Below are 57,671 nucleotides of genomic sequence, written 5' to 3' on the forward strand. Positions count from 1 at the left end.
CCCTACCCCGCCGCCGGGCCGCCCACGAGGAAGGTCACCAGCCCCTCGATGCGCCGCTCTACGTCCGGGGCGCCGGGGCCCGCCGTCATCAGGAGGTGGTGCACGGCGCCGACCACGGCGAGGGCGGCGGCACCGCTGTCGACGCCCGCGGAGACCCGGCCGAGGTCCCGCTCGGCGTCGAGGTACGCGGCGATCGCCCGCTCCATCGCGTCGAAGCCGGGCGCGCCGGATTCCAGCGCCTCCCTGATCCGCAGCGCGGCGGCCGGGCGGGACAGGGCGAACGCGGAGATCGCCGGTCCGCCGGAGCGCAGCAGGGCGAGCACGACCTCGCCGAGGGTGCGGGCCACGTCGCCCTCGCCCGCGCGCGCCGGGAGTTGCTCGGCGCGGTGCGCGGTGCGGGCGAAGCGGTCGAGGCACAGTTCCGCGACGAAGTCGTCGAGCCCGGCGAAGTGCGTGTGCAGCAGGCCTTTCGAGCAGCCCGCCTCGTCGGTGACCGCGCGGCTGGTGAGGGCGCCGGGTCCGTCCCGTTCGAGCACGCGCTCGGCCGCGGCGAACAGCCGCTCCCGCGCATCCGGTATCGCCACTCCTCGCGGAGCCACAGGACCACCTCACTCTGTCGGACGACTCGCCAACACTCGTACAGGAAAAGGGTGTTGTGAGTTTGGGCGTGTGCCCATACTGTTTGGGCGTACGCCCATCATAGGTGTGCCGACCATGCCGCAACGGAGGGAGCAACGATGAACGACGTCGTCAACACCGAGCAGGAAGAGGCCTGGAACGGACCCGAGGGTGCGTACTGGGCGGACAACCAGGCCCGTTGGGACGCGGTGAACTCCGGCTTCAACGAACTCCTCCTCGACGCCGCCGCGTTCGGCCCGGAGGGCCGGGTTCTCGACATCGGCTGCGGCGCCGGCCAGACCAGCCGGCTCGCGGCGCGGCGGGCGGCGCGGGGGCGGGTGCTCGGCGTCGATCTGTCGGGCCCGATGCTCGACCGGGCGCGGGCGAGCGCGCGGCAGGAGGGGCTGGACAACGTGACGTTCGAGCGGGCCGACGCCCAGGTCCACGCGTTCCCGCCCGGCGCGTTCGACGCGGCGGTCAGCCGGTACGGGGTGATGTTCTTCGCCGACCCGGTCGCCGCGTTCGCGAACATCGGCCGCGCGCTGCGCCCCGGCGGCCGGCTCGCGTTCGTGTGCCCGGCGGAGCCGGAGGGCAACGGGTGGCTGGCGGCGATGCTGTCGCTCCAGGACCTGCTGCCGATGGGCGACTTCGCGGTGCCGGGCCGTACGGGCATGTTCGCCTTCTCGGACCCGGCCCGCGCCCGCACGGTCCTCACGTCGGCCGGTTTCACGGACGTACGCACGGAACACGTGGAGGCGTACGGGACGTGGGGCCGGGACGCGCAGGACGCGGCGGACTTCATGCTGGCGACGGGCCCGGGCCGCGCGATGACGAGCCAGGTCCCCGCCGAGACGACAGCCCGCGCCCGCACAACCCTGACGAACCACCTCCGCGCATCCGAGAACGCCGAGGGAGTCCACCTCCGCAGCACAGCCTGGCTGGTAACAGCGACCCGCTAGCCCCCGAAAGGGGCGCGGGGAACGGCGCAACCAGCCAACGGCAGGCACGACGACCGACAACCGGCCAGGGCACAGCCCCGACAAGGGGCGCGGGGAACTGCGCGACCGGCCACGACGGCGCAGGCAGCCGAAGAGCGACCGTCCAGCGGGGCGGCGGCAGCAGGCGCAGCCCCGAACAAGGGGCGCGGGGAACTGCGCGACCAGCCACGACGACGGAGACAGCCGACCAACAACCGGCCGGGGCACAGCCCCGACAAGGGGCGCGGGGAACTGCGCGACCGGCCACCGACGGAGCGGGCAGCCGAAGAGCGACCGTGAAGCGGGGGTGGCGGGAGGGGGCGCAGCCCCGGGCCGTCCACGGACCAAGCGCGCTCTTGCCACCCGCCCCCTCCCCCAGCGACGATCAGTCGAGCTCGAACTGATCGATCAAACCGCCCCGCACGGCACCGACCGCAGCACCCGCACCGACCGCACTGCAGAGAGCGAGAGACGACACATGGACGTCAGCACGCACATCGAGGCCGTCCAGGCGGAGGTCCGCAGGCGCAATCCCGGCGAGGCGGAGTTCCACCAGGCCGTGACGGAGGTGCTCACCACCCTCGGCCCGGCCCTGGAACGGCACCCCGAGTACGTGCGCGGCGCTGTCGTCGACCGCCTCTGCGAGCCGGAGCGGCAGGTCGTGTTCCGGGTGCCGTGGGTGGACGACGAGGGCGCGGTGCGGGTCAACCGTGGCTTCCGCATCGAGTTCAACAGCGCGCTCGGCCCGTACAAGGGCGGCCTCCGTTTCCACCCGAGCGTGAACCTCGGCATCGTGAAGTTCCTCGGCTTCGAGCAGATCTTCAAGAACGCCCTGACCGGCATGGGCATCGGCGGCGGCAAGGGCGGCTCGGACTTCGACCCGCGCGGCCGCTCGGACGGCGAGGTGATGCGGTTCTGCCAGTCGTTCATGAGCGAGCTGTACCGGCACATCGGCGAGCACACCGATGTCCCGGCCGGTGACATCGGCGTCGGCGGGCGCGAGATCGGCTACCTCTTCGGCCAGTACAAGCGCCTCACCAACCGGTTCGACGCCGGGGTGCTGACGGGCAAGCCGGTCGGCTGGGGCGGTTCGCACGCCCGCACGGAGGCGACCGGCTACGGCACCGTGTTCTTCGCGCAGGAGATGCTCGCCACCCGTGGCACGTCCTTCGAGGGCCGCCGTGTCGTGGTCTCCGGCTCGGGCAACGTCGCGCTGTACGCGATCGAGAAGGTGCACGCGCTCGGCGGCACGGTGGTCGCCTGCTCCGACTCGTCGGGTTATGTCGTCGACGAGGACGGCATCGACCTGGAGCTGCTGAAGGAGCTCAAGGAGGTCCGCCGCGAGCGGTTGTCCGTGTACGCCGAGGCCAAGCCGACCGCCCGCTTCTCCGCGCGGGGCACGCTCTACGACGTACCGTGCGACATCGCGCTGCCGTGCGCCACGCAGAACGAGATCCGCCGCGAGGACGCGGTGGCGCTGACGAAGAACGGCGTGCTCGCGGTCGTCGAGGGCGCGAACATGCCGTCCACGCCGGAGGCGATCGAGGTGTTCCGCGAGGCCGGTGTCCTCTTCGGCCCCGGCAAGGCCGCCAACGCGGGCGGTGTCGCCACGTCCGCCCTGGAGATGCAGCAGAACGCCGCCCGCGACCGCTGGACCTTCGACCAGACCGAGGCCCGCCTCGCCGCCGTGATGCGCGACGTCCACACCGAGTGCCGACAGACCGCGGAGACGTACGGCGGCACCCCCGACGACTACGTCCTGGGCGCGAACATCGCCGGTTTCCTCCGCGTCGCCGACGCCATGCAGGCCCAGGGCATCGTGTAGCCGCGTACGGGCCCAGGGCCGGAGGCCGGGTTCCGCGGGCGGTCGGGGGACGCGTCGGATCGCGTGACGCAGATCGCCCGCGGAACGGACTTTGCATGACCATGCGAGAGCATGCATAATCTTCCTATGTCCAAGGTCCTCACTTCCCTTCCGGCCGGCGAGCGCGTCGGCATCGCCTTCTCGGGCGGCCTCGACACGTCCGTCGCGGTCGCGTGGATGCGCGACAAGGGCGCCGTCCCGTGCACCTACACCGCCGACATCGGTCAGTACGACGAGCCCGACATCGCCTCGGTGCCCGGCCGCGCGAAGACCTACGGCGCGGAGATCGCGCGTCTCGTCGACTGCCGCGCCGCCCTGGTCGAGGAAGGTCTGGCCGCGCTCACCTGCGGCGCGTTCCACATCCGCTCCGGCGGCCGTGCGTACTTCAACACCACCCCGCTCGGCCGTGCCGTCACCGGCACCCTGCTGGTCCGCGCAATGCTCGAGGACGACGTCCAGATCTGGGGCGACGGCTCGACGTACAAGGGCAACGACATCGAGCGGTTCTACCGCTACGGCCTGCTCGCCAACCCGCACCTGCGGATCTACAAGCCGTGGCTGGACTCGGACTTCGTGACCGAGCTCGGCGGCCGCAAGGAGATGTCGGAGTGGCTCGTCGCCCACGACCTCCCGTACCGCGACAGCACGGAGAAGGCGTACTCGACGGACGCCAACATCTGGGGCGCCACGCACGAGGCGAAGATCCTGGAGCACCTGAACACGGGCGTCGAGACCGTCGACCCGATCATGGGCGTGAAGTTCTGGGACCCGTCGGTCGAGATCGCCACCGAGGACGTGACGATCGGCTTCGAGCAGGGCCGCCCGGTCACGATCAACGGCCAGAAGTTCGAGACCGCGGTCGACCTGGTGATGGAGGCCAACGCCATCGGCGGCCGCCACGGCATGGGCATGTCCGACCAGATCGAGAACCGGATCATCGAGGCCAAGAGCCGCGGCATCTACGAGGCGCCGGGCATGGCCCTGCTGCACGCCGCGTACGAGCGCCTCGTGAACGCGATCCACAACGAGGACACCCTCGCCCAGTACCACAACGAGGGCCGGCGTCTCGGCCGCCTCATGTACGAGGGCCGCTGGCTGGACCCGCAGGCGCTGATGGTGCGTGAGTCGCTGCAGCGCTGGGTCGGCGCCGCCGTCACCGGCGAGGTCACGCTGCGCCTGCGCCGCGGCGAGGACTACTCGATCCTCGACACCACGGGCCCGGCGTTCAGCTACCACCCGGACAAGCTGTCCATGGAGCGCACCGAGGACTCGGCGTTCGGCCCGCTCGACCGGATCGGTCAGCTGACCATGCGCAACCTCGACATCGCCGACTCCCGCGGGAAGCTGGAGCAGTACGCGGGCATCGGCCTGATCGGCACGTCCACGCCGGCGATCGGCGCGGACCAGGCCGCGGCTACCGGGCTGATCGGCACGATGCCGGAGATGCCCGGCGGCGGCGCCGAGGCGATCGCGTCCCGCGGGGAGGTCTCTGCGGAGGACGAGGCGCTGGATCGCGCCGCGATGGAGTCGGGTACGGACTGAGGTACGTACGACTACGATCGCTGGGCGGCGTCCCGCCGTAGCGACGACTGACCGTCGCCGACTGCGGGATCGCCGTGGTTGCTCGCGCAGTTCCCCGCGCCCCTGAGACTTGCACTTCGTGCTCCGTCTCAGGGGCGCGTCCGGCGAAAGGAGATCCCCCGTGCCGCCCAGGTCCAGGCCCTCTCAGGCCGTTGTCGAGCGGCGGCGGCAGGAGATTCTGCGGCATGTCGCCGAGCACGGGGAGACGCGGATCGACGTGCTCGCCGACCTGTTCGGCGTGAGCCTGATGACCATGCACCGGGACCTCGACGACCTCGCGCAGCGGCATCTGCTGCAGAAGGTGCGCGGCCGGGCCGTGGCGTTCCCGGCGCTCACCATGGAGACCGCGACGCGGTTCCGCGAGGGCGCCAACGTCGACGTGAAGGAAGCCCTGTGCGCCGCCGTCGCGCCGCGCGTCACCCCCGGGTCGACGCTCCTCATGGACGACTCGTCGACGCTGTTCCCGCTGGCCGGGACGATCCGTGACGTGCCCGGTCTGACGGTCGTGACAAACTCGGTCGGGATCGCCCAACGCCTGGGCGGGGCCAAGGAGTTGAGCGTCACGCTGCTCGGCGGCCGGTTCCACGGCGAGTTCAACTCGTGCACGGGACCCGACGTGCTGCGCGCCCTCGGCCGGATCCACGCCGACCTGGCGCTGATGTCGGCGACGGCCGTGCACGAGGGCCGGCTCTTCCACCCCTTGCAGGAGTACGCGGAGGTCAAGGAGGCCATGCTCGACTCGGCCGGCCGGGCCGTGCTGCTCGCCGACCGTTCGAAGTTCGGCAAGACCGCCACGTACGCGTACGGGACCGCCGCGCGGTACGAGGAGGTCGTCACCGACAGCGGGACGCCGGGCGCGGAGGCGGACGCGATCCGCGCGCTCGGCGTCACCGTCACGGCCGTGGACGTCACTTCTGCGGCAGCACCACACTCTTGACCGCCGTCGGGTCCTCGGCGCCCACGGTGAGGGCGCGTTCGGCGTCGGCGAGGCCGAAGCGGTGCGTGACCAGCGGGTCGAGGGCGACCCTGCCGGAGGCGGCGAGGTCGATCGCGGTGGGCCAGGTGTTGGCGTAGCGGAACGTGCCGGTGACCTCCAGCTCGTAGTTCTGCACCTTGGCGAGCGGCAGCGGCACCTCGTCGCCGCCCATGCCGACCAGCACGACGCGGCCCGCGCGTGCCGTCGAGCGGATCGCTTCGCCGATCACGGCGGGCACGCCGCTGCACTCGAGGACGACGCTCGGCTCGTACCCGAGGTCCCGCAGCGGCGTCCGCGACACGTCGACCGCCTGCATGCCCAACTCCCTTGCCAGAGCGAGGCGTCGGGGCGCCACGTCGGTGACCGTGACCTCGCTCGCGCCGTACGCGAGGGCCGTCTGGGCGGCGACCAGGCCGATGGGGCCGGCGCCGGTGACGAGGACGCGGTCGCCGGGGCCGACGCGGGCCTTGCGGCAGGACCACACGCCGACGGAGAGCGGTTCGAGCAGGGCCGCCGCCTCGTCGCCGACGGAGTCGGGCACGGCGTGCGCGAACTCCTCGTGCACCGCGGCGTATTCGCAGAACACGCCGTCGACGGGCGGGGTCGCGTAGAACACCATGTCGGGGCAGAGGTTGTAGCGGCCGAGCCGGCACTCCGCGCATCCGCCGCAGGGTGTGCCCGGCTCGACGGACACGCGCTGCCCGATCCGGTGGCGGGTCGCGCCGGGGCCCGACGCGACGACGGTGCCCGCGGGTTCGTGCCCGAGGACCATGGGCGCCTCCACGACGAAGTCGCCGATGCGGCCGTGCCGGTAGTAGTGCACGTCGGAGCCGCAGGTGCCGACGGCGTCGACGCGGACGAGGACCTGGCGCGGGCCGGGCGTCGGCACCGGGCGTTCCTCGACGCGGAGTTCGCCGGGGCCGTGCAGGACGGCGGCGCGCATGGTGGCGGGCAGGCGGGGTGGCATGGGGTGATCCTTCGCGAGGGGGTTCAGGGGGCCGGTACTGCCGGTACGGGCGAGGGCTGCGGGTCGGCGGTGCCGGTGGGGGCCGCGGTCTCCTCGGGCAGCCCGTCCCCCGGCGACGTCACGTACAGGCAGAGGCCCGCGTTGACGAGGAGCAGGAGCGCGTAGATCCACATCAGGCCCTGGAAGCCCCAAGTGCCGTACGACAGCGTGCCGATGAGGGGGCCGACGGCGACGCTGAGGCCGGCGCCGAGGGTGTAGACGCCCATGACCTGGCCGCGGCGTTCGGGGGCCTGGGCGACCATCATCGCGGGCAGCGGCACGTATCCGGCGAGGCCCGCCCCGTACACGGCGACCGCGAGCGCGGCGACGAGGAAGTTCGCCCCGGCCGCGGCGGGCAGGTAGTAGCAGGCGAGGCAGCCGAGCGCGCCGAGGACGCCGCCGAACAGGGCGCAGGTCTTGCGGCCGGACCAGTTGTCGCCGAGTACGCCGAAGACGAGCAGGGCGCCGAGGTTGGTGACCATCATGATGACGAGCAGGGTGTTCCACTCGCCGTCGCCGAATCCGAGGTCGCGGACGAAGAACGGCATGAAGACCCACATGCCGAACGACGGTGTGGTGTTGATGAGCCGGATGATCAGGCTGACGCCCAACTTCGGCTTCTCGAAGAGGATCCGGAACGTCCCGGCCAGCTCGGCGCGCGAGTCGCGGCCTGGCGCGAGACCGGTGAACCCGGTGCGTTCGCGCAGCAGGACGAGGACGATGACCGTGCCGACCGCGATCACCGCGAGGGAGACCCACAGCGTGGCGTAGAAGCCGACGAGGGGCATGGCGGCGGCGAAGAGGAACGAGCCGATGATGGGGTAGCCGGAGCTGTAGAAGAACCAGAACCAGCCGACCGCCTTGCTCTGGTGGTCCTTCGGCGCGACGGCCATGATCCAGGAGAGGAAGCCGTACGCGAACATCGGGTAGCCGAAGCCGCGGATGCCGTACGTGACCATGACGAGCGGGTAGCTCTCGGCGGGGATCGCCACGGTGAGCATCAGGACGTGGAAGGCGATCCAGATGCCCGCGCCGACGGCCATGACGCGCCGTGGGCCCCAGCGGTCGGAGAGCAGTCCGGCGCCGAGGAACGAGGCGATGGCGGCGGTGACGCCGTAGACGGTGATGATGGCGCCGGCGCCGGTCTCGGAGAAGCCGAGGTCGCTGCCGAAGTACTTGGAGAGGTAGCTGGTCTCCACGCCGTCGCCGATCATGAAGAACAGCAGCCCGACATAGCCCCAGATCAGCGGCTTGGGGATGCCGATCCGGTCGAGCGGGTGGCGGCGGTCCGCGGGCGCCTGCGCGGCGGTGGGCGCGCTCGTGCGCGGGGTCGTGCGCGGGCTCATACGTCGGCTCATACGTGGGCCTCCGTCCCGGGCGCGATGTGGATCTTCCGGCCGGTGCCGGCGCGGAAGTCGGCCACGGCGGTGTCGAAGGCGTCGAGCCCGTACACGTGGCTGACGAGCGCGTCCAGGTCGAGGCCCGCGGCGAGCAGGTCGATCGCCGGCTGGAAGCTGTTGTGCACGGCCATCGAGCCGATGATGTCGATCTCCCGGTTGTACACGTCGTACGGCGAGAACGCGGCCTTGCGGGCCGGGTCGCTGACGCCGAACTGCAGGAACGTGCCGCCCTTGCGGACCCGGCCGAGGCCGTCCTCGACGGCGGGGAGCGCGCCGGTGGCATCGATGACGACTTCGAAGCCGTGCGGCCGGTCGAACTCGGCGGCGTCGGCGGCCACTTGGTCGGCGGCGAAGGTCTTCGCGAAGTCGAGCCGGTCCCGGTTGAGGTCGACCATCGACACGGACGCGGCGCCGGCCTGGCGGACGACGGCGGCCATCATCAGGCCCATGGTGCCCGCGCCGTAGATCAGATGGTGCTCGCCGGGGCGGCGCGGCAGCCGGTTCAGTCCGTGCACGGCGCAGGACAGCGGCTCGACGAGTCCGGCGGCGGCGTCGGACAGCCCCTCCGGCAGGACGTAGGCGCAGCGGGCCGGTACGGCGACGTACTCGGCGAAGCCGCCGGGGCGGGTCACGCCGACCGCGCGGTAGTCGTCGCAGAGGTTGCCGCGGCCGATCCGGCAGTAGTGGCAGGCGCCGCAGGGGATGTTCGGGTCGACGGCCACGCGGGTGCCGGGCTTCGGTCCGGTGACGTCCGGGCCGAGGGCGACGACGCGGCCGGTGAGTTCGTGGCCCGGCACCAAGGGGCTTGCGGCGGACGGGAGTTCGCCGTCGAGGATGTGCATGTCCGTACCGCACACGCCGCAGGACGTCACCTCGACGACCACCTCGCCCGGCCCCGGTGTGGGGTCGGGTTGCTCGGTCACCGCGACCTGCCCGGGACCGCTGACCAGAACTGCTCGCATCGGCTCGCTCCTGACTCCGCCTTCGGCTGCTCCGCCTTTGGATTGCCGGGACTGTAACCACCGCGTAAACGTTAAATCAATCGTTGAGTTCACAGAAAATGTGAGATAACTTGCCCGGGTCGGAGCACAGAACGGGCACGGAGGCGGGCGTCGGCAGCTCCGGACGGAGGCGGGGAACGGGGCCCGCCGAGGCTCAACTTCCTTGCCCCGCAAGGAAGATGCCCTGCGGGACGAGCCGGTCCCGTCCGTGCCCGTACGCCCTCACGATGCCCGCCTCGGGCAACAGCGGGCGCGGGCAAACGGGCAGGTTCAGAAGTCCGACCACTGGTCGAGCAGGTCGTCCGCCGACGCCTCCGGCTCGGTGACTGTCTCGTGCAGGGACTGCTCGGCCCAGATGACCTTGCCGCGCGCGGTGTAGCGCGTACCCCAGCGGGTGCCGCACTGGGCCACCAGGAACAGGCCGCGCCCGCCCTCGTCCGTGGTGGCCGCGCGGCGCAGGTGCGGGGAGGTGCTGCTGGCGTCGGCGACCTCGCAGATGAGGCTGTTGGCGTCGTGCAGCAGGCGCAGCCGGATCGGCGGGGTGCCGTAGCGGATGGCGTTGGTGACGAGTTCGCTGACGATCAGCTCGGTGGTGAACGCGATCTCCGTGAGCCCCCAGGCCGCGAGCCGCTCGTCGATCTCGGCCCGTACGCGCGGCACCTCGGCCGGGTCGTCCGGCACCTCGCGGACGAAGACCTGGTCCGGGTCGAGCAGGCGGGTGCGGGCGACCAGCAGGGCGATGTCGTCGAGCGGACGCTCGGGACGCAGCGCGTCGACGACGGCCGTGCAGATCGACTCGGGGTCGGCGCCCGGATGCTCGGCGAGGACGGCGCGCAGCTCGGCCAGCCCGGCGTCGATGTCCCGGTCGCGGCGCTCCACCAGGCCGTCGGTGAACAGCGCGAGCCGCGAGTCGGCGGGCAGCTGCAGCGTCGCCGTCTCGAACGGCAAACCCGCGCCGAGGCCGAGCGGCGGCGACACGGGCACATCGGGGAGCTCCACGGAACCGTCCGGCAGGACCAGGGCGGGGCCCAGGTGCCCGGCGCGGGCGAGGGTGCACCTGCCGTCGACCGGGTCGTAGATCGCGTACAGGCAGGTGGCGCCCGTGACGTCCGGGGCCTCGGAGTCCGTCGCCTCCTCGGCGTCCAGGGTGGCCACCAACTCGTCGAGATGGGCGAGGAGTTCGTCGGGCGGCAGGTCGAGGGCGGAGAAGTTGTGCACGGCGGTGCGCAGGCGGCCCATGGTGGCGGCGGCGTGCAGCCCGTGCCCGACCACGTCCCCGACGACCAGCGCGACGCGCGCGCCCGGCAGCGGGATCACGTCGAACCAGTCGCCGCCCACGCCGCCCTGCGCGGGCAGATAGCGGTGCGCCACGTCGAGCGCGGACTGCTCGGGCAGGGTGCGCGGCAGCAGGCTGCGCTGCAGGGTGACCGCCATCGTGTGCTCGTGCGTGTACCGGCGGGCGTTGTCGACGGCGACGGCCGCGCGGGCCGCCAGCTCCTCGGCGAACGACGGGTCGTCCTCGTCGAACGGCGGCGAGTCCCCGCGGCGCCAGAACGTGGCCGTGCCGAGGATCTTCCCCCGGGCGCCGAGCGGCGCGGCGATCATCGAGTGGAAGCCCTCCTCCAGGAGCCGCCGAGACCGCTCCGGGTCCTGCGCCCGCCAGGCCTGGTCGACGGCCAGGTCCGTCACCAGTACGGCGTGCCCGCCGGTGACGCCGAGCGCGGCGGGCACGCCCGGCACGAGGTGGATCAGCTCGCCCACCCGGTACAGCGGATGGTCGCCCTCCACCCCGACGATGGCGGTACGGCGCATCTCCAGGCCCGAGCCGTGCGGTTCCTCGCCGCGCAGCACGGGGTCGAGCAGCTCCACGCTCACCACGTCCGCGAAGCGGGGCACAGCGACCTGGGCGACCTCCTCGGCGGTGCGGACGACGTCGAGGGTGGTGCCGACCCGGACGCCCGCGTCGTAAAGGAGCTGCAGCCGTTCGCGGGCGACCTCGGCGCGGCCGGTCAGGGCCTGCAGCTCGGTGGTGTCGCGGAGGGTGGCGACGACCCCGGACGGGCCGGTGCCGGCGAGGCCGCCCTGCCCGTCGACGGGGCGCACGTTGACGGCGAGCAGGTGATCGCCCGCCAGGTGCACCTCGTCCGTGGCGCGGCGGCCCGCCGTGAGCAGCCGGGCGACTCCGGGGGCCAGGCCGAGGTCGGAGACGCGGTGCTGCTCGGCGTCGTCGGGCAGGTCGAGGAGGCGGCGGGCCTCGTCGTTGGCGAGCAGCAGCCGGCCGTCCGCCGCCACGATCAGGACGCCCTCGCGGACCGAGTGCAGGACCGCGTCGTGGTGCTCGTACATCCGCGTGATCTCGCTCGGGCCGAGGCCGCGGGTCTGGCGGCGCAGGCGCCAGCTGACCAGGGCGGCGCCCGCGGTGGCGAGGACGAGCGCGCCGCCCGCGGTCACGAACAGCATGGGGAGCTGGTGGCCCACCTGTTCGTTGACGTTCTCCAGGGTGATCTCGGGGATGACGATCCCGGCGACCGAGCCGTCCGGCCGGAACACGGGCACGGTCGCGTACACCGACCGGCCGAGCGGCCCCGAGTCGATGAACGTGGCCGCCTCCCCGCGCGCGGCCTCCTGGTAGTGGCCGATGACATGGCCGCCGATCAGCTCCGGGTCACGGTGGGCGACCCGGATCCCGGCCGGTGTCGCCACCACCAGGTTGTCGACACCGGACGCCTCCCTGACCTTGTTCGTACGGGGTTGCAGCTCGGCGGTCGGGTCGGGTCCGTCGAGCGCCTCCGCGACGCCCGGCGCGTTCGCGAACGCCTCGCCGGTGGAGAGGACCTGCTCGCGGGCCGCGCGCGTGCCCTGCTGCCGGGCCTGCAGCACGAGGACGGTGACGGTCGCGGCGATCAGCAGCACGACCACGCCCAGCTGCAGCAACAGCACCTGCCCAGCCACGCTCCGCGGACTCAGTCCCCCCGAACGCCGCGGCACGGCCGAAGCCTCCGTGGCCCGGGTCGAGGAACGCCGCAGATCTCTCATTGCGCACATTTTCCCACCGGGCACGCCGAGGGGCCCTGTTTGTTAGGCCGCCCCTGCCGGGACGGGGGCGGGGGCCAGGACGCGCGCCGTCGGCCGAGGCGGCCCGGGTCTTGCGCTCACCGGCGGGAACCGACGAGGGCGGCGGGCGCGCACCGGGTGACCGTTCGGGGCCCGGTGAACCGATGGGTCATCGGCTGCCTGCGACGAGCCGTACGGCCCTGTCTTCGACCACCGTGCGACCAGCCGCAGGCCGCGGCCTGGCCGCCCTGCGGCGCGCGCTGCGTCGCGGCGGGAACGCGGGCGCTCTGCGTCGCGCCGTGGACGCGGGGGCGGCGCTCGCCCCCCTCGGCCGGCCGCATCCGACTGAGTGCGCGCAGGCGCGCAGCGTGACACGGAGCTGCGGCTCTGCGCGTCGGCTCGGTGGCGGCCCGGCGGACGCTGCGGGCAGATGGGGTGGTGTGCCGGCCGAGGGAGGTACGGCGCGCTTCGTCGCCGGAAGGGGGCCGAGCCTCGTCGGACCCTTCTGCGTACGGCCCTCGCGCGGTGGTCGCGTCCCCGCGCCGCGACTGGCATATGACACTCGGTGAAGCTCCGGCCAACTCCTTTCCCGGCGTGGTCACTTGGGCGTCGTGATCAGTCACTTGTGGTTGCTTGTGATCCGCGGGGGAGAACTGCGGCCGGTCGCCCGTCGGACTGGTGAGGCGTGTTGCGCGTCCGTTGCGGACCAGATGGAGATCGACTCACATGACGGCGTCCTTCGAGTGGGCCGGGGTTGCCTCGGCCGTGGTGAGCGGGCTCGCCCCCGTGCTTGCCGCCCTGCTGCCCGGCTGGCTGGAGCGGCGGCGGAGCCGCGGGCGGCGGCAGGGAACCCCTCCCGTGGCGGCCCGGCGCGGGGCCGTGCGCTGCACCGGTGCGAGGGAGCGGTTCCGTGGTGGGAGGTGAGGCGCACACGGACGGCTTCGCCGTGGACGGCGGGCTCGGGCAGCAACTCGTCGACGCCTACGCGCAGTTCATGGCGACGATGCCGCACACCCTGCGCCGCGGCACGAACCGTCGACTGTCGCTGCACGCCTGCCAGGACGTGGCGCAGGAGGCGTTCCTCAGCGTGGCCCGCCGCTTCCGGGCGGGCGAGCTGGACGAGGACGTCAACGTACGGGCGTATCTGACGCGGGCCGCGCTCAACCTGGCGAAGACGCGGCTGCGCACGGAGCGCCGCCTTGAGCTCGCGGGCGACGACCTGCAGGCGTACCTGCCCGAACAGCGCTGCGGCGAGGCCGAGTCGGGGCCGTACGACGCGGACGCGCTGGTCGACCTGGTGTGGCCGGCGATCGAGGCGATGCCGCACAGCCAGCGCCGCCAGGTGGTGCAGTTGCAGAGCCGCGGCCTGACGGACATCGAGATCGCGGCGGTGCTCGGGATGCGGGCGGACCAGGTGTACCGGGAGCGACACAAGGCGGTGGTCGACCTGCGCCGGGCCCTCGTGGAGTTCATCCGCGACCGGCACCGCAACGCCAATCGCGGTACGGGCGCCGCCCGCGGTGCGCGGGGCCGTCATGCGGACGCCCGCGGCACCGACGCATCCCGCAGTGCGGACAAGGAAGGGGGACGGGTGTGAGCCGCTACGACGAGGGCCGCGGCGACGACCGCGCCGTCCGGACGCCCACGGCCCCCGAGGTCCCCCCGGGCCTGGACGAGCTGATCGACGCCCTGACCGGCCCGCCGGACCACTGGGACCGCCCCGACGGAGACTTCGGCCCGCACTCCGGGGCCGTACGGCAGGACCGTTCCGTACCGCCCGGCCTGGAGGCGCGGCGACGGGCGAACGCGCTGTACCGCCTCGGCTCCCGCGCCCTCGGCCGGGGTGAACTCGCCGCCGCCGCCGACTGGTTGGGGGACGCGGCGGCGTGCGGCCACCCGGGGGCGCTGTTCCGGCTCGCGGTGGTGGCGCTGCGGGCGGGTGCGGACTGGGGGCACGAGGCGTGGTTCCTGGTCGCCGAGGCTGCACGGCTCGGCCACGGCGACGCTGCCCGCCTCCTGCGTGCCCACGCCCACCGCCGTCCGGACACGGACACGGACCCGGACTCGGACGTGGCCACGCCGCGGGTCGAGGACGGGACGTACTTCGACGAGGCGCGCCGCCTGCTCGGGGTCGAGGAGGAGTTGTTGATGCCCGATCAGACAGGCGACTCCGTAAGGGAGTTGGGTGCCGGTCGTGGTGGTGGGCGTGCGCCGCGACTGTTCCTCGTACCTCCTCCCCCGCTGCCGCCCCTCGCGCGGGGCCGACGGGAGCAGGCGGCGGGCACGGACGACTCCGCCGGACTCGGAGCGCGTACGGGCCCGGCGGAGGTGCCCGCGCTGTGGCTGCCCGACCCGGCCGGCCCCGCACACCCCGCCCGTCCCGTGGCCGCGGTCCCCGGGGCGGACGGCGGCTCGCCGGAGGGGCCGTCGGGCGAGCCCTGGTGGTCGGCGAACGCGTTGCGCCCGGCAGTGCTCAACGACATGGCGCGGCACAGCCCGGCGCTCGCCCCGAAGCCGCGTGCCTGGCAAGCGGCCCTGCGGGCCCGGGACTTGCTGCACCTGATCGACGGCGCGGACGGCATCGACACCCGTACCCTCGCCCAGCGCACCCGCATGTCCCTCAACACCACCGTCCGGTTCCTGGACTGGCTGCGGGACCAGCACCTCATCACCACCGTCGGCGGCGCCCACCGCCCGGGACCGCTGCTGCGCGCGACCGGCGCCCCGGACCGCGACCTGCTCCGGCGGGCCCTCGCCGACCTGCGCGACGAGCTGGACGCCGCGGTGTACCTGAGCAGTTACGTCGACGGGGAGATCCGCATCCACGAGGCCGCGTACAGCCGTTCCGCCCCGCCGGTCGACGAGTGGGCGCCGTTCAGCGACACCGGGCACGCCAGCGCGGTCGGCAAGTGCCTGCTCGCCCAGCTGGACTTCGACACCCGCATGGAGCACCTGGCGCGGCACCCGTCGGTCCAGTTGACCGAGCGCACCATCACCGACCCCCGCGACCTGGTCGAGCGGCTCGACGGGCACGGCCCGCACGCCGCGCAGTTCGACCTCCTGGAGTACTCGCGCACGGAGGTGTGCGTCGCCTACTCGCTCGGCCTGCCGGGCCGAGCGTCCGGCATCGCCCTGTCCCTGCCCGCTCGGGACCACGGCCGCCTCATCCCGGCGGCCCGCTCCCTCAGCAGACGGGCCACGGGCATCCTGCTCGCCCACCTCGTCACCGAGGCATCGACCGGTACGGCAAGGGAGTCGACGGATCGCGCACACCCACCGGCCCGCCGGGCGCTGCCGTGACCCGGAGCGCGGGACGGCCTCCCCCGCCTCTGCCCGTCACGCCTTCCGCGCCGTGACCAGCAGGTACTCCCACTCCATCCCGGCGGGGCCCGCGGCGTCCAGGTGGCGCCGGGCCAGGGCGTCGAGGGCGTCGTCCAGGGCGGCGGCGCGGTCCTGGTCGTCGCCGATGTTGCGGTACACGGCGATGGTCGGGCCGTAGTTGGTCTTGAAGAACTCGCGGAAGTCCGCGGGCCGCGCGAACAGGTCGACGCGCAGCGTGCGGGTCTGGGCGGCGAAGTCCGTGACGCGGTCGCCGAGGAGTTCCCGTACGTGCTCGGCGCGGCCCCACAGCGGCGGGGGCTGCGCGCCGGGCGGCGGGGCGGGGGCGTACGGCTTCATCGTCGCGAACATCTCGCCGATGAAGCCCTCCGGGGTCCAGCTGATCAGGCCGATCGTGCCGCCGGGGCGGCACACGCGGACCGCCTCGTCGGCGGCGGCCCCGTGGTGCGGCGCGAACATGATCCCTACACAGGACAGGACCGTGTCGAAGCTGTCGTCGGGGAAGGGCAGGTGCTCCGCGTCCCCCTCGCGCCACTCGACGGTGACGCCCTGCTCGGCGGCGCGCGCCCGGCCCGCGTCGAACAGCTCGGGGGTCAGGTCGAGGGCGACGACCTCGGCCCCGGCCAGGGCGGCGGGGATCGCGGCGTTGCCGGTGCCCGCGGCGACGTCCAGGACGCGTGTCCCGGCGCGTACGCCGCAGGCCTGGACGAGGGCGGGGCCGAGGTCGGGGATGAGCTGGGCGGCCACCGCCGAGTAGTCGCCGAGGGCCCACATCTTGCGGTGCTTGGTCTTGAGGGCGCGGTCGGCTTCGACGGCGTCGATCTGTTCGGTCATGGCGGCTCTCCTCCTGCGCGTGCCCGACCACCCCCCATTGTCCTCCCGGGTCCCGTCCGGCGGCCTGTCGAGCAGGCGGGCGGACGGGCGGACGGGGCGCTGCGGCGCGGTGGTCGGGCTCGTACTACTTCGCTTCGCTGTTGAACTTCGACGTGGACCAGAGGTAGCCGAGCACGGCGAGTCCGATGCTCCACGCGACCGTCAGCCAGCCGTTGTGGCCGATCTCGGTGCCGAGGAGCAGTCCGCGCAGGGTCTCGATGGCCGGGGTGAACGGCTGGTACTCGGCGATCGGCTGGAACCAGCCCGGCATCGTCTCGATCGGGATGAACGCGCTGGACAGCAGCGGCAGCAGGATCATCGGCAGCGCGTTGTTGCTGGCGGCCTCCGCGTTCGGGCTGATCAGGCCCATGCCGACGGCGATCCAGGTGAGGGACATGGCGAACAGGACGAGCATGCCGAGGGCGGCCAGCCACTCAAGGGCGGTGGCGTCGGTGGCGCGGAAGCCGATGGCCACGCCGACCGCGCCGACGAGGATCACGCTCATGACCGCCTGCAGGACGCTGCCGACGACGTGCCCGACGAGCACCGAGCCGCGGTGGATCGCCATGGTGCGGAAGCGGGCGACGATGCCTTCGGTCATGTCGTTGGCGACGGACACGGCCGTGCCGACGACGGTGCCGCCGACGGTCATCAGCAGGATGCCGGGCACGATGTACGCGATGTACGCGCCGCGGTCCGGGGCCCCGCCGCCGATGCCGGCGCTCATGACGTCGCCGAAGAGGTAGACGAAGAGCAGCAACAGCATGACCGGTGTGAGCAGCAGGTTGAGCGTGAGCGAGGGGTAGCGCCGGGCGTGCAGCAGGTTGCGGCGCAGCATCGTGGCGGAGTCGCGTACGGCGAGGGCGAGGCCGGTGGGGTGGGTGGCGGCGCGCGGGCCGGGGGTGGTCGTCGCGGTGCTCATCGGGCGGTCTCCTTCTGCTGGTCGGGGTCGGTGCGGCGGGCGCCGGTGCCGGTGGCGGCGGGGGTGCCGGTGGTGCCGCGGGTGTCGCCGCCGGTCAGGGCGAAGAACACGTCGTCGAGGTCGGGGGTGTGCACGGTCAGCTCGTCGGCCTCGACGCCCGCGGCGTCCAGCCAGTCGAGGAGGGACCGCAGTTCGCGCTGGCTGCCGTCGCTGGGGATCTGCAGGGTCAGCGTCTCGTCGTTCCGCTGCACGTCGGCGAGGGCGAGGGCGGCGGTGCGGTACGCGGCCGGGGCGGCGAAGCGGAGCCGGACGTGCCCGCCCGGGACGATCCGCTTCAGCTCATCGGCGCTGCCCTCGGCGGCGATGGTGCCGTTGCTCAAGACGGCGATGCGGTCGGCGAGTTCGTCGGCCTCTTCGAGGTACTGGGTGGTGAGGAAGACGGTGACGCCGTCGGCGACGAGCTCGCGGACGACGCCCCACATGTTGTGCCGGGAGCGCGGGTCGAGGCCGGTGGTCGGCTCGTCGAGGAAGATGATGCGCGGGTCGCCGACGAGGGTCATGGCGATGTCGAGGCGTCGCTTCATGCCGCCCGAGTAGCCGCCCGCCGGCCTCTTCGCGGCGTCCACCAGGTCGAAGCGCTCCAGGAGTTCGGCGGTCACGCGCCTGCCCTCGCGGCGGGAGAGGTGGTGCAGGTCCGCCATGAGAAGCATGTTCTCCTCGCCGGTGATCAGGTTGTCGACGGCGGAGAACTGCCCGGTCACGCCGATCGCGGCGCGCACGGCCTGCGGATCGGCGGCCAGGTCGTGCCCGCCGACCCGGACGGGACCGGAGCCGGGGTCGGCGGCGACGAGCGTGGAGAGGATCTTCACGGCGGTGGTCTTGCCGGCGCCGTTCGGGCCGAGCAGCGCGAACACGCTGCCGGTGGGGATGCGCAGGTCGATCCCGTCGAGGACGCGCTTGTCGCCGTACGACTTGCGCAGTCCGGTCGCGGAGATGGCGAGGTCGTCGTGCAGGTGGTCGCCGGGCCGCCTGGTCGTGGGCAGGGCTGAGGAAGGCATGGGCTCTCCTGGGTGGGATGCGTACGTACGAGGGGCCGTGGGCGGTCAGGCCTTGGCGCGGAGGATGTCGATGTTGCCGTGGCGGGTGCGGGCCCGGACCGTGACGGTGTCCTCGGAGTCCTCCGGGGCGTCGGACGTGTCGAGCGTGTTGCGCACCTGCCCGGACTGGGAGCTGACGTCGAGCCAGGCGGCGGTGCCCTTGCGGATGCCGACCTCGATGGTGCCGTGGGCGGTCTCCAACTCGACGGTGCCGCGGGCGACTTCGGCGATGCGCAGGGTGCCGTGGGCGGTGGTGGCGGCGACGGAGTCCTCGGCGCGGGTGACGTCGATGTCGCCGTTGGAGCCGCGGACGCGCAGCTCGCCCTCGACGGCGCCGACGACCGTGCTGCCGTGCGAGTTCTTCAGTACGGCGGGCCCGTGCACGGAGCCGACGCGGAGGCTGCCGGAGCTGGTGGAGATGTCGGCGGCGCCCTTGACCTCGTCCACGGTGATCGAGCCGTGCGCGGCTTCGAGGCGCAGCGGCCCGGTGGCGTCGAGCCGGACGTCGCCGGCGGCGGTCTCCACCTGTACGTCGCCGAGTCGCCCCTCGCCGAGCACCTGGGCCCAGGCGCCCTTCATCTCGACGCGGGAGCCGGTGGGCAGGGCGATGGTGACGTCGACGGTGCCGGTGCGGCCGAACATGGTGCTCTTCGGCGTCTTCACGGTGAGGCCGCCGCTGACGTAGGTGACCTGGGTCTGGTCGGCGGCGCGCACGTCGAGGTCCTTCTTCGGGTCGCGCGGCTGGACGTCGACGACGGTGTCGGACCGGTCGGCGGCGCTGAACCGGATGGACCCGGCGGCGACGTACGCGGTGACGGAGATGGGCGCGGGGGTGTCGAAAGCAGGCATGGCTGTGCCGTCCTCTTGGCTTGTCGGGGCGTCCCTGCTGGTGGGACGGGCGGATGAAGTGCGTGCTGCGTGCCGCGTGTTGAGCGGCGCGCGTCGGATGGGATGTGCCGGGTGGGGTGCGTCGGGTGGGGTGCGGCTAGCGCACCCAGCCCGTGTGCTGCTGTCCGACGGTGTGCGTGCCGTCGGCGGTGCGTGTGCGGGGCTGCCTGCCGTCCGCGCCGACCGCGGCCGAAACGGCGCGCACCAGCCAGGCGTTCACGGAGAGCCCTTCGCGGCCCGCGGCTTCCTCGACACGTGCCTTGAGGTGGGCCGGCAGGCGCAGGTTGATCCGTGCGGTGGCCCCTTCGTCGCCGTCGGCGGGGACGTCGGGGGCCGGGTGCGGTTCGGGCGCCGGCTCGCCGACGGGCGCTGCCGCCCGCCGCTCGTACGCCGGTGCCACGACGAACTCGGGGTCGAGGCCGCGCAGCCGTACGTCGACGGAGCCCGGGGCGAGCTCTCGCGTGATCTCGGCCGTGGCGGCGGAGAGCGCTTCGAGCAGGGCCAGCCGGGCGGCCGACTCCAGCGGCGCGCTCAGCCGCTCGGCGAGTTCGCGAGCACCGCTCCCGCCGGATTCGGCGGCCACCGCGAGTTCGCGGCGGAGGGTCTCGACGTACGGGGTGAGGTTCATGACGTCATCATGGCATCACTTTGGCACCACCCGCAAGGCCGATTGGCGCCGCAGTTCGCGAAGTCGGCACCAACGGCCGCTTGAGCTGGGAAAACGCCGCAGAAATCGCTCTGGACATCGCCCTTCCAGGCGCACACCGGCCGGAATCTCGGCACGCAGCGGTGCCATCTGGCGCCGCATGGCATCATCTCGCGCCACCCGACGCCGGACCGGCACCACGGAGCGCCACTCGGCGCCACACGATGCCGCGCGCCGCCACCCCCCGCCACCCCTCCCCCGCGCCGCCGCCCTCCGCGTCCCCGGCGTTCGCCCCCTACCGCCTGTCGAGACGGACCGGCGACCAGCCGTGGCCGAAACCGTGGCCTGCCGTCTCGCACATCAGGCCAGTTGCTCCCCCTCGGCCGCGTCGCGCGGCGGAGGAACGCGGCCGAATCTCATCGGTGCCCGGGCAAACGTCGGCTCCTCATGATCAACGCATCGAGTTAATGTCCCCGGTCGCCCGTGGCAGGGCGGGCAGGACGGCCACTAGCGTTCCGAGCGATCTCGACGGATCACCCCTCACCGCCCTCATCTGCACGCTCATCACCCTCATCTCCCCCTCACCACTTCTTCGCCTCGTGGCGCCCGCATGCGCCCAACTCTGTTCAGAACAAGGAGAGTTCGACCGATGACTGTCGAATCGACCCCGGAGGCAGGCGTGGAGCTGCCTCGGCAATCCAGCCTGGGCACGGCGGCTGCCCGCAACCTCGCCACGACGACCAAGTCCGCGCCGCAGATGCAGGAGATCACCTCCCGCTGGCTGCTGCGGATGCTCCCCTGGGTGGAGACCAAGGGCGGCACCTACCGGGTGAACCGCCGGCTCAGCTACACCGTCGGCGACGGGCGCGTGGAGTTCGTCCAGGACGGCTCCGACGTCCGGGTGATCCCCCGTGAGCTGGGCGAACTCGCCCTGCTCCGCGGCTTCGACGACGTCGAGGTGCTGACGGCCCTCGCCGACCGCTGCGTCCAGCGCGACTTCACGAGCGGCGAGACCCTGGTGGTCCGCGGCACGCCCGCCGACCAGCTGTACCTCATCGCCCACGGCCGCGTCAGCCAGGCCTCCGAGGGCAGTTACGACGACGAGGTGGCCCTCGACGTCCTCGCCGACGGCGCCCGGTTCGGCGAGTACGCGCTGCTCGACGACGACGCCCGCTGGGAGCACACGGCGATCGCCGAGACCTCCGGCACGCTGCTCACCCTGTCCCGCGCCGACTTCGCCTCCGTGCTGGACTCGGCGCCGCAACTCCGGGAACACGTCGAGGAGTTCAAGTCGCGGGCAGGACGTCCGCAGAACCATCGCGGCGAGGCGGAGATCGCGATGTCCGCCGGGCACACCGGCGAGCACGGCCTGCCCGGCGCGTTCGTCGACTACGAGCTGAAGCCCCGCGAGTACGAGCTCTCCGTCGCCCAGACGATCCTCAAGGTGCACACCCGGGTCGCCGACCTGTACAACCACCCGATGAACCAGACGGAGGAGCAACTCCGGCTCACCGTCGAGGCGTTGCGGGAGCGCCAGGAGCACGAGCTCATCAACAACCGGGAGTTCGGCCTCCTCCACAACGCCGACTTCAAACAGCGCATCCAGACCCACTCCGGCCCGCCCACCCCGGACGACATGGACGAACTCCTCAGCCGCAGGCGGGGATCCAAGTTCTTCCTCGCCCACCCGAGGACCATCGCGGCGATCGGCCGGGGCTTCAACGCGCGCGGCCTCTACCCGGACCACGTCGACCTCGGCGGCCAGCTGGTCCCGGCCTGGCGCGGGGTGCCGATCCTGCCCTGCAACAAGATCCCGATCACCAAGGAGCGGACCAGCTCCATCCTCTGCATGCGTACCGGCGAGGACAACCAGGGCGTCATCGGCCTGCACCAGACCGGCCTGCCGGACGAGTACGAGCCGGGCCTGTCGGTGCGCTTCATGGGCATCAACGAGCAGGCCATCACGTCCTACCTGGTCAGCACGTACTACTCCGCGGCGATCCTCGTGCCGGACGCGGTCGGCGTCCTGGAGAACGTGCAGATCGGCCACTGGCCCAAGTAGGCCGAGCGGCCCTGACGGCACGGCGCGGCGGGCACCGGCTCTCCGGACCCGTCGCGCCCGCCCGCAGGGCCGGTGACCGCCGCCGACCGTCTCACCAAGGAGCTACCGATGCCTGCGCCTGACCCGGCGCCACCGAAGTCGGGCCCGCCGGACGCCGCGTCGCACTTCGGGGCGCGGCTGCTCGCCGACGCGGCGGCCCGCGTCCACGACATGGCGGCCCTCACCGGCGGCCCACCCCGTACACCCGAACCGGCCCACGCCCCGACCAGCCCTGCACCGAGCCCTGTCGAGGCCAGGCCGAGGGTGCTCGGCGGTCCGACCGGGCTCGGCACGGAGGGGCTGCGCCTGCACCTGCGGACGCCCGAGCCCCCGCCGACCGTGCCCGGGCCGTCGCCCGAGGCCGCCGACGCCGACACCGCCGACACCGCCGACACCGCCGACACCGCAGAGACCGCAGAGACCGCCCCCGCCGAGGGCCGCCCCATCCCGGGCCTCTACTTCCACCCGATCCCCGAACCCGACCCCGCCCGGGTCGACGAGGTGAGCCGGCGGATCAAGGCCTGGGCCCTCGACGAGGTCTCGCTCTATCCGGAGGACTGGGAGGAGCAGTTCGACGGCTTCTCCGTGGGCCGCTACATGGTGGCCTGCCATCCGGACGCGCCCACCGTCGACCACCTGATGCTCGCGACCCGGCTGATGGTCGCCGAGAACGCGGTGGACGACTGCTACTGCGAGGACCACGGCGGCTCCCCCTTCGGCCTCGGCAGCCGCCTCCTGCTCGCGCACACCGCGCTGGACCCGCTGCACACCACGCGCGAGTACCAGCCGCAGTGGGCCGAGTCCCTGCACGCGGACGCGCCCCGGCGCGCGTACCGCTCCGCGATGGAGTACTTCGTACGGGCGAGCAGCCCCTCCCAGGCCGACCGGTACCGGCACGACATGGGGCGGCTGCACCTGGGGTACCTCGCGGAGGCCGCGTGGGCGCAGGAGGACGTGGTGCCCGAGGTGTACGAGTACCTGGCGATGCGTCAGTTCAACAACTTCCGCCCCTGCCCGACCATCACGGACACCGTCGGCGGCTATGAACTGCCCGCGGATCTGCATGCGTTGCCGACCATGCAGAAGGTGATCGCCCTCGCGGGCAACGCGACGACGATCGTCAACGACCTGTACTCGTACATGAAGGAACTCGCCGCTCCCGGGCGGCACCTGAACCTGCCCGTGGTGATCGGCGAGCGGGAGGGGCTGTCCGAACGGGACGCCTATCTGAAGTCGGTCGAGGTCCACAACGAGCTCATGCACGACTTCGAGACCGAGGCCGCCGCCCTGGCCGCGGCCTGCCCCGTGCCGAGTGTTCTGCGCTTCCTGCGCGGCGTCGCCGCCTGGGTCGACGGCAACCACTACTGGCACCAGACCAACACCTACCGCTACAGCCTGCCGGACTTCTGGTAAGAACCTCCGGTCAGAGAAATGGACATGTCTGTGACCACCAGCACCGAACTCACCGCCACCGACGCCCCGCGCATCCCCGGCCCGGCGACGCCCTACCAGGGCGACATCGCCCGCTACTGGGACGGGGAGGCGAGGCCGGTGAACCTGCGTCTCGGCGATGTCGACGGTCTGTACCACCACCACTACGGCATCGGCGAGATCGACCGCGCCGCGCTCGGCGACAGCGAGGACAGCGCGTACGAGAAGAAGCTGATCGCCGAGCTGCACCGGCTGGAGTCGGCGCAGGCCGATCTGCTGCTCGAGCACCTCGGCGACATCGGCGCCGCCGACACGCTCGTGGACGCGGGCTGCGGGCGCGGTGGCTCGATGGTGATGGCCCATCAGCGGTTCGGCTGCAAGGTCGAGGGCGTCACGCTCTCCGCCAAGCAAGCCGAGTTCGCCAACAACCGGGCCCGTGAGCTGCGCATCGACGACCATGTCCGGGCCCGGGTCTGCAACATGCTGGCCACGCCGTTCGAGACGGGCATGGCGGCGGCCTCGTGGAACAACGAGTCGACGATGTACGTCGACCTGCACGACCTGTTCGCCGAGCACTCCCGCATCCTGCAGGTCGGCGGTCGCTATGTGACGATCACCGGCTGCTGGAACCCGCGGTACGGCCAGCCCTCGAAGTGGGTCTCGCAGATCAACGCGCACTTCGAGTGCAACATCCACTCGCGCCGCGAGTACCTGCGCGCCATGGCCGACAACCGGCTCGTCCCGCAGGCGGTCATCGACCTCACCCCGGACACGCTGCCCTACTGGGAGCTGCGGGCCACCTCGTCCCTGGTCACGGGCATCGAGGAGGCGTTCATCAACTCGTACCGGGACGGCTCCTTCCAGTACGTGCTGATCGCCGCGGACCGCGTCTGACGGATCCCCACAGCAAGGGGCGCGCGTCGGCCAGTTCGGCCGGCGCGCGCCCCTCGTGTGTGCGCTGCCGCGGGGGTCAGTCCTCGGCGAGGCGGGCCGGGAAGCCGCCGGTGGCGACCGGGCCCCACCGCTCCGGTGTGATCCGGATGAGGGACTTGCCCTGCTTCAGCATCGCCGCGCGGTACTCGTCCCAGTCCGGGTGCTCCCCCGAGATGCAGCGGAAGTACTCGACCAGCGGCTCCACCGAGTCCGGCGCGTCGATCACCTCCGCCGTGCCGTCGACCTGCACCCACGGGCCGTTGAAGTCGTCGCTCAGCACGATGACGCTGACCCGCGGGTCACGCTTCGCGTTGCGGGTCTTCGCGCGTTCCGGGTACGTGGAGACGACGATCCGCCCCGACGTGTCGACCCCGCAGGTCAGCGGGGAGCCCTGCGGACTGCCGTCGGAACGCCTGGTCAGCAGGATCCCTCGATGCCTGGGCCGGACGAAGTCCAGCAACTCTTCGAGATTCACACGGGTGTTGGTCGCGACGGAGCGAGCCATTCCGGCACCTTCCTTACGGCTTGGCCTCGATTCGGCGCAAGCAGGTTAAGCACGGACGGCGCCGGGGCTCGCGCCGACGACGCTCTCGGTTCGGGTGAGGCGGCCCGTGCGGTGCAGGGTGTGGAGGGCTGCCGCGCAGGTCAGGCCGAGGGCGGTGAGGGCGAGCCAGGGCAGTGCGGAGAGGCCCGCCGCCCGGGCCGCGTCGAGTGCGGCGCCGGTGAGGAGGTTGCCGAGGGTGATGCCGATCCCGCAGATGGTGTTGTAGAGCCCGTAATGCGTGGCGACGAGGCGGTTGCCGGAGAGCCGGACGACCGTGTCCATCTCGAAGGGGTACGCGATCATCGTGCCGAGTGCGAGCAGCAGCGCGGAGAGCGTCGGCGGCACGGCCGCGAGCAGCCACCGCCCGGCGCCGCCCTCGGGCACGGCGACCGCGAGGGGCACGAGCAGCGGCAGGAAGCCCGCGGCCATGGTGATCAGTCCCCAGGTCAGGGCCCGGCCGGGCGCCATGCGGGCCTTGCAGCGGGCGGTGACCCGGGTCTGGAACAGGATGGTGCTGAGCCCCGACACGGCGAACAGCAGCGCCACCGCCGCCGTCCCGGACGTCCCGTCGCCGCCGATGCGCCGCACCTCAAGGGGCAGGGCGAGATAGACCTGGAACTGCATCACGTAGAAGCCGACCATGGCCGCCGAGAACAGCAGGAACGGCCGGTTGGCCAGCATGCCCCGCCACTGTGCGAGCACACCGTCCCGTCCCTCGGCGTCCCCGTCGGCCTTCGGGTCGCTCGCCCGGCGGGCTGGCAGGGCCCGGAGCTGGACGAGGCTCAGGAGCGCGAAGATGCCCGCGGCGACCAGGCAGGTGATCCGGAAGTCGACGCCGGTGAGCACCATGCCGACCAGCGGGCCGAGCAGAATGCCCGCCTGGTAGAAGACGTTGAACAGCGCGAACGCCTCCACCCGCCGCTCCCCCGCGTCCGCCGCGAGGTAGGCCCGTACCGCCGGGTTGAACAGGGCGCCCGCGAGGCCGGTGGCGGCGGACGCGGCGAGCAGGGCGGGCACGGAGTCGACGAGGCCGAGGGTGGCGAAGCCGGCGATGCGGAGCAGCAGACCGGCGATGATCATGGGCTTGTAGCCGAGCCGGTCGGCGAGCGTGCCGCCGACGAGGAACATGCCCTGCTGGCTGAAGTTCCGTACGCCGAGGACCAGTCCGACGATCCAGCCGGCGAGGCCGAGGGTGCCGGACAGGTGCTGCGCGAGGTACGGCATCAGCATGTAGAAGCCGAGGTTGATGGTGAACTGGTTGACGAGGAGCAGTTGGACGCTGCGGTCGTAGGAACGGACCTGGGCGAGGGTGTTCTTCACCGGGCGGCCCCCGCTTCGGCGGTACGGGCCTGTGCGCTGTCGGTGGTCTTCGCGAGCGGGTCGGTCACCTCGGTGCAGCGGGTCCAGCGGGTGACCTCCTTCTCGTCGGTCCGTCCCACCACGTCGGGTTCGGGTGGCGGGGCCGTGCCGAGGAGGCCGTGCTCGGCGCAGTACGCGTCGTCGTACACCGTCTCCAGGTAGCGCTGCGGGCCGTCGGGGAAGACGGCCGCGATGCGGGTGTCGCGGGGCTCGGTGCGGGCGAGCCAGCCGGAGACGAGCGCGACGGCGCCGACGCTCCAGCCGCCGGTCGCGTAGTGCGAGGTCGCCAACTGCCGGCACGCCCACACCGATTCGGCGGGCGCCACCCAGTGCACCTCGCTGAAGTTCTCGTACGCCACGTTGCGCGGGTAGATGCTGGAGCCGAGGCCGCGCATCAGGCGGGGGCGGGCGGGCTGGCCGAAGATGGTCGAGCCGACGGTGTCCACGCCGACGAGGCGCAGGCCGGGGTAGATCTGGCGGAGGGTGCGGGAGATGCCCGCGGAGTGGCCGCCGGTGCCGACGCTGCAGACCAGGACGTCGATGTGGCCCATCTGGGAGGCGAGTTCGAGGGCGAGCGGGGTGTAGGCGGCGACGTTGTCGGGGTTGTTGTACTGGTCCGGGCACCACGCCCCGGGCCGGGCTGCGAGGAGCCGGGCGACCCGGTCGCGGCGGGCCTGCTGCCAGCCGCCGACGGGGTGCGGCTCGGGCACCGTGTCGACGGTCGCGCCGTACGCGGCGAGCAGCCGGGTCATGGACGGTTCGAGGCCGGGGTCGGTGACGAGGGTGACGGGGTGCCCGTACACCGTTCCGGCGAGGGCGAGTCCGAGGCCGAGGGTGCCGCTGGTCGACTCGACGACGGGCGCGCCGGGCTGCAACTCGCCCCGGGCGCGGGCCCGTTCGACCATGTGGAGGCCGGGGCGGTCCTTGATGCCGCCCGGGTTGAAGCCCTCCAGCTTGGCCCAGAACCCGCGGTCGGGCGGGCTGAAGGGGCGGGAGACCCGCAGCAGCGGGGTGTTGCCGACGAGCCCCTGCAGGCTGGCGCCGGCGGGGGTGAAGTCACGCGCGGTCAGGGAGTGCATGCGTGTGTGGTCGCTCTCCGTGTGTGGGGAAGGTCGGACGCCGGTCACCGCAGGGCGGCCCGACCGTGTCGAGGCGCACGCCGACGCGGGACGTCACGTACGGGGACGTGCGTCCTGTGGGCATGCCTCAACCGGTGGTCGCCGAGCGGGGGTTGGGGGCGTCGGCCTAGATCCGCAGCACCGGGGACTCCGCCGCGTGCGGTATCGGCGCCACGAAGCCGCGCACCGCGGACGGGTGGACGTGCACGAGGGGCGGCGTCACGGGCTCCGCGGGCGGGTCCCAACTCAGCGGTGTGAGACAGGGCATGCCGACCGCGGGGCCCTGCGAGGGCTGTCCGAGCGTGCACTCCTCGAACGCGTGCCGGTCGCCGTGCCCGTCGCCGCCGTGGCCGTGCAGGGCGTGGCTGTCGTCGCCGTGCCGGTCGCGGTGGTCGGCCGGTTCCTCGTCGGGAGGGTGGGTGGCCGTGGCGGCGGTGCCGCCCGCCCCGGGGGCGGCGTGACCGGCGTGCGCGGTCAACGCGCCGCCGCCCGGGGCGAGATGAGCGACCGCGCTGTCGGGGCTGGCCGCGTGCATGTAGAGCAGGCCGAGGAGGAGCAGGCCAAGTCCCAGCAGGCGCCGGGCAGTCGCCGTCGGGCGACCCCGTCGTACGCCGGAAGGAGACCAAGCCGTGATCACGCCGTGATCCTAACCTCTGCCTGTCGGACTGACGTAAGTTCGGAGAGTCAGTCCTTGCCGAGGATCTTGTTCATCTGGTCGATTTCGGCCGTCTGGGCGTCGATCACCGCGTCGGCGAGCTTGACGGCCGGGCCGTACTTGCCCTTGGCCTTCTCGGTTTCGGCCATTTCGACGGCGCCTTCGTGGTGCTCGATCATCATCTCCGCGAACATCTCGTCGAACGCGGCCCCGGAGGCCTTCTTCAGCTTCGCCATGTCCTCGGCGGTCATCATGCCGGGCATGCCGGAGGACATGTCGTGCCCTTCGTGGCCGCCCGACTCCGCGGGGACTTCCTCGCCCCACGAGGTGAGCCAGCCGGACATGGTCCTGATCTCCGGGTCCTGGGCGCCCTTGATCTTCGCCGCGAGGTCCTCGATCTCCTTCGATCCGGCCCGGCCCTCGGCCAGTTCGGCCATGTCCACGGCCTGCCGGTGGTGCGGGATCATGCCCTTGGCGAAGGCGACGTCCGCCGCGTTGTGGTCGCCGGCCTGCGCCGATCCGGTCGCGGACGGGGTGGACTGCTTCGACTCGTGCGAGCCCGCGTCGTGCCCGCCGTCGTCGCCGTTCCCGCACGCGGCGAGAACGAGTGCGGCGACCGCGGCGGTGGCGGCGAGTGCGGTACGACGGGCGAGCTTGCGGTGTGCGGTCATGGGTGAACTCCTGCGTTGCTTCGGTGCGTTGACGCGCTGAGGTGCGCGTACGAGGGCATGCCGGGGCACGGCGCCGGCGCCGGGTGGGCGGCGGCGTCGCGCGGGCCGCTCTAGATGCGCAGGAGCTGGAGTTCGGAGAGTGAGGGCGGCGCCCGGCCGCCGACGGGCCCGTCACCGGCCCAGACCGGATGCACGGCGGGCGGTTCGGCGCCGTCCGTGAGCGAGGGCAGCAGTGCGGGCAGCGCGGGCGATCCCGCGACACCGGGCGAGGAACACGTCGGGTCGGAGTGCCGTACGTGACCGCCGCCGCACCCTTCGCCGCTGTGGTCACACTGGCCCGAGACGGACTCACCCGAAACGGACCGGCCCGGCAGAGACTGGTCCGAGAGGGACGGGTGCGGAGCCGTACGCGCCGTCGCCGACGCGTGTGACGCGGCCCGGTGATGACCGGAAGCGGCCGCGTGCGGGGCGGGGCCCAGGCCGTGCATGCCGACGAGCCCGAGCAGCACGCCGAGCATGAGCAGCAGCCCGCGGAACCGCACCGGCGGTCGCGTTCGGGCCTGCAGTTGCTCGTGCTTCACGCGGCCCATCGTAGGCATACCCCTCGGGGGTCCCGCACGCCGGATACCTCCGGACCGAAGAAGCTGCCCTTCCAGAAGCTGCCCTCCCACGCTTGACCTACATACCCCCCAGGGGTATACATGACCTCGACGCAAGTACCCCCAGGGGGTATCGAGCAACGCGGAGGAAGCCATGAACACGCACACCGCCCACGCCTCGCACACCGACCACGCGGCACACACCGCTAACGCCTCGCACACCGCTCACGCCTCGCACGGCGGCAAGGCCGGTGGCCTCTCCGTCTCCGAGCACGGCTACACCCTGGAGCTCGACTCCGCGCTCCTCGCCCCCGGCGTACAGCCGGTCCGCTTCCGGGTGACGGGCCCCGACGGCCTCCCGGTGACCGCGTTCGTGCCCGAGCACGAGAAGAAGCTGCACTTCATCGCCGTACGCCGGGACACCTCCGGGTTCCAGCACGTGCACCCGGTGATGGACGCGCACGGCACCTGGAGCACCGAACTCGCCCTGGAGCCCGGCGACTGGCGGTTCTTCGCCGACATCCACCCGGTGGGCCACGACGGAACCCTGACGCTGGGCATCGACGCCGCCGTGGCCGGACCGTACGAGCCCAGGCCGCTGCCCGAGGACGGCGGGGTCGCGCGCCTCGGGGAGTACGAGGTCGCCCTCGACGGCGAGCTGCGCCCCGGCGAGGCGAGCCGGCTCACCCTCACCGTCGGCCGGAACGGCCGGCCCGTCTCGGACCTGCAGCCGTACCTGGCCGCGTACGGGCACCTGGTCGCGCTGCGGGTCGGCGACCTCGGCTACCTGCACGTGCACCCGGAGGGCGAGCCCGGCGACGGCGTCACCGCGCCCGGGCCCGAGATCGCCTTCATGGCCGTCGCCCCCTCGGCCGGGACCTACCGCCTGTTCCTCGACTTCCAGCACGAAGACGTCGTACGGACGGCCGAGTTCACGGTCCGCACCGCCGACCGCACCGCCACCCCGGCGGCGCACACCGGCCACCACACCGAGCACCACGGCGGCTCGCACGGCGGCCACCAGCACGGCCACCACGCGCACCACGGCCACCACTGACCCCGACTCCCCCGCACCGAAGGGAACGTCATGCCTCGCCTGACACCGCTCACGCCGGACACGGCGGTCGGCGCCTCCCGGGATCTGCTCGCCGACCTGGTCGCCCGCCACGGGCAGATCGGCGACATGGTCTCGACGATGGCGCACTCCCCGGCCGTCCTCGGCGGATACCTCCAGCTCAGCCGCGCGATGGGCCGCGCGAAGCTCGACCGCAGGATCAGCGAACGGATCTCCGTCGCCGTCCAGGCACAGCAGGGCTGCGGACTCTGCCTCGACGCCCACGTCGGCGCCGCCCGCGCGCTGGGAGTCGACGAGGAGGAGATCGAGCGGGCCCGCGAGGGCACCTCCGCCGACCCCGCGATCGCGGCGGTGATCACCCTCGCCCTCCAGGTCTACCGCGAACCGACGTCGATCACCGACGAACAGATCGACGCGCTGCGGGAGTTCGGCTACAGCGACCGCGCCACAGCCGACGTCGTCGGCGTCGTCGCCCTCAACATCCTCACCGGCGCCTTCAACCTGCTCGCCGGCCTCACCCCCGGGCGCGAAGCCGATGCCTAGCGCCGACCCCGCCTGTACGCGCGGAACCCGCCCCTGTACGTGCGGGGCACGGCCGCCGCCCCCGGCCCGTGCCCCGCCGACCGAAACCGGAAGGAACCCGTCATGGGTCTGTTCGCGCACCGCGACTACCGCCGCCTGTTCGGCGCCCAGGTCATCGCCCTCTTCGGCACCGGCCTCACCACCGTCGCCCTCGGCCTGCTCGCCTACGACCTCGCCGGCCCGGACGCCGGCCTGGTCCTCGGCACCGCCCTCACCGTCAAGATGGTCATGTACGTGGTGATCGCCCCGTTGGCCGCCGCGTACGTCGACCGGCTCCCCCGCAGACGGCTCCTCTTCCTCCTCGACGCCGTCCGCGCCTCCGTCGTCCTGGCGCTGCCCCTGGTCTCCGAGGTCTGGCACATCTACGTGCTGATCGGCCTGCTCCAGGCGGCCTCCGCCGCGTTCACGCCGACGTTCCAGGCCGTCATCCCCGACGTCGTCACCGACGAGGCCCAGTACACCCGCGCCCTCTCCGCGTCCCAGGTCGCCTCCACGATGGAGAGCCTGCTCAGCCCCGTGCTCGCCGCGGTCGCCCTGACCTTCCTGAGCTTCGACCGGCTGTTCCTCGGCACCTCCGCCGGATTCCTGCTCTCCGGCCTGCTCGTCCTCGCCACCCGCATCCCCGACGCCCGGCCCAGCGCGCACAGCAAGGCGTGGGACAAGGCCGCCGCCGGGATCAGGACGTTCCTGCGCACACCGCGGCTGCGGGGCGTCATGGCGCTCAACCTCGTGGTGGCGGCGGCCGGTTCGATCGTCGTCGTCAACACCGTCAACCACGTACGCGACCAGCTCGGCGGCTCGCAGTCAGGCGTCGCCTGGATGCTCGCCGCCTCCGGATCCGGCACCCTCGTCGCGGCCCTCGCCCTGCCCCGCGTCCTCGACCGGATCGCCGCCCGCGCCGTGATGCTGACCGGCGCCGGGGTGCTCGTCGCCGGTACGGGAGCGGCCCTGACACTCGTCGCGGCCGGGATCGCGACCTGGGCCGGGACCGCGGCCGTGTGGGCCGTGATCGGCGTCGGCATGGCGCTGGTCATCACGCCGACCGGCAAGGTGCTGCGGGCCTCGGTGGCCCGGCAGGCACTGCCCGAGGCGTTCGCCGCCCAGTTCTCGCTCTCGCACCTGGCGTGGCTGGTCACGTACCCGATCGCGGGGTGGCTCGGGACGGCCGCGGGGTTCACCGTCGCCTGGTCCGTCCTCGCCGTCCTGGCCGCGGCGGGCGGGGCCGGTGCGCTCCTGCTGTGGCCGCGCCGGGACGGACGCCCGACGGCGGCCGTCGCGGCGGAGTCCGCCCGGCACGCGCCGAGCCGCGACCGGTCCGCGCTCGCGAAGGCCGCGTGAGCCCGACCCGATCCGAAGCCGTACGCCGGAAGGCCGCCGCCCCACGCTCAACGGGCGGCGGTCTTCGGCCGGTTGCGGGAGCTGACAGTACGTCAGGCCTGCGGTCCGCCCCCTCGCGAACTCACGGACAGTGACTGTGTGCTACGGAGGGAATTAGCGGGCATGGAGGCGTGATCGTGGGGTAGGCGCATCTGACGCCCAGCGCAGCAAGGGGTGAAGGGAAGGTCGTTGTGAATCACGCAACTTGTCCGGACGGGTACTTCCCCGTGCTTGCCCCGGGGTTGTTTACTGTGCGTATAGTTTCGCCATGAGCAACCAAAGTCCAGATAATGGAACGACGACGTCCCAGGCTGGCGGGGTGCAGTCCGTCGATCGCGCCATCAGCGTGCTGGAGATTCTGGCTCAGCGGGGCGAGGCCGGGGTCAGTGAAGTGGCCGCCGAGATCGATGTGCACAAGTCCACCGCGTTCCGGCTGCTCGGTGCGCTCGAGGCGCGTGGCCTCGCGGAGCAGACCGGTGAACGCGGCAAGTACCGGCTCGGGTTCGGGATCGTACGGCTCGCGGGCGCCGTCACTGGTCGTATCGATGTCACGCAGCAGGGCCGGGCGGTGTGCGAGCGGCTCGCGGAGGAGATCGGCGAGACCGTCAACATCGCGGTGATGCAGGAGCACTACGCGATCAACCTGTACCAGGTGCGCGGCCCGTCGGCGATCACGGCGCAGAACTGGGTCGGCCAGCTGACGCCGCTGCACGCCACGTCCAGCGGCAAGACGCTGCTCGCGTATCTGCCGGCCAAGGAGCGGGCGGCGCTGATCGCCGAGGCGGGCCTGAAGAGGATCACGCCGCACACGCTGACGGCGAAGACGAAGCTGGAGAAGAACCTCGCCGAGGTCCGCGAGCGCGGGTACTCGTGGACCTTGGAGGAGATGGAGATCGGCCTGCACGCGATGGCCGCCCCGGTGCGCGACCGCGACGGCGACGTGATCGCCGCGCTGAGCGCCTCCGGCCCCTCGTACCGGCTGACCGAGGAGCGGATCGAGGAGATCGCGCCGGCCCTGATCAAGGGCGCGGACGAGATCAGCCACCGCATGGGCTACCTGGGCTGACCCCCAGCGCCCTGCCTCCGCCCGCTCGACGCCCCGTCATCTCCCTTGTACCGGAAGGGAGTTGGGGCTCGGCCGACAGGCGGCGGCCGGCAGGCGGCGGTCAGCAGGCGGCGGTCAGCAGGCGGCGGTCGCTAGGGCCGGGGCGAGTCTGCGGCGGAGGCGGTTGAAGAGCTTGGGCTGGTTCATGGCGACGGCGGCGACGGGTTCGCCCCCGATCTCGTACACGGCCGCGAACGACCGGCTCGCCACGTCCCCCTCGACGACGCGGACCTGAGCCCCCGCCGGGACGTGCCCGGCGAGCTGGATGCGCACCCCGTACTGGTCGGACCAGAAGTACGGCGCGGTCGTCGGCGGGGCCGCGGAGGTACCGGTGAGCAGGGTGCGGATCGCCGTCCTGGACTGCTCGTTGGCGTTGCTCCAGTGCTCGATGCGGGCGTGCCGGCCGGTGAACGGGTGGGGGCAGCGGGCGATGTCGCCGACGGCCACGACTCCCGGGATGTTGGTGGCACAGCCCGCGTCGCACACCACTCCGTCGTCGAGTTCGACGCCGGAGCCGGTCAGCCAGTCGGTGTTGGGCCGTACACCCACGCCGACCACGACGACGTCGGCGGGCAGCAGCCGGCCGTCGGCGAGGCGGACACCGGTCACGCGGCCCTCTCCGGCGAAGCCCGTGACACCCGTGCCGCACAGCAGGTCGACGCCGTGGTCGGTGTGCAGCGAGGCCGCCAACAGGCCCATGTCGCGGCCGAGTTGACGTTCGAGCGGCACGTCCGCGGCCTCGACGACGGTGACGTGCAGGCCGAGCCGGTGGGCGGTCGACGCGACCTCGGCGCCGATGAAGCCCGCCCCGATGACGACGACACGCGGCGCCCCGTCGAGGAGTTCGGCGCGCAGGGCGAGCGCGTCGTCGAGGGTGCGCAGGGTGTGCACCCCGGCGAGGGCGTCCGCGGCGGGCAGGGTGCGCGGGGCGGCGCCGGTCGCGACGACCACGCCGTCGCTGCGCAGTTCCTGCCCGCCGGCGAGGGTCACGGTGCGGGCGGCCGGGTCGAGGCGGACGGCGGCCTCACCGAGCAGCCACTTGGCCTCCAGGTCCTCGTACTCCTCGGGTTCGCTCAGCGCGAGCGCACCGGCGTCGATGTCGCCCTTGAGGAAGTCCTTCGACAACGGGGGCCTGTCGTACGGGAGATGGAGCTCCTTGCCGACGACGGTGATGTCGCCCTCGAAGCCCTCGGCGCGCAGCGCGCGGACCGCGCTGAGTCCCGCGAGGGACGCGCCGACGACGGTGACGCTCCTCATGCGGGCTCCCCGACCGAGATGTGCAGCAGGATGTGGCCGTTCTCGACGGAGACCTGGTGCGTGCGGACCGGGAACTTCGCCGGGGCGCAGGTGGGCTTGCCGGTGCGCAGGTCGAAGAAGGCGGCGTGCAGGGGGCATTCGACGAAGCAGCCCTCCAGGAAGCCGTCGGCGAGCGACGCATCCTGGTGCGAGCAGGTGTCGTCGATCGCGTAGACCTCGCCGTCCTCCGTGTGGAACACGGCCACGGGCGCGGGCACGCCCTCGGTCACGACGATGGACTCGCCGGGGGGCAGGTCGTCGATACGGCACACCGTGATCATGGGAGAACCTCCAGGAAGCGGGGGCGGTGCCCGGCTGGGCGAGGGGACGGTCGGCACCTCGCCGCGGCGTTGCTGTCGCCGTTCGGTACTGCGGTGCGACTGCTGTGCGACTGCTGTTCAGCTGTCGTGCTGCTGTTGTGTATCGCGCAACTCACCTTGCTATACGCAACACTGTTCCGGTTGTTTCGGGGCGGTGTCAAGGGGGAATTTCGAGCGGTTCGCGGCGGGGTGCGGGGCGCCGGGCGGGGCACGCCGGGAACGCGCCGGTCAGCGGGTTCCCAGGGGCGTGCTAGCGCCCCGGAAGGACCACCGCGCCGCCCGAATTCGCCGCGCGCGCGAGCACGCCGGCCACGTCGGCGAGGGCGAGCCTCTCCCCCTGGAACGCGCCCAGGTCGAGGCGGCCGGCGAGGTGGAGGTCGACGAGGGCGGGCAGGTCGCGGGAGGGGAGGCTGTCGCCGTACCAGGACGTGCACAGGGCGGCGCCGCAGGCGTGCAGGTCGCGCAGGGGCAGCTCGACGACGGCGCCCGGCGCTCCGAGTTCGCCCTGCCCGGGCGCGCTCGCCAGTACGGCGACTCCGGTCGACGCCGTAGCGCGCAGGGCCTGTCGGGCCGTACGGGCCGTGCCCGTCGCGTCCACGACGACGTCCGCGCCGAGACCGTCGGTGAGGGCCCGGACTCCGTCCGCCGGGTCGATCCGGGAGGCGTCGACGGTGCCGGTGGCGCCGAGGCGTTCGGCGCGGTCGAGGCGGCGGCCGTCGGTGTCGACGCCGACGACCCGGCGCGCCCCGGCCGCCCGCGCGCCCGCGACCGCCGCAAGGCCCACCGTGCCGCAGCCGATCACCGCGACGGAGTCCCCGCGCCCGACCGCGCCCGTGCGGACGGCCGCGCCGAAGCCGGTCAGGACGCCGCAGCCGAGGAGTGCGGCGGCGACCGGGGACACGGCGGGGTCGACCCGTACGCACTGCCCCTCGGCGACGAGCGTCTTCTCGGCGAACCCGCCGACGCCGAGGACGGGGGCCGGCTCGGCGCCGTCCGGCAGTGCCGTCGATCGGGCGGCGCGCAGCGGGACCCGGCAGTGCCAGGGCCTGCCGCGCCTGCAGAGACGGCAACTCCCGCACGGCGCACGCCAGTTGAGGACGACGAAGTCCCCGGGTGCGAGCCGTGTGCCCGCTCCGGCCGCCTCCACCACACCCGCCGCCTCGTGCCCGAGGAGGACGGGGTACGAGGCGGCGGCGCGGCCCTCGCGGTGGTGCAGGTCGACCGGGCAGATCCCGCAGGCGTCGACCCTGACCAGCACCTCCCCCGGGCCGGGGTCGGGGACCAGGACGGTCTCGACCGACGCGGGCGCCCCCTTCTCGCGGACCACGACGGCGCGTACCTCATGTGTCACTGCAAGCTCCTCGACGAGGGCCCACCGGCCGCCCGGCCGGTCCCAGCGGGTGGCGCAGTTCGTCTGTTGCGCATGGGGCACCAGACTTCACTGGTCGCAACGATGACCGCCCGTCGGGACCACCGTCAAGAGCCGTCCGCGACAGGCCCGGGCCGGGTGCGCCAAGGGCCCGTCGCCGACCTCCCGCCGGGCCCCCGTCGGGCCGCTGTCGGTCTTGACGTCGCCTCCGGATGGATGGTTTGTTGCGCATGCAGAAACTCGTACTGAACTATGCAACACAGTGTGCAACGCCCGGGAAGTGCCCCAGCCCTGGGCCCGACCCGGTGCGTGCCCCCGGCGCGCGGCCGCCCGCGCGGTCCCCCGTCCCCTACTCCGGGAGTTCTGATGTCCATCCGTGCCATCGACGAGGCGCCCCTGAACAAGTTCCATCGAAAACTCACCTGGGCGTGCGCCGGCGGCCCGTTCCTCGACGGCTATCTGCTCAGCATCATCGGCGTCTCCCTGGTGGGCATGAGCCACGAACTCAGCCTGACCACCGCGGAGGAGAGCCTGATCGGGGCCGCCGCCCTGGTCGGCATCTTCGTGGGCGGGCTGTTCTTCGGGGCGGTCACGGACAAGCTCGGGCGCGAGGCGATGTACACCATCGACCTGGCCGTGCTCGTCGGCGCGTCCGTCCTCTCGGTCTTCGTCACCGAGAGCTGGCAGGTCGTCATCCTGCGCTTCGTCCTCGGCGTCGCCATCGGCGCGGACTATCCCATCGCGACGTCCCTGCTGGCCGAATGGGTGCCCAACAAGCACCGCGGCCGGCTCCTCGGCGTCCTCATCCTCGCCTGGTACATCGGCGCCGCCGCGGCCTACGCGACCGGGTACGTGATGGCCGAGATCGGCGGGCACGGGGCGTGGCGGTGGATGGTCGCCTCGTCGGCCGTGCTGTGCGCGTTGGTGCTGCTGATGCGGCTCGGCACGCCCGAGTCGCCGCTGTGGCTGGTCAACAAGGGCCGTACGGCGGAGGCGCAGGACGCGATCAAGAAGGCGCTCGGCCGGACCGTGCCGATCGAGGAGCTGCTCGCCGCGTCGGCCGCCGAGCAGTCCGTCGTGCAGAGCCGGGTCCGCGATCTGTTCCAAGGCGCCTATCTGCGGCGGACGTTGTTCTGCGGCCTGTTCTACATGTGTCAGATCACCCCGATGTTCGCCCTGATGACGTTCGGGCCCACGATCCTCGGCTCGTTCGGGCTCGGTGAGGGCAACGCCAGCCATCTCGGCTCCGCCCTCATCAGCATCGTGTTCGTCCTCGGCTGTCTGCCGGCGCTGCGGATGGTGGACCGGATCGGACGCCGGCCCGTCATCATCTGGTCCTTCGCTCTCATGGCCGTCCCCCTGCTCGTCCTGGGGGGCGGCTCTTCGCTTCCCATGGCGGCGGTCATCCTGTGCTTCTGCGCGTACGCGCTGTTCTCCGGCGGGCCGACGGTCCTGGAGTGGACGTACCCCAACGAGCTGTTCCCGACCGGGATCCGCGCCACCGCGGGCGGCGTCGCCACGTCCATCAGCCGGGTCGGGGCCGCACTCGGCACCTACCTGCTGCCGATCTCGCTGAGCCGGCTCGGGATCGGCCCGACGATGCTGATCGGCGCCGCGATCACGCTCGGCGGCTGGCTCGTGTCCGTGCTGTGGGCCGAGGAGACCCGCGGCCGTACCCTGGCCGAGACCAGCGCCCCGCCCGGCACCGCGTCCGCGCGCCGCAGCGGCCCGGCGGCGAAGCCGACCGCGGGCCGCCAGGACGGCGAGCTCGAACGCTCCTGACGCCGGGCCCTCCGAGGGCCTGTGCCTCCACCACCCGCGGCAGACAGCCGACTTGGCCTCCCCCGAGGGCGGCCGGGCCGGCCGTCTGCCGCGTCGGGGGTTCCGGGGGCCCGCACCTGAACCGCCCAGGGTCCGCCCGTGAACCGTTCGGGGCCCCGCCCTTGAACCGTTCGGGGCCCCGCCCGTTCCCCCCTTTCGCCACCGCACTCCCAGCCCATGCCGATGTCGATGTCGAGGACGGAGGGCTCCATGCGCGCACCCCGCCGCCAGGGCCGCCCCAGCCGCACGCGTTCCGCACCCGCCCGCAGCCGCAGCGTCGCCGGGCAGGTCTTCCTGCTCCATCTGTCGGTCGTCGTCCTGCTGGTCCTCGCGGCGGTCGCGGCGCTCGTGCTGCAGGCCAGGAGCACGAGCCTGCAGGAGGCGCGGGACCGCTCGCTCGTCGGCGCGCAGGCCTTCGCGCAGGCGCCCGGCACGCTCGCCGCGATGCGGTCGGACGACCCGAGCGCGCTGCTCCAGCCCCGCGCGGAGGCGGCCCGGAAACGGTCGGGGGTCAGTTACGTCATCGCGTTCAGCCCGAGCGGTGTCCGCTGGACCCATCCGGACGCCGGCCTGATCGGCAGACGGGTCACCGGCTCGTTCGCGGATGCGCTGTCGGACCGCGTGCACCAGGCCACGTACGACACCCCGGGTGTGGGCCGGTCCGTCGACACGATGGTGCCGGTCGAGGACGCGGGCGGGCGGGTCGTCGGGCTCGTGTCCGTGGGCATCGCCGTGCACAGCGTGGACGCACAAGTCACGGAGCAGCTGCCGCTGTTGGCGGTCTCGGCGGCGGGCGCGCTGCTGCTCGCGACCGCCGGCTCGGCGCTGGTCAGCAGACGGCTGCGACGCCAGACGCACGGCCTCGACCCGGCCGAGATGACGCGGATGTACGAGCACCACGACGCGGTCCTGCACTCGGTGCGGGAGGGCGTCATCGTCGTCGGCGGCACGGGCACGCTGCTGCTCGCCAACGACGAGGCGCGGCGGCTGCTCGACCTGCCGCCGGACGCCGAGCAGCGCAGCATCGGCGAGCTGGGCCTGGAGCCGGGCACGGCCGCGCTGCTCTCGTCCGGCCGGCCGACCGCCGACGAGGTGCATCTGGCCGGGGACCGGCTGATCGCGGTCAACCAGCGGCCGGTGGACGGGCGGAGCGGCACGGCGGGCAGTGTGGCGACGCTGCGGGACACCACGGAGCTGCGCGCCCTCGCGGGCCGCGCCGAGGTGGCGAGGGACCGGCTGCAGCTGCTGTACGACGCGGGCGTACGCGTCGGCTCGACGCTCGACGTGGAGCGCACGGCACGGGAGTTGGCCGAGGTGGCGGTGGGCCGGTTCGCGGACTTCGTGACCGTCGAGCTCCTCGACGCGGTGCCGCGCGGCGAGGACCCGGGCGGCGAGGGCGGGGAGCTGGTCCGCACGGTGGTGCACGGGGTGCGCGGGGACCGCCCGTTCCACCCGGCCGGGACCAAGGTGGGCCGCCTCCCCGACAGCGACCGACAGGACCTTCTCGTACGGGAGTTGGCGGCGTCCGACAGCTGGCGGGGGCGGACCGGTGAGAGTGCGGCCGGGCTGCTCGGCGCGGGGGTCCGGTCGCTGGTCTCCGTGCCGTTGCGGGCGCGTGGGGTGGTGCTGGGCGTGGTGAACTTCTGGCGGGCGGAGGGCGGGCCCTTCGAGCCGGAGGACCTGTCCTTCGCGGTCGAGCTCGCGGCCCGCGCCGCCGTGTCGGTGGACAACGCCCGGCATTACACGCGGGAGCACGCCATGGCCGTCGCCCTGCAGCGCAGCCTGCTGCCGCACGGGCTTCCGGAGCACTCCGGGGTCGAGGTCGCGCACCGCTATCTGCCCGCGGACTCGGGCGTGGGCGGCGACTGGTTCGACGTGATCCCGCTGCCCGGCGCGCGCGTCGCGCTGGTCGTCGGGGACGTGGTCGGGCACGGGCTGCACGCCGCCGCCACCATGGGCCGCCTGCGCACCGCCGTGCACAACTTCTCCGCCCTCGACCTGCCGCCCGACGAACTCCTCGCCCACCTCGACGAGTTGGTGGCCAGGATCGACCAGGGCGAGACGGAGGCGGACGGCGGGGGCACGGCGGTGACCGGCGCGACCTGCCTGTACGCGATCTACGACCCGGTCTCCGGGGTCTGCTCCGTCGCCCGCGCCGGACACCCCGGGCCCGCCGTGGTCCACCCGGACGGGCGGGCCGAGTACCCGGACGTGCCGGTGGCTCCGCCGCTCGGCCTGGGCGCGGGGCTGCCGTACGAGACGGCGGAGATCCGGCTCGCGGAGGGCTCCCAACTCGCGCTGTACACCGACGGGTTGGTGGAGGACCGGGAGCGGGACATCGACGTCGGCCTGGAGCTGCTGCGCGGCGCGCTCGCCCGGCCCGGCCGCACCCCGGAGGAGACCTGCCGGGCTGTGCTCGCCGCGCTGCTGCCGTCGGGGCCGCGGGACGACGTGGCGCTGCTCGTGGCCCGTACGCGGCTCCTCGCCCCGGAGCGGGTCGCCGAGTGGGACGTGCCGAGCGAACCGGCCGCGGTGGCCCGCGTCCGCGCCGACGTCACGCGCAGGCTCGACGCCTGGGGCCTCGGGGAGGTGTCGTTCGCGGCGGAGCTGATGATCAGCGAACTGGTCACCAACGCGATCCGCTACGGCGCGGCCCCCATACGCCTGCGGCTCCTGCACGACGGCGCGAGCCTGATCTGCGAGGTGGCCGACGGCTCCAGCACGTCCCCGCACCTGCGCCGCGCGGCCACGACGGACGAGGGCGGGCGCGGCCTGTTCCTGGTGGCCCAGTTCGCCGAGCGCTGGGGCACGCGCTACACGGCCCGCGGCAAGGTCATCTGGACGGAACAGCCGGTACGGCGGGACGTGTCCGGCGATCCGGCCGGGGCTGTCGAGCCCGCCCTCCCCTCGTGGGACGCCTCGCTCTGACCGACCCGGCCGTGGGCGCCCCGTCACCGGCACGACTGCCGCGGGGCGCCCTCCGCACGCGGGGCGCCCTCCCGCACGCGGGCCGACCCGCACTCGGGCCGCCTGGCCGCATGTGGGCCGCCTGTCGGCACGCGGGAGCTGCGCTGTGGCCCACGTCGGGGCCGTAGAGGGCGCGCCCTCGGACTCCGTCCGCACCAGTCGGTCTACGCACGCGAAGGGCGCCGCAGTCCGGTGACTGCGGCGCCCCTCCTACGGGGAGACGTGGCTAGTGGGTGCCGATGCGGTTCTGGACCCAGTCGTGGAACTCACCGATGTGGTGCTCGCTCGGGACGAGGACGCCGCCCTTGGCGTACAGGCGCGAGCTCATCGCCGGCTGGCAGCGCTCGCAGGCGTCGAAGTCCTGGCGGTTGACCCGGTCGAACAGCTCCACCGAGCGGCTGACGTCCTTGCCGCTCTCGACGACGTGCGGCAGGTACAGCCAGTCGCACTCGACGATCGTGCGGTCGGCAGCCACCGGGTACATGCGGTGGAAGATCACGTGGTCGGGCACCAGGTTGATGAACACCTGCGGGCGGACCGTGATCGCGTAGTAGCGGCGGTCCTGGTCCTCCGAGACGCCCGGGATGCGGTCCAGGCCCTCCGAGCCGTCGACGGTGAAGCCCTGCACGTCACCGCCGAACTCCGCGCCGTGCCCCACGTAGTACTGCGCGGCGAACCCGTCCGCGAACTCCGGGAGCACCTCGGTGAGTTCGGGGTGGATGGTCGCGCAGTGGTAGCACTCCATGAAGTTCTCGATGATCAGCTTCCAGTTCGCCTTCACGTCGTACGTGATGCGCTTGCCGACCTCGAGGTTCTCGATGTCGTACCCGACGATCGCGTCCGCGTCGCCGAGCCGGTCCACCACGTCCTGGATCACCGACTCCTCGAACGAGGGCGGGTCCTCGGCCAGGCACACCCACACATAGCCGAGCCACTCGCGCACCGACACGTGCGCGAGCCCGTACTCGGTACGGCCGATGTCCGGCATCTTCGTCAGGTTCGGCGCGGCGATCAGCTTGCCGTCCAGGTCGTACGTCCAGGCGTGGTACGGGCACTGGAAGGAGCGCCTGACCTCGCCGGACTCCTGGGTGCACAGCTTGGCGCCACGGTGCCGGCAGACGTTGTAGAAGGCCTTGACCGAGCCGTCGCGGGAGCGGCTGATGAGCACGCTCTCCCGGCCGACGTCGACGGTCTTGAACGCACCGGGCTTGCCCAGGTCCGAGGAGCGGGCCGCGCAGAACCACATCGTCTCGAAGATCCGCTCCTGCTCGAGACGGAAGATCTCCGGGTCCGTGTAGTGCTCACCGGGGAGAGTCGAGATCAGGCTCTCCGGCAGTCCGGCAGTAGTCATGGTTCACCTCTGAGAGAAGCACTCGGCCACACGGCCAGTGGTCAGGTGGTGGTCAGGTGGATTCACATGGGACGAACGTGGAATCACAGGGGACGAACATCGGGACGAACGATGGTGCCGACGGCCCCGCCCGGCCGCGGTCCGTGGCCGACCGGTGCGGTCGACCGGGCGGGGCCGCCCGTATAAGAGGGAGTCGGGTTCAACTCCCTTGAGGATCAAGGTGGTTACGCGAGGCCCGCCGCGCGCTCGGCCGCCTCGACGACGTTGGCGAGCAGCATCGCCCGGGTCATCGGCCCGACGCCGCCCGGCATCGGCGCGACCCAGCCCGCGACGTTCGCGACGTCCGGGTGCACGTCGCCGAGCAGGCCCTCTTCCGTACGGCTGATGCCGACGTCGAGGACGGCCGCGCCGGGCCTGACCATGTCGCGGGTGATGAGGCCCGCCGAGCCGGCCGCGGCGACGACGACGTCGGCTTCGCGGACGTGCCAGGAGACGCCCTTGGTGCCGGTGTGGCAGAGCGTGACGGTGGCGTTCTCGGAGCGGCGGGTGAGGAGCAGGCCGATGGGCCGTCCTACGGTGACGCCGCGGCCGATGACGCAGACGCGGGCGCCGTCGAGCGGGACGTCGTGCCGCCGGAGCAGTTCGACGATGCCGCGCGGGGTGCAGGGTAGCGGGGCGTCGACGCCGAGGACGAGCCGGCCGAGGTTGACGGGGTGCAGTCCGTCGGCGTCCTTGGCCGGGTCCATGCGTTCCAGGACGCGGTTGGCGTCGAGGCCCTTGGGGAGCGGGAGTTGGACGATGTAGCCGGTGCAGGCGGGGTCGGCGTTCAGTTCGTCGACGACCGCCTCCACCTCTTCCTGGGTGGCGTCGGCGGGCAGGTCGCGGCGGATCGAGGCGATCCCGACCTGGGCGCAGTCGCGGTGCTTGCCGCCCACGTAGGCGTGGCTGCCCGGGTCGTCGCCGACCAGGACCGTGCCGAGACCGGGGACGACGCCGTGTTCGGCCAACACCGCGACGCGCGCGGCGAGTTCGGCACGGATGGCGGCCGCCGTGCCTTTGCCGTCGAGGATTTTCGCGCTCATGTCTGACACCTTTCCTAGCGTTGTGCTAGCCGCGCAGGCGCGTCATCTTGGGGTCGAACAGGGGCTCGGCGGTGACGACCGCGGTGATCCGCCGGTCGAAGTAGCCGATGGTCAACTGCTGTCCGGGGGTGGCGAGTTCGGCCGGGAGCCAGGCGTAGGCGATGCCCTTGCCGATGGTGTGGCCGTAGGCGGCGCTGGTGACGTAGCCGACCGGACGGTCGCCGTCGTAGACGGGTTCCTTGCCCATGACGACGTCGCTCGGCTCGTCGATGGTGAGGCAGGTGAGGCGGCGGGTGACGTTCTCGGCGCGGCGCTCCAGGGCGTCCTTGCCGATGAAGTCCTCCTTGTCCTTCTTCACCGCGAAGCCGACGCCGGCCTCGTACGGGTCGTGCTCGTAGGTCATGTCGGCGCCGAAGGAGCGGTAACCCTTCTCCAGGCGCAGGCTGTTGAAGGCGCCGCGACCGCCCGCGATGATGCCGTGCTCCTGCCCGGCCTCCCACAAGGTGTCCCACAGCTTCAGGCCCATGTCGGCGGTGGTGTACAGCTCCCAGCCCAGCTCACCGACGTACGACAGGCGCATCGCGGTGACCGGGACGGACCCGATGTAGGCCTCCTTGGCGCGGAAGAACTTCAGGCCCGCGTTGGAGAAGTCGGCGTCGGTGAGCGGCTGCAGCACCTCGCGGGCCTTCGGCCCCCACAGGCCGATGCAGCAGGTCCCGGCGGTGATGTCCCGCACCTGCACCGTGCCGTCGGCGGGCAGGTGCCGGGTGAACCAGTCGAGGTCGAGGTTGCCGTTGGCACCGACCTGGAACCGGTCCCGGCCGAGCCGCGCGATCGTCACGTCGCTGCGGATGCCGCCGTCGATGTCGAGCAGCAGGGTGTACGTGACCGAGCCGACGGACTTGTCGACGTTGCCGGTGACGAGGCGCTGCAGGAACGCGGCGGCGCCGCGCCCGGTGACTTCGAGGCGCTTGAGCGCGGTCATGTCGTACATCGCGACCGCTTCACGGGTGTGCTGCGCCTCGGCGCCGACGATCGGCGACCAGAACTGTGCCGCCCAGTCGTTGGGCACGGGGATCTCCCGCCCCGCCAGCAGGTGCTCGTTGGCCGCGTACCACTGCGGCCGCTCCCACCCGGAGGCCTCCAGGAAGGTGGCTCCGAGCTCCTGCTGACGGGGGTGGAAGGGGCTGGTGCGCAGAGGCCGAGGCGCACCAGCCGGCTGGAGGGGGTGGAGGATGTCGTAGACCTCGTCGAAGTTCTGGCAGTCGCGCGCCAGGACATACTCCGGGGCGAGTTGGTGCGGCTCGAAGCGGTTGACGTCGCACTCGTGCAGGTCGAACGACGAACAGTGGCCGTCGACCAGCCACTCGGCCACGGCGCGGCCGACGCCCGCGGAGTGCGTCACCCACACCGCCTCCGCCACCCAGAAGCCCTTCACCTCGGGCGATTCACCGAGCAGCGGCATGCCGTCGGTGGTGAAGGAGAACAGCCCGTTGATGCCCTCCTCGACCTTCGCCTCGCGGGTCGAGGGCAGCAGGGACTGCGTCTCGGTCCAGGCCGGGGCGAAGTCCTCCGGAGTGAAGCGGAGTACGGAGGGCATCTCCTCGGCCTCGTCGAGGGAGGCGATGTCGTCGACCGAGACGGGCATGGCACGGTGGCCGTAGTAGCCGATGCCGAGCCGGTCGTGGCTGTCGCGGTAGTAGAGGTCGGCGTCCTGGTGGCGCAGGATCGGCCGGACCGCCTCCTCGGTCTGCCCGGCGAGCTCGGGCACGGGCCCGGTCCAGGCGAGCTGGTGCGCGAGCGGGGTCAGCGGCAGGTCCATGCCGACCATGCGGGCGACCTTCGGGCCCCAGATGCCGGCGCAGCACACGACGATGTCCGCCGCGATCTCGCCCTGGTCGGTGACGACCGCGGTGACGCGCTCGCCGCCCTCGCCGTCGTCCTCGGTCAGGACATCGAGGACCTCGTGCCCGCCGAGGAGTCGTACGCCGCGTTCCTCCGCGGCCTTGAGCTGGGCCTCGACCGCGTTGACGGCCTTGGCGAGGCCGTCGGTCGGGATGAGGAGTCCGCCGAGCACCCGGTCGGGGTTGACCAGCGGGTGCAGTTGCACGCACTCCTCGGGTCCGACGAGCCGGGCCTCGACGCCCCAGGACGTCACCCAGCCGTGCCGCCGCTGCAGCTCGGCCAGGCGCTCCGGTGTGGTGGCGACCTCCAGGCCGCCGACCTGCAGGAAGCAGGGCTTCCCGTCGATCTCCAGTGCGGAGAACTTCTCCACGGTGTAACGGGCCATCTCCGTAAGGGCCTTGGAGGCGTTCGTCTGGAACACCAGGCCGGGGGCGTGCGAGCTGGAGCCGCCGGTGGCCGGCAGGGGCCCCTGGTCGACCACGGTCACCTCGGTCCAGCCCCGTACGGACAGCTCGTCGGCAAGCGCCGCGCCTACGACGCCCGCCCCGATGATGACCACGCGCGGTCCCGCCATCGCCGCCACTCTCCCATCAGAAACTCAGAAAGAAGTTGCTTGATGTGCAACGCACATCGGGTTGCGCAACAAACAGTGCAGCCGCCCCAAGGCGCTGTCAAGGGGTGAATCCCGTGCGGGAGAGCCGGTTTCCGGGCGCTGTCGGCCATCGGTCGAGGTGGCGGTTCGAACGGCGGGCGCACGCCGGAAATTCACGGGAAACCGGGCCCCGGAAGGCTCTTGACCGGAGCGCGCACCGACCCCGACTATGTTGCGCATCAATCACTGTGTTGCGCTATACGCATCTCTGGGAGGACCCCGTGTCCCTGCACCCGAACCCCGGCAGTGAGTACGTCCTCACCCTCTCGTGCCCCGACCGCGCCGGCCTCGTCCACGCGGTCACCGGGTTCCTCGTCGACCACTCCGGGAACATCCAGGAGAGCCAGCAGTTCGACGACCGGCAACAGAACCGCTTCTTCATGCGGGTCCAGTTCGACGTATCCGATCCGGAAGCCACCCTGGAGCACCTGCGCTCCGGCTTCGGCCCGGTGGCGGAGGCGTACGGGATCACCTGGCAGCTGCATGCCACGTCGACACCGACGCGCACGCTGATCATGGTGTCGAAGTTCGGCCACTGCCTGAACGACCTGCTGTTCCGGCAGAGCACCGGCTCGCTCAACATCGAGATCCCGGCGATCGTCTCCAACCACCGGACCTTCGAACCGCTGGCGGAGAGTTACGGCATCCCCTTCCACCACATCCCGGTGACACCGGACACGAAGGAGGAGGCGGAGGCCCAACTCCTCGCCCTGGTCGCCGAATTGGACGTGGATCTCGTCGTCCTCGCCCGCTACATGCAGATCCTCTCCAACGACCTGTGCAAGCAGCTCGAAGGCCGGGCGATCAACATCCACCACTCGTTCCTGCCGAGCTTCAAGGGCGCCAAGCCCTACAACCAGGCGCACGACCGGGGCGTGAAGCTCATCGGCGCCACGGCCCACTATGTGACGCCCGACCTGGACGAGGGCCCGATCATCGAGCAGGACGTGACGCGGGTGAGCCACTCGCAGAACGCGGCGAGCCTGGTCGCGCTCGGCCGTGACGTGGAGGCCCGGGTGCTGGCCCGCGCGGTGGAGTGGCACAGCGAGAGCCGCGTGATGATCAACGACAACCGCACGGTCGTCTTCCGCTGATCCGGGCCGTACGCCGGGGCTCTCCGGGCGCCTGTCTCCCGCAGGTACGGGCGCCCGTTCCGCGTGCGCGGGAGCCGCGCGAACTTCGCTCCGCAAGGGGGTAGTCAAGTTGGGCAATTCACTTATAGTTGCGCCATGAGCAACGACAGTGCTGGGGTTGCAGGCGCTGCCGGCGGCGGGGTGCAATCCGTCGACCGTGCTGTCGCCGTCCTGGAGATACTCGCCGAGCACGGCGAGTCGGGCGTCAGCGAAGTGGCTGCCGCCATGGACGTCCACAAGTCGACCGCGTTCCGGCTGCTCGGCGCCCTGGAGGCGCACGGCATGGTCGAGCAGGACGGCGAACGCGGCAAGTACCACCTCGGCTTCGGCATCGTCCGCCTCGCCGGGGCCGTCACCGGGCGCATCCCGGTGACGCGGTACGGGCGGAAGATCTGCGACCGGCTCGCGCAGGAACTCGGCGAGACCATCAACATCGGGGTCCTGGAAGCGCATTGCGTGATCAACCTGGACCAGGTCCGCGGCCCCTCCGGCATCACCGCGCAGAACTGGGTCGGCCGGCAGACGCCGCTGCACTCCACGGCCAACGGCAAGGTCCTGCTCGCGTACCTGCCCGCCGAGGAGCGCGCGGCACTGCTCGCCGAGGCGGGCCTCCCCCGTACGACGCCGCACACCCTCACGTCGGAGGCCGACCTGGAGAAGGCCCTGGCCGAAGTCCGCGCCCAGGGCTATGCGTTGGCCCTCGAGGAGTACGAGGAAGGCCTCAACGCGATCGCCGCCCCGATCCGCTCGGCGACCGGCGAAACGGTAGCGGCCCTGACAGCCTCAGGCCCGGCCTACCGCTTCACGGAACCCCACCTCCACGAAATAGCCCCGGCGTTGACGGCAGGCGCCGACGAAATAACACTCCGCTTGAACCGAGCGATCTAACCCCTGCCCACGCCCGGCGCCCCCTCCCCGAACCCTACGGAGCAAGAGGCCCCGCCTCAGGGGCGCGGAAAACCACGCGAGCAACCACGACAACCGAAGCCCCGAAAGGGGCGCGGGGAACTGCGCGAGCAACCACCACGGCGCAGCAGACAAACAACAACCCTGGGGCCAGGGGCGAAGCCCCAACCCCAAAGGGGCGCGGGGAACTGCGCGACCAGCCACCACGGCGCAGCAGACAAACAACAACCCCCGGGGCCAGGGGCAAAGCCCCAACCCCAAAGGGGCGCGGGGAACTGCGCGAGCAACCACCACGGCGCAGCAGCCGAACGACAGCCCGAGGGGCCGGGGCGGAGCCCCGACGACCCCTGCCCACCACGGCGCCGCAGACGAACAACCACCCCCGCGGAAGCGGAAGGGGGGAGGTCAGGAGGGCGCACCCGCCTCCGACGCCCACCGCGCAGCGACCCGCACCGCATCCGCCGTAGACGCAACATCATGAACCCGCACACACCAGGCCCCCTGCACCGCAGCGAGCGCCGACACCGCGGACGTCGCCGCGTCCCGCTCGCGCGCCGGCCGTGGCTCCCCCGTCACCGGGTCGGCGAGCAGCCGGCCGAGGAAGGCCTTGCGGGCCGCGCCCACGAGCACCGGATGCCCGAGGGCGAGGACTTCGGGGAGGCGGCCCAGCAGCTGCCAGTTGTGGTCGGCGTCCTTGGCGAACCCGAGTCCGGGGTCGACGACGATCGCCTCGCGCCGCACCCCGGCGAGCACCGCCGCCTCGACGCGCAGCCGCAGCGCGTCGACCACATCGGTCACGACGTCGTCGTACACCGCGTTGGCCTGCATCCCGGCGGAGTGCCCGCGCCAGTGCATCGCCACGTACGGCGTGCCCGCGTCGGCGACGAAGGGCAGCATCTCGGGGTCGGCGAGCCCGCCGGACACGTCGTTGACGAGGCATGCTCCGGCTTCGACGGCCCGCGCGGCCACCTCGGCCCGCATCGTGTCGACGCTGACCCGCGCGCCGGTCGCGGCGAGTTCGCGTACGACGGGTATGACGCGCCTCAACTCCTCCTCGGCTGTGGGGCGTCGGGCGCCGGGCCGGGTGGACTCGCCGCCCACGTCGAGGATGTCCGCGCCTTGGTCGACGAGCGCGAGGCCGTGGGCGACCGCCTGCCACGGTTCGAACCAGCGGCCGCCGTCCGAGAACGAGTCGGGGGTGACGTTGACGACGCCCATGACCAGCGTCCTGGTTCCCTGCGTCGGGAGCGGTGCCGAGCCGGGGAGCCCCCGCGCCTGCAGCGCGAGGGCTCCCGGGGTCGGCCGTGCGACCGTGCTCATGCCGTTCCGACCCCCACCGCCGCGGCGGCGAGCTGCTTGCGCCACCGGGTGAACTGCTTGGCCCGGTTCACGCCGAGGACGGCGACCGGTTCGCCCGCGCTCCGGTAGACGGCGAGGAAGCTGCGGTCGTCGGCGCTGCCCTCCTCGACGGCGACGCTGTCGGCCCGCCCGAGGTGTCCGGCGAACTGGATGCGCACGCCGTACTGCTCGGACCAGAAGTACGGCGGCTTCGGCGGCCGGAACGCGGCTGTGCCGCCGGACAGGAGGGCTGCGACGGCCGTGGCGGGCCGCTCGTTGGCGCCGGTCCAGTGCTCGACCCGGCGGTGCCGGCCGAGGGCCGGGTCGTACCAGGCGGCGCAGTCGCCGACCGCGACGACCTGCGGGATGTTGGTCGTCCCGTCGGCCCCGCAGCGCACGCCGTCGTCCAGCTCGACGCCGGAGCCGAGGAGCCAGTCGGTGTGCGGCGCGGCGCCGATGCCGACGACGACGATGTCCGCCGGCACGCTGCGGCCGTCGGCGAGCTGGACCGCCTCCACCCGGCCGGGCACGCCGGTCGTGCCGGGTGTGCCGGTCACGCCGACGACGCTCGCGCCGCCGACGACGCGCGCGCCGTGGTCGGCGTGGATCGGCGCCAGCTCCGTGGCCATCGCCGACCCGAGGGCCCCGGCCAGCGGTACGGCGCCGGACACGACGAGCGTCACGTCGAGCCCCAACTCCCGTGCGGTGGAGGCGACTTCGACGCCGATGAAGCCGCCGCCGACGACCACGAGCCGACCGCCGCGGGCCAGGTCCGCCCGCAGTGCACGGGCGTCGTCGAGGGTGCGCACCACATGCACGCCGGTCAGGTTCTGGCCGCCGGGCAGGTGCCGTGCCCCGGCGCCGGTGGCGACCACCACTCCGTCGACGCCGAGCACGCGGCCGTCGTCGAGGTGGATCGACCGGTCCCGGATGTCGAGGCCGGTGGCCCGGGTGCCGAGCAGCCACTCGGCGTCGAGCTGGTCGTCGTCCTCCGCCTCGAGGGCCAGCTCCTCCTCGGGCACCGCGCCCTTGAGGAAGCCCTTCGACAACGGCGGCCTGTCGTACGGGCGGTGGAGCTCGTCGCCCACGACGACGAGTCGGCCCTCGTACCCCTGCCCGCGCAGCGAGCGTGCGGCGGCGAGGCCCGCGAGCGAGCCTCCGATCACGGCCACGGTCTTCATTCGGCATCCCCTGCGGACGGATTCGGCTGAGGCTCGGCAACGCGACGTACGGGAATCATCATCGACTCCTCGTTGCACATAAAGAAACAGGCTTCGCTTTACGCAACGAGTCTGGAGGGGGTCCGGGGGCGCTGTCAAGGCGCTGCGAGGCGGCGCCGAAAGCGGCACGGGAACGGTCCCGCCGACCGCGCCCCCGAGGGGGCCTACGACTCCCGCGCGCCCGCCATGACACCGGCCGGACCGGCGGACTCCTCCGCCTCGACGGCGTCCTCAACTTCCTTTCTCAGAACGGAAGTTGGGTCACCGGGGTGCGGTTCGGCACGGAGTGCCTTCACGAGCGAGACGCACATGCCGATCATCACGAACAGGAACGGGAACGCCGCGAGGATCGCCACCTGTTTGACGGCTTCGAGCCCGCCGGCCATCAGCAGCACCGCCGCGACCAGACCGGTCAGCGCGCCCCAGAGGATCACCACCAGGCGGCTCGGGTTGACGCTGCCGCGACAGGAGAGCGTGCCGAGCACCACGGACGCCGCATCCGCCCCGCTGACGAAGAACAGCCCGACGAGCACCATGACGACCACCGAAGTGACCTGGAACCAGGGCAGGTTGGCGAGCGTGGCGAAAAGGCCCGCCTCCTCGCCCTTGGCGACGGCCTCGGACAGCTTCGCCCCGTGCATCTCCTGGTTCAGCGCCGTACCGCCGAGGATCGCGAACCACACCACGCTCACCAGGCTCGGCGCGAGGATCACGCCGACGATGAACTGCCGGATCGTACGGCCGCGCGAGATCCGCGCGATGAACATGCCGACGAACGGCGTCCAGGAGATCCACCACGCCCAGTAGAAGACCGTCCACCCGGACAGCCACTCGCCGCCGCCGAACGCACCGGTGCGGAAACTCATCTGCGGCAGCGACGCGAGATAGCCGCCGACGGCCTCGGTCTGGCTGTTCAGGATGAACACCGTCGGCCCGGCGACGAACACGAACAACAACAGCACCCCGGCCAGGATCATGTTGCCGTTGCTCAGCCACTGGATGCCGCGGTGCACACCCGACAGCGCGGACAGCACGAAGAGCACCGTGAGCACGGCGATGACCGACACCGCGAGCCCCGTCGAACTCCCAACGCCCCACACCGAGTTGAGGCCGCTGTTGATCTGCATCGCACCGAGACCGAGCGACACGGCGGAGCCGAAGAGCGTCGCGAAGATCGCCAGGATGTCGATGGACTTGCCGATCGGCCCGTCCACCCGGTCCCCGAGCAGCGGCCGGAACGCACAGCTGATCAGGTTGCTGCCGCCCTTGCGGAACCCGAAGTAGGCGAGCACGAGCCCGGCCACCGCGTACAGCGCCCACGGGTGGATGGCCCAGTGGAAGTACGAGTATTCGAGGGCGACCCGCGCCGCGTTCCCCGAGCCCGCCTCGGCGGTGCCCGGCGGCGGGCTCGCCATATGCATGACCGGCTCGCTCGCCCCGTAGAACATCAACCCGATGCCCATGCCCGCGCTGAACATCATCGCGACCCAGGACGCGGTACGGAACTCCGGCCGCTCGTCGTCCCGGCCGAGCCGGATGTCGCCGAACCGGCTCACGGCGAGCGCCCCGGCGAGGAGCACGAAACCGGCGCTTGCCAGCACGAACAACCAGCCGAACCGGTCGATGACCAGCCCGAGGGTGGACTCGGCCACCGCGGCGAGGCTGTCGGTGAAGAAGACGCCCCAGCCGACGAAGAGGGCCGCCAACGTCACGGACACGTACAGGACCGCCGGGTCGATCCGTGTTTCTGATCTTGCTTTCCTAGCCATGACCTTGCTCATCCGACGCCTTTCGAAGGGGGGATGCCGGGCGGGGCTCGAACGCCACCACTCCCGGTGATTGCATATGGCGCAACCAGGACCTCAGTGCGCAACACAGTTCCCTCCGTCCCACGACAACGTCAAGCCCCCGTGCAGCCCTCGTTCACCCGGAACGTTCACGGGGGCGCACAACAAGGCGCCCCCGTCCGGAGGTTCGGATCGGGGGCGCCGAAAAGCTGTAGGGACCAGGCGTCTCGCGGTGCGGGACGTCACTCCTCCTCGCGCGCGATCTGCAGCGCGAGGGCCTGGAGGACCGCCTCGGTGGGACTGTCGGGTTCGGTGCTGTCGTACGCGTCGGCAACCGTCTGGAAGGCCAGGACAAGGCCGTTGAACAGATTGCTCAACGGCTCGGACAGCTGGGCGAGGACGGCCTCGCTGATCTCCGCCGGGTCCTGGGTGTCGGGGACCAGGAACTGCGTGGGGACGACCTCCCCGAGCAGCTCGGACACATAGTCCGCCCCGACTCCGCCACGCAGGGCCGTGAGTGCCGCGATCGCCTTGAGCTGGATCTCCTGCTCCGTCATGTGACGAGGGTACGAGGCGCACCCGCCGCGTACCGCCCGGCTCGGCGGTGCCGGGAGGCGCGGCGCGCCCGGGGCGTGGACGGCCCCGGGCGCACCGCTTCCGCCGGGCCTCAGCCGGTGGGCGTGAGGGACTCGCCCAGGCGGGCGCCCGCGGGAGTGCCGAGCTGCGTGACGCCGTAGTACACGGCGCCGGTGGTGGACACGCCCTTGCTGCCGCTGTCCAGCTGCAGGATCGTGCCGTTGCCCGCGTCCTCGCCGTCCACGCCGATGGCGAGGTCGGCCCGGCCGTAGCCGGACAGGTCGTGCAGGACGACGGCCGAGCCGAGCCGGTCGCCGGCCTCGGTGGCGCCGCTGATGCCGGTGGTGTCCTGCGTGTACGCGACCGTGCCGGTGCCGCTCAGGCCGGTCGACGTGCCCTTGATCAGCAGGCTGGTGCCCGCGTCCTTGCGGGCCGTGCCGTCGCGCGTCATGTCCTCGTGGGGCGCGCCCGCCAGGACGTCCGCGTACCCGTCGGCGTTCACGTCGCCCGCGGACACCGACCAGCCGAGCGCGTCGCCCGCCTCGGCCGCTCCCGGCACCCCGGACGTGTCCTGGTGGATCGTGCGCATCCCGGTCGTGGTGAACCCGGTGGACGTGCCGAGGACCATGGTCAGCTGACCGCCCGCGTACGCGCCCGACTCTGCGGTGTACGGCTGGCCGATGACGAGGTCGTCGTAGCCGTTGCCGTTGAAGTCGCCGACGGCGAGGGAGCGGCCGCCCTTCACGGAGAGCACGCCGACTTTGGTCAGGCCCGCCTTGCCGCCCTTGAACCAGGCGACGCGGCCGACGCCGGACTGGTCGCGGTAGTTGAGGGCCACGTCCCCGTAGCCGTCGCGGTTGAAGTCGCCCGTCGCGGCGTCCGCGTACGAGAGCGCTCCGGTCGCCGAGGTCAGGGCGCCGCCGGTGCCGGTGCCGGAGCCGGTGCGCGCGTACCAGCCGCCGCCGCTGCCGGTGGCGGCCGCGAACACGTCCGCCTTGCCGTCGGAGTTGAAGTCGCCGACGGTGACGGCCGAGCCGAACTTCGCGCCGGTCGTCGGGGCGCCGGCGCCCGTGGTGAAGGACGTGCCGGTGGCCAGGGACGGGCCGTACAGGACGGTGACGGCGCCCCGGTCCGCGTGGCCGGAGGTGTCGTCCTCGCCGGGCGCGCCGATCGCGAGGTCGGCGTGGCCGTCGCCGTCGATGTCGCCCCACGCGGTGGCGGCGCCGAAGTTGTCGCCGGACTCGGAGGCGCCGGGGACACCGGGGCTGGACTGGGTGAGGGTCCGCTTGGCGGTGGCGACGGGGCCGTCGAGGCCGCCGGGCACCACGGTCAGGGTGCCCACGCCGCCGGAGGCGCGCGGGGTGCCCGCGACCAGGTCGGGGATGCCGTCGCGGTCGACGTCGGCGGTGGGGACGGCGGAGTCGCGGGCCGGGCTCGCGGCGTACCGGCGGATCTCGCCGAGCTTCGCGTACAGGTTCTCGCCGGGGCACTGGGTGGCGAAGCCGTCCCGGTGCCCGGAGATCACGTTGAACTCCTTGAGCACGCCGTTGTACTCGGTGCCGTCGGACTTGGTGAGGATCTGCTGCAGCGTCACCTTGCCCTGCGGGTCACCGCCGTACTGGCCGAGCTTCCAGGCCGCGACCCGGGACGCCGATTCGAGCGCGGCGCGGCTGGGGCGTCCGGCCGGGGTGGTCGCATTGCCCTCGAAGTCGCCGAGGAAGGCGATGCCGGTCGAGTACTTGTTGTAGCCGTAGGTGTGCGCGCCCTTGACCGGCAGGTCGACGCCGCCGCCCCGGCCCTCGAAGATCCGGCCGCACTTGTCGACGAGGAAGTTGTAGCCCAGGTCGTTCCAGCCCTCGACGTCCACGTGGTACGCCATGATGCCGCGCACCAGGGCCGGGGACTCGGCGCAGCTGTAGTTGTTGCCGCCGACCGTGTGGTGGACGAAGACCGCCTGGATCTTGTCGATGTACTCGACGGGGTCCTTCACCTTGGACTCGTCGGCGCCCCACGCGGCCCGGCCGATGATCGGCGGCCGGTTCACCGTGGACGGCGGCGCCGGGGGCTTGGTCGGGGTGGGCTCGGGGGACGTGGTGGGCTCCCCGGTCGGGTTCCCGGTCGGCTCGCCCGTGGGCTCTCCGGTGGGCCCGGTGGTCGGCTCCGTCGTCGGCTCCGCGGTGGGGGCGGGCGTCGTGGGGTCGGGCGCGGGGCCCGTGGGCGCCGGGTCCGTCGGCGTCGGGTCGGCGGGGGCCGGCTCCTCGGTGGCGGCGGGCAGCGCGTACGCCGCCGGGCTCATCGCCTCCGGGTCCAGGGCCGGGTCGCTCGCCTCCTTCGCGGTCACGCCCGGGTCGACCAGGTTGACCTCAAGTCCCTTGGGCAGGCTGTCCGTCGAGGTTCCGTCGGCCGCGACGACCCGCACCTCGACACCGTCCGACGGCCCCACCCACAGCGGCTCGGACGCGCCCCGCATACCGGGCTCCACGTCCTCCTGCACATGCGGGTCGAGGCCCAGCGGCTGCCACACGGACCAGGCGCCGCTCTCCACCGACCGGGTGCGCACCTCGGCGCGGCCCTCGACCGTCTTCCGCGGGCCCTGCCAGGAGACGCCGAGCAGCGAGAACGGCTCGGTGGCGGTGCGCGGCAGCTCGCGCTTCCCGGCGCCCGCCGAACGCAGCGCGATGTCGTACACCTCGACCGGCCGCTTGCTGCGCGCCGCCCCGCCGCCCGCCGTGTCCGGTCCGGCCATGGCGTACGTGGCGATTCCGGTGCCGCCGACGACGACCGCTCCGAGCGTCACCCAGACCCGTCGCCGCAGCGGCATGGCTCTATAGCCTCTTGTACCTTTCGGGCTCAATTGCCCCACCCCTCAGGGTAGTTCTGTGCGTAACGAGCAAGTACGACTCCCGGGAGAGGCAGGTGGTTGTACGTTCAAGGGAACATTTTTCAGGGGTGACGTTTCGCGGCGGGACGACGCTGTTCTTGGGCGGCCCGCTCGGAAGAACGGCCCGTACGGGAGGAAAACGGACGCGCCCCCGCGGCGGGGACGCGAGGTCCGCCGCCGCGGGGGCGCGACGTGAGGGGGTGCCGGGGCTCAGCGGATTTCGAGCAGCAGGTCTCCCCCTTCCACCTGCTGGATCTCCCCGATCGCCAACCGGGCGACCTTGCCGCTGCGTTGGGCCGTGATCGTGGCCTCCATCTTCATCGCCTCGATGGTGGCGACCGTCTGCCCGGCCTCGACCGGCGAGCCCTCCTGCACCTGCAGCGTGACGACGCCCGCGAAGGGCGCTGCCACATGGCCGTCGTTGCCGCGGTCGGCCTTCTCGGCGACCTTGACCTCCGTAGCGATGGACGTGTCGCGCACGGCGACCGGGCGGAGCTGGCCGTTGAGGGTCGCGAGGACCGTGCGGTAGCCGCGCTCGTCGGCCTCCGAGATGGCCTCCAGCTCGATCAGCAGGTTCACGCCCTGCTCCAGGGTGACGGTGTGCTCCGTCTCCGGTTCGAGGCCGTAGAAGAAGTCCTTGGTGGAGAGCACCGAGGTGTCCCCGTACGTCTCGCGGTGGGCCTCGAACTCCTTGGTGGGGCCGGGGAAGAGCAGCCGGTTCAGGGTGGCGCGGCGGTTGTCGCGCAGGCCCTCGCGGTCCTCCTCGGTGAGCTGCGCGGTCTCGGCCTTCGTGGGGCGGCCTTCGAGGGCGCGGGTGCGGAACGGCTCGGGCCAGCCGCCGGGCGGGTCGCCGAGCTCGCCGCGCAGGAAGCCGATCACCGAGTCCGGCAGGTCGAACTTGGCCGGGTCGGTCTCGAAGTCCCGCGCCTCGACCCCGGCCCCGACCAGGTGCAGGGCCAGGTCGCCGACGACCTTGGAGGACGGGGTGACCTTCACGAGCCGGCCCAGCATCGCGTCCGCGGCGGCGTAGCAGTCCTCGATCAGCTCGAAGCGGTCGCCGAGGCCGAGCGCGATGGCCTGCTGGCGCAGGTTGGACAGCTGGCCGCCGGGGATCTCGTGGTGGTAGACCCGCCCGGTGGGCGAGGCGAGCCCGGACTCGAAGGGCCGGTAGACCTTGCGTACGGCCTCCCAGTACGGCTCCAGGTCGCCGACCGCCTGCAGGGACAGGCCCGTTGCGCGGTCGGTGTGGTCGGTGGCGGCGACCAGGGCGGACAG

Annotated in this window: 45 protein-coding genes (1 of these 45 running past the window's edge); 17 read left to right on the forward strand and 28 right to left on the reverse strand. The window is 72.5% G+C overall.

The genetic code is table 11. The annotated features are described in order from the left end of the window. Positions 1–2 precede the first annotated feature (2 nt). Positions 3–599 carry a TetR/AcrR family transcriptional regulator gene (locus ACIDOF_RS34915; protein ID WP_409010250.1) on the reverse strand — a complete coding sequence of 199 codons (597 nt, stop codon included), beginning with the start codon at positions 597–599 and terminating at the stop codon, positions 3–5. Positions 600–737: 138 nt separating this feature from the next. Between ACIDOF_RS34915 and ACIDOF_RS34920 the strand changes: the two genes are divergently transcribed. From ACIDOF_RS34920 to ACIDOF_RS34935, 4 genes are all read left to right on the forward strand, one after another. Beyond that, the gene (locus tag ACIDOF_RS34920; RefSeq protein ID WP_409010251.1) at positions 738–1,577 is read left to right on the forward strand and encodes a class I SAM-dependent methyltransferase; all 840 of its coding nucleotides are present in this window, start codon (positions 738–740) and stop codon (positions 1,575–1,577) included. 496 nt (positions 1,578–2,073) lie between these two features. After that, positions 2,074–3,420: an NADP-specific glutamate dehydrogenase gene (gene gdhA, locus ACIDOF_RS34925; RefSeq protein WP_409010252.1), complete on the forward strand. Its 1,347-nt coding sequence runs from the start codon at positions 2,074–2,076 to the stop codon at positions 3,418–3,420. Between the two features lie 126 nt (positions 3,421–3,546). Continuing rightward, entirely contained in the window at positions 3,547–5,001 is a 1,455-nt protein-coding gene (argG, locus tag ACIDOF_RS34930; protein ID WP_409010253.1) for an argininosuccinate synthase, read from the forward strand. Positions 5,002–5,161: 160 nt separating this feature from the next. After that, a complete protein-coding gene (locus ACIDOF_RS34935; RefSeq protein ID WP_409010254.1) occupies positions 5,162–5,977 on the forward strand; it encodes a DeoR/GlpR family DNA-binding transcription regulator in 816 nt (271 codons plus the stop codon). On the opposite strand, the gene ACIDOF_RS34940 is transcribed toward ACIDOF_RS34935, so the two are convergent. The 4 genes from ACIDOF_RS34940 to ACIDOF_RS34955 form a co-directional block, all read right to left on the reverse strand. After that, positions 5,949–6,983, reverse strand: coding sequence for an NAD(P)-dependent alcohol dehydrogenase (locus tag ACIDOF_RS34940; protein WP_409010255.1), 1,035 nt, complete (start codon positions 6,981–6,983; stop codon positions 5,949–5,951). The genes ACIDOF_RS34935 and ACIDOF_RS34940 overlap by 29 nt on opposite strands. A gap of 23 nt (positions 6,984–7,006) precedes the next feature. Beyond that, positions 7,007–8,380, reverse strand: a complete 1,374-nt coding sequence (locus ACIDOF_RS34945; protein WP_409010256.1) for an MFS transporter — start codon at positions 8,378–8,380, stop codon at positions 7,007–7,009. Next, complete coding sequence (locus ACIDOF_RS34950; RefSeq protein ID WP_409010257.1) at positions 8,377–9,384, reverse strand: zinc-dependent alcohol dehydrogenase family protein; 1,008 nt, start codon at positions 9,382–9,384, stop codon at positions 8,377–8,379. Before ACIDOF_RS34950 ends, ACIDOF_RS34945 begins: the two co-directional genes overlap by 4 nt. A gap of 309 nt (positions 9,385–9,693) precedes the next feature. Continuing rightward, positions 9,694–12,375, reverse strand: a complete 2,682-nt coding sequence (locus tag ACIDOF_RS34955) for a SpoIIE family protein phosphatase (RefSeq protein ID WP_409010258.1) — start codon at positions 12,373–12,375, stop codon at positions 9,694–9,696. A gap of 1,012 nt (positions 12,376–13,387) precedes the next feature. Here ACIDOF_RS34955 and ACIDOF_RS34960 point away from each other — a divergent pair. Both ACIDOF_RS34960 and ACIDOF_RS34965 read left to right on the forward strand, forming a co-directional pair. Beyond that, positions 13,388–14,074, forward strand: coding sequence for an RNA polymerase sigma factor (locus ACIDOF_RS34960; RefSeq protein ID WP_409010259.1), 687 nt, complete (start codon positions 13,388–13,390; stop codon positions 14,072–14,074). Further along, entirely contained in the window at positions 14,071–15,777 is a 1,707-nt protein-coding gene (locus ACIDOF_RS34965; protein WP_409010260.1) for an IclR family transcriptional regulator C-terminal domain-containing protein, read from the forward strand. The genes ACIDOF_RS34960 and ACIDOF_RS34965 overlap by 4 nt, the downstream gene beginning before the upstream one ends. 36 nt (positions 15,778–15,813) lie before the next feature. Here ACIDOF_RS34965 and ACIDOF_RS34970 read toward each other — a convergent pair whose 3' ends face one another. The 5 genes from ACIDOF_RS34970 to ACIDOF_RS34990 all read right to left on the reverse strand — a co-directional run bounded on the left by ACIDOF_RS34970 (position 15,814) and on the right by ACIDOF_RS34990 (position 20,224). Beyond that, positions 15,814–16,650 carry a class I SAM-dependent methyltransferase gene (locus tag ACIDOF_RS34970; protein ID WP_409010261.1) on the reverse strand — a complete coding sequence of 279 codons (837 nt, stop codon included), beginning with the start codon at positions 16,648–16,650 and terminating at the stop codon, positions 15,814–15,816. A gap of 124 nt (positions 16,651–16,774) precedes the next feature. Continuing rightward, positions 16,775–17,611 (reverse strand): ABC transporter permease, encoded by an 837-nt coding sequence (locus tag ACIDOF_RS34975; RefSeq protein ID WP_409010262.1) that lies wholly within the window; start codon positions 17,609–17,611, stop codon positions 16,775–16,777. After that, positions 17,608–18,669, reverse strand: a complete 1,062-nt coding sequence (locus ACIDOF_RS34980; protein ID WP_409010263.1) for an ATP-binding cassette domain-containing protein — start codon at positions 18,667–18,669, stop codon at positions 17,608–17,610. Before ACIDOF_RS34980 ends, ACIDOF_RS34975 begins: the two co-directional genes overlap by 4 nt. Positions 18,670–18,714: 45 nt before the next feature. Continuing rightward, a complete protein-coding gene (locus ACIDOF_RS34985) occupies positions 18,715–19,557 on the reverse strand; it encodes a DUF4097 family beta strand repeat-containing protein (RefSeq protein ID WP_409010264.1) in 843 nt (280 codons plus the stop codon). A 136-nt stretch (positions 19,558–19,693) separates the two neighbouring features. Beyond that, positions 19,694–20,224: a toxin-antitoxin system HicB family antitoxin gene (locus ACIDOF_RS34990; RefSeq protein WP_409010265.1), complete on the reverse strand. Its 531-nt coding sequence runs from the start codon at positions 20,222–20,224 to the stop codon at positions 19,694–19,696. Positions 20,225–20,891: 667 nt separating this feature from the next. Between ACIDOF_RS34990 and ACIDOF_RS34995 the strand changes: the two genes are divergently transcribed. The 3 genes from ACIDOF_RS34995 (at position 20,892) to ACIDOF_RS35005 (ending at position 24,668) form a co-directional block, all read left to right on the forward strand. Then, entirely contained in the window at positions 20,892–22,304 is a 1,413-nt protein-coding gene (locus tag ACIDOF_RS34995; protein ID WP_409010266.1) for a family 2B encapsulin nanocompartment shell protein, read from the forward strand. Between the two features lie 108 nt (positions 22,305–22,412). Continuing rightward, positions 22,413–23,756, forward strand: coding sequence for a family 2 encapsulin nanocompartment cargo protein terpene cyclase (locus ACIDOF_RS35000; RefSeq protein WP_409010267.1), 1,344 nt, complete (start codon positions 22,413–22,415; stop codon positions 23,754–23,756). A gap of 18 nt (positions 23,757–23,774) precedes the next feature. Then, entirely contained in the window at positions 23,775–24,668 is an 894-nt protein-coding gene (locus tag ACIDOF_RS35005) for a geranyl diphosphate 2-C-methyltransferase (RefSeq protein WP_409010268.1), read from the forward strand. Positions 24,669–24,744: 76 nt separating this feature from the next. On the opposite strand, the gene ACIDOF_RS35010 is transcribed toward ACIDOF_RS35005, so the two are convergent. From ACIDOF_RS35010 to ACIDOF_RS35035, 6 genes are all read right to left on the reverse strand, one after another. Further along, on the reverse strand, positions 24,745–25,212 hold the full coding sequence (locus ACIDOF_RS35010) for a PPOX class F420-dependent oxidoreductase (protein WP_409010269.1): 468 nt from the start codon (positions 25,210–25,212) through the stop codon (positions 24,745–24,747). Between the two features lie 45 nt (positions 25,213–25,257). Then, a complete protein-coding gene (locus ACIDOF_RS35015; protein ID WP_409010270.1) occupies positions 25,258–26,571 on the reverse strand; it encodes an MDR family MFS transporter in 1,314 nt (437 codons plus the stop codon). Then, positions 26,568–27,689 (reverse strand): PLP-dependent cysteine synthase family protein, encoded by a 1,122-nt coding sequence (locus ACIDOF_RS35020; protein ID WP_409010271.1) that lies wholly within the window; start codon positions 27,687–27,689, stop codon positions 26,568–26,570. The genes ACIDOF_RS35015 and ACIDOF_RS35020 overlap by 4 nt, the downstream gene beginning before the upstream one ends. A 166-nt stretch (positions 27,690–27,855) precedes the next feature. Next, a complete protein-coding gene (locus tag ACIDOF_RS35025; RefSeq protein ID WP_409010272.1) occupies positions 27,856–28,365 on the reverse strand; it encodes a hypothetical protein in 510 nt (169 codons plus the stop codon). Between the two features lie 47 nt (positions 28,366–28,412). Continuing rightward, positions 28,413–29,054 carry a DUF305 domain-containing protein gene (locus ACIDOF_RS35030; RefSeq protein WP_409010273.1) on the reverse strand — a complete coding sequence of 214 codons (642 nt, stop codon included), beginning with the start codon at positions 29,052–29,054 and terminating at the stop codon, positions 28,413–28,415. A 110-nt stretch (positions 29,055–29,164) separates the two neighbouring features. Beyond that, positions 29,165–29,635, reverse strand: coding sequence for a DUF6153 family protein (locus ACIDOF_RS35035; RefSeq protein WP_409010274.1), 471 nt, complete (start codon positions 29,633–29,635; stop codon positions 29,165–29,167). Positions 29,636–29,807: 172 nt separating this feature from the next. Here ACIDOF_RS35035 and ACIDOF_RS35040 point away from each other — a divergent pair, with 172 nt between their 5' ends. From ACIDOF_RS35040 to ACIDOF_RS35055, 4 genes are all read left to right on the forward strand, one after another. Continuing rightward, the gene (locus ACIDOF_RS35040; RefSeq protein WP_409010275.1) at positions 29,808–30,710 is read left to right on the forward strand and encodes a hypothetical protein; all 903 of its coding nucleotides are present in this window, start codon (positions 29,808–29,810) and stop codon (positions 30,708–30,710) included. A gap of 30 nt (positions 30,711–30,740) precedes the next feature. After that, complete coding sequence (locus tag ACIDOF_RS35045; RefSeq protein WP_409010276.1) at positions 30,741–31,271, forward strand: carboxymuconolactone decarboxylase family protein; 531 nt, start codon at positions 30,741–30,743, stop codon at positions 31,269–31,271. Positions 31,272–31,373: 102 nt separating this feature from the next. After that, on the forward strand, positions 31,374–32,648 hold the full coding sequence (locus ACIDOF_RS35050) for an MFS transporter (RefSeq protein WP_409010277.1): 1,275 nt from the start codon (positions 31,374–31,376) through the stop codon (positions 32,646–32,648). Positions 32,649–32,955: 307 nt separating this feature from the next. Next, a complete protein-coding gene (locus ACIDOF_RS35055) occupies positions 32,956–33,753 on the forward strand; it encodes an IclR family transcriptional regulator (RefSeq protein WP_409010278.1) in 798 nt (265 codons plus the stop codon). A 114-nt stretch (positions 33,754–33,867) separates the two neighbouring features. Here the strand turns inward: ACIDOF_RS35055 and ACIDOF_RS35060 are convergent, their stop codons facing one another. From ACIDOF_RS35060 to ACIDOF_RS35070, 3 genes are all read right to left on the reverse strand, one after another. Continuing rightward, the gene (locus tag ACIDOF_RS35060; protein WP_409010279.1) at positions 33,868–35,049 is read right to left on the reverse strand and encodes an NAD(P)/FAD-dependent oxidoreductase; all 1,182 of its coding nucleotides are present in this window, start codon (positions 35,047–35,049) and stop codon (positions 33,868–33,870) included. Further along, the gene (locus ACIDOF_RS35065) at positions 35,046–35,369 is read right to left on the reverse strand and encodes a bifunctional 3-phenylpropionate/cinnamic acid dioxygenase ferredoxin subunit (protein WP_409010280.1); all 324 of its coding nucleotides are present in this window, start codon (positions 35,367–35,369) and stop codon (positions 35,046–35,048) included. Before ACIDOF_RS35065 ends, ACIDOF_RS35060 begins: the two co-directional genes overlap by 4 nt. 289 nt (positions 35,370–35,658) lie before the next feature. Continuing rightward, a complete protein-coding gene (locus ACIDOF_RS35070; RefSeq protein ID WP_409010281.1) occupies positions 35,659–36,759 on the reverse strand; it encodes an alcohol dehydrogenase catalytic domain-containing protein in 1,101 nt (366 codons plus the stop codon). Positions 36,760–37,143: 384 nt separating this feature from the next. Here ACIDOF_RS35070 and ACIDOF_RS35075 point away from each other — a divergent pair, with 384 nt between their 5' ends. Then, on the forward strand, positions 37,144–38,559 hold the full coding sequence (locus ACIDOF_RS35075; RefSeq protein ID WP_409010282.1) for an MFS transporter: 1,416 nt from the start codon (positions 37,144–37,146) through the stop codon (positions 38,557–38,559). A gap of 249 nt (positions 38,560–38,808) precedes the next feature. Beyond that, positions 38,809–41,526, forward strand: coding sequence for a SpoIIE family protein phosphatase (locus ACIDOF_RS35080; protein WP_409010283.1), 2,718 nt, complete (start codon positions 38,809–38,811; stop codon positions 41,524–41,526). Positions 41,527–41,791: 265 nt separating this feature from the next. Here ACIDOF_RS35080 and ACIDOF_RS35085 read toward each other — a convergent pair whose 3' ends face one another. From ACIDOF_RS35085 to ACIDOF_RS35095, 3 genes are all read right to left on the reverse strand, one after another. Continuing rightward, positions 41,792–42,916, reverse strand: a complete 1,125-nt coding sequence (locus ACIDOF_RS35085) for an aromatic ring-hydroxylating oxygenase subunit alpha (RefSeq protein ID WP_409010284.1) — start codon at positions 42,914–42,916, stop codon at positions 41,792–41,794. Positions 42,917–43,140: 224 nt separating this feature from the next. Beyond that, positions 43,141–43,998, reverse strand: a complete 858-nt coding sequence (locus ACIDOF_RS35090; protein WP_409010285.1) for a bifunctional methylenetetrahydrofolate dehydrogenase/methenyltetrahydrofolate cyclohydrolase — start codon at positions 43,996–43,998, stop codon at positions 43,141–43,143. A 25-nt stretch (positions 43,999–44,023) separates the two neighbouring features. Next, a complete protein-coding gene (locus tag ACIDOF_RS35095; RefSeq protein WP_409010286.1) occupies positions 44,024–46,477 on the reverse strand; it encodes an FAD-dependent oxidoreductase in 2,454 nt (817 codons plus the stop codon). A gap of 299 nt (positions 46,478–46,776) precedes the next feature. Between ACIDOF_RS35095 and purU the strand changes: the two genes are divergently transcribed. Both purU and ACIDOF_RS35105 read left to right on the forward strand, forming a co-directional pair. Continuing rightward, positions 46,777–47,649 carry a formyltetrahydrofolate deformylase gene (gene purU, locus ACIDOF_RS35100; protein WP_409010287.1) on the forward strand — a complete coding sequence of 291 codons (873 nt, stop codon included), beginning with the start codon at positions 46,777–46,779 and terminating at the stop codon, positions 47,647–47,649. A 135-nt stretch (positions 47,650–47,784) separates the two neighbouring features. Beyond that, a complete protein-coding gene (locus ACIDOF_RS35105; protein ID WP_409010288.1) occupies positions 47,785–48,576 on the forward strand; it encodes an IclR family transcriptional regulator in 792 nt (263 codons plus the stop codon). A 423-nt stretch (positions 48,577–48,999) separates the two neighbouring features. Here ACIDOF_RS35105 and folP read toward each other — a convergent pair whose 3' ends face one another. The 6 genes from folP to ACIDOF_RS35135 form a co-directional block, all read right to left on the reverse strand. Then, positions 49,000–49,812: a dihydropteroate synthase gene (gene folP / locus ACIDOF_RS35110; protein WP_409010320.1), complete on the reverse strand. Its 813-nt coding sequence runs from the start codon at positions 49,810–49,812 to the stop codon at positions 49,000–49,002. A gap of 98 nt (positions 49,813–49,910) precedes the next feature. Beyond that, on the reverse strand, positions 49,911–51,113 hold the full coding sequence (locus tag ACIDOF_RS35115; RefSeq protein ID WP_409010289.1) for an NAD(P)/FAD-dependent oxidoreductase: 1,203 nt from the start codon (positions 51,111–51,113) through the stop codon (positions 49,911–49,913). A gap of 203 nt (positions 51,114–51,316) precedes the next feature. Continuing rightward, positions 51,317–52,921, reverse strand: coding sequence for a BCCT family transporter (locus tag ACIDOF_RS35120; RefSeq protein WP_409010290.1), 1,605 nt, complete (start codon positions 52,919–52,921; stop codon positions 51,317–51,319). Between the two features lie 260 nt (positions 52,922–53,181). Further along, positions 53,182–53,496, reverse strand: a complete 315-nt coding sequence (locus ACIDOF_RS35125) for a hypothetical protein (protein ID WP_409010291.1) — start codon at positions 53,494–53,496, stop codon at positions 53,182–53,184. Between the two features lie 110 nt (positions 53,497–53,606). After that, on the reverse strand, positions 53,607–56,336 hold the full coding sequence (locus tag ACIDOF_RS35130; protein ID WP_409010292.1) for an FG-GAP-like repeat-containing protein: 2,730 nt from the start codon (positions 56,334–56,336) through the stop codon (positions 53,607–53,609). A gap of 270 nt (positions 56,337–56,606) precedes the next feature. After that, positions 56,607–57,671: the end of a pyruvate carboxylase gene (locus ACIDOF_RS35135; RefSeq protein ID WP_409010293.1), read on the reverse strand. Its footprint extends 2,313 nt past the window's final position; 1,065 of the gene's 3,378 nt are visible here — the last part of the coding sequence; its start codon lies off the right edge, out of view — the gene reads right to left on this strand; it ends in the stop codon at positions 56,607–56,609.

Source organism: Streptomyces sp. Da 82-17 (genome assembly GCF_046098215.1).
Taxonomy (GTDB): domain Bacteria; phylum Actinomycetota; class Actinomycetes; order Streptomycetales; family Streptomycetaceae; genus Streptomyces.

Coding starts and splice junctions, on each gene's coding strand:
- ACIDOF_RS34920 (WP_409010251.1), top strand. CDS start 738: ATGAACGACGTCGTCAACACCGAGCAGGAAGAGGCCTGGAACGGACCC.
- gdhA (WP_409010252.1), top strand. CDS start 2,074: ATGGACGTCAGCACGCACATCGAGGCCGTCCAGGCGGAGGTCCGCAGG.
- argG (WP_409010253.1), top strand. CDS start 3,547: ATGTCCAAGGTCCTCACTTCCCTTCCGGCCGGCGAGCGCGTCGGCATC.
- ACIDOF_RS34940 (WP_409010255.1), bottom strand. CDS start 6,983: ATGCCACCCCGCCTGCCCGCCACCATGCGCGCCGCCGTCCTGCACGGC.
- ACIDOF_RS34945 (WP_409010256.1), bottom strand. CDS start 8,380: ATGAGCCGACGTATGAGCCCGCGCACGACCCCGCGCACGAGCGCGCCC.
- ACIDOF_RS34950 (WP_409010257.1), bottom strand. CDS start 9,384: ATGCGAGCAGTTCTGGTCAGCGGTCCCGGGCAGGTCGCGGTGACCGAG.
- ACIDOF_RS34970 (WP_409010261.1), bottom strand. CDS start 16,650: ATGACCGAACAGATCGACGCCGTCGAAGCCGACCGCGCCCTCAAGACC.
- ACIDOF_RS34975 (WP_409010262.1), bottom strand. CDS start 17,611: ATGAGCACCGCGACGACCACCCCCGGCCCGCGCGCCGCCACCCACCCC.
- ACIDOF_RS34980 (WP_409010263.1), bottom strand. CDS start 18,669: ATGCCTTCCTCAGCCCTGCCCACGACCAGGCGGCCCGGCGACCACCTG.
- ACIDOF_RS34985 (WP_409010264.1), bottom strand. CDS start 19,557: ATGCCTGCTTTCGACACCCCCGCGCCCATCTCCGTCACCGCGTACGTC.
- ACIDOF_RS34990 (WP_409010265.1), bottom strand. CDS start 20,224: ATGAACCTCACCCCGTACGTCGAGACCCTCCGCCGCGAACTCGCGGTG.
- ACIDOF_RS34995 (WP_409010266.1), top strand. CDS start 20,892: ATGACTGTCGAATCGACCCCGGAGGCAGGCGTGGAGCTGCCTCGGCAA.
- ACIDOF_RS35000 (WP_409010267.1), top strand. CDS start 22,413: ATGCCTGCGCCTGACCCGGCGCCACCGAAGTCGGGCCCGCCGGACGCC.
- ACIDOF_RS35005 (WP_409010268.1), top strand. CDS start 23,775: ATGGACATGTCTGTGACCACCAGCACCGAACTCACCGCCACCGACGCC.
- ACIDOF_RS35010 (WP_409010269.1), bottom strand. CDS start 25,212: ATGGCTCGCTCCGTCGCGACCAACACCCGTGTGAATCTCGAAGAGTTG.
- ACIDOF_RS35020 (WP_409010271.1), bottom strand. CDS start 27,689: ATGCACTCCCTGACCGCGCGTGACTTCACCCCCGCCGGCGCCAGCCTG.
- ACIDOF_RS35030 (WP_409010273.1), bottom strand. CDS start 29,054: ATGACCGCACACCGCAAGCTCGCCCGTCGTACCGCACTCGCCGCCACC.
- ACIDOF_RS35040 (WP_409010275.1), top strand. CDS start 29,808: ATGAACACGCACACCGCCCACGCCTCGCACACCGACCACGCGGCACAC.
- ACIDOF_RS35045 (WP_409010276.1), top strand. CDS start 30,741: ATGCCTCGCCTGACACCGCTCACGCCGGACACGGCGGTCGGCGCCTCC.
- ACIDOF_RS35050 (WP_409010277.1), top strand. CDS start 31,374: ATGGGTCTGTTCGCGCACCGCGACTACCGCCGCCTGTTCGGCGCCCAG.
- ACIDOF_RS35055 (WP_409010278.1), top strand. CDS start 32,956: ATGAGCAACCAAAGTCCAGATAATGGAACGACGACGTCCCAGGCTGGC.
- ACIDOF_RS35060 (WP_409010279.1), bottom strand. CDS start 35,049: ATGAGGAGCGTCACCGTCGTCGGCGCGTCCCTCGCGGGACTCAGCGCG.
- ACIDOF_RS35065 (WP_409010280.1), bottom strand. CDS start 35,369: ATGATCACGGTGTGCCGTATCGACGACCTGCCCCCCGGCGAGTCCATC.
- ACIDOF_RS35075 (WP_409010282.1), top strand. CDS start 37,144: ATGTCCATCCGTGCCATCGACGAGGCGCCCCTGAACAAGTTCCATCGA.
- ACIDOF_RS35080 (WP_409010283.1), top strand. CDS start 38,809: ATGCGCGCACCCCGCCGCCAGGGCCGCCCCAGCCGCACGCGTTCCGCA.
- ACIDOF_RS35085 (WP_409010284.1), bottom strand. CDS start 42,916: ATGACTACTGCCGGACTGCCGGAGAGCCTGATCTCGACTCTCCCCGGT.
- ACIDOF_RS35090 (WP_409010285.1), bottom strand. CDS start 43,998: ATGAGCGCGAAAATCCTCGACGGCAAAGGCACGGCGGCCGCCATCCGT.
- ACIDOF_RS35095 (WP_409010286.1), bottom strand. CDS start 46,477: ATGGCGGGACCGCGCGTGGTCATCATCGGGGCGGGCGTCGTAGGCGCG.
- ACIDOF_RS35105 (WP_409010288.1), top strand. CDS start 47,785: ATGAGCAACGACAGTGCTGGGGTTGCAGGCGCTGCCGGCGGCGGGGTG.
- folP (WP_409010320.1), bottom strand. CDS start 49,812: ATGGGCGTCGTCAACGTCACCCCCGACTCGTTCTCGGACGGCGGCCGC.
- ACIDOF_RS35115 (WP_409010289.1), bottom strand. CDS start 51,113: ATGAAGACCGTGGCCGTGATCGGAGGCTCGCTCGCGGGCCTCGCCGCC.
- ACIDOF_RS35120 (WP_409010290.1), bottom strand. CDS start 52,921: ATGGCTAGGAAAGCAAGATCAGAAACACGGATCGACCCGGCGGTCCTG.
- ACIDOF_RS35125 (WP_409010291.1), bottom strand. CDS start 53,496: ATGACGGAGCAGGAGATCCAGCTCAAGGCGATCGCGGCACTCACGGCC.
- ACIDOF_RS35130 (WP_409010292.1), bottom strand. CDS start 56,336: ATGCCGCTGCGGCGACGGGTCTGGGTGACGCTCGGAGCGGTCGTCGTC.